Source organism: Azohydromonas lata NBRC 102462, assembly GCF_001571085.1.
Taxonomy (GTDB): domain Bacteria; phylum Pseudomonadota; class Gammaproteobacteria; order Burkholderiales; family Burkholderiaceae_C; genus Azohydromonas; species Azohydromonas lata.
The window spans coordinates 1-55,311 of sequence record NZ_BCTC01000031.1 but is presented as its reverse complement, the minus strand read 5'-3'; the positions used below and the strand labels follow the sequence as shown (position 1 = coordinate 55,311).

51 protein-coding genes and 2 tRNA genes (1 of these 53 only partly in view) are annotated in these 55,311 nt (G+C 70.1%); 21 read left to right on the top strand and 32 right to left on the bottom strand.

Annotated features, from left to right (window positions below):
• From ALA01S_RS13095 to ispB, 5 genes are all read right to left on the bottom strand, one after another.
• Positions 1–259, bottom strand: partial view of a prepilin peptidase gene (locus ALA01S_RS13095; protein ID WP_305765083.1) — the start only. 635 nt of this gene lie to the left of the window's left edge; 259 of the gene's 894 nt are visible here — the first part of the coding sequence; it begins with the start codon at positions 257–259; its stop codon lies beyond the left edge, outside the window.
• 35 nt (positions 260–294) lie between these two features.
• Positions 295–1,524, bottom strand: coding sequence for a type II secretion system F family protein (locus tag ALA01S_RS13090; protein ID WP_066337020.1), 1,230 nt, complete (start codon positions 1,522–1,524; stop codon positions 295–297).
• 56 nt (positions 1,525–1,580) lie between these two features.
• The gene (gene pilB / locus ALA01S_RS13085; protein WP_157118977.1) at positions 1,581–3,317 is read right to left on the bottom strand and encodes a type IV-A pilus assembly ATPase PilB; all 1,737 of its coding nucleotides are present in this window, start codon (positions 3,315–3,317) and stop codon (positions 1,581–1,583) included.
• 243 nt (positions 3,318–3,560) lie between these two features.
• Positions 3,561–3,637: transfer RNA gene (locus tag ALA01S_RS13080), tRNA-Pro, on the bottom strand.
• A gap of 65 nt (positions 3,638–3,702) precedes the next feature.
• Positions 3,703–4,692, bottom strand: a complete 990-nt coding sequence (gene ispB, locus ALA01S_RS13075; protein WP_169805913.1) for an octaprenyl diphosphate synthase — start codon at positions 4,690–4,692, stop codon at positions 3,703–3,705.
• Between the two features lie 202 nt (positions 4,693–4,894).
• Between ispB and rplU the strand changes: the two genes are divergently transcribed.
• The 4 genes from rplU to proB all read left to right on the top strand — a co-directional run bounded on the left by rplU (position 4,895) and on the right by proB (position 7,759).
• Positions 4,895–5,206 (top strand): 50S ribosomal protein L21, encoded by a 312-nt coding sequence (gene rplU, locus ALA01S_RS13070; RefSeq protein ID WP_066337013.1) that lies wholly within the window; start codon positions 4,895–4,897, stop codon positions 5,204–5,206.
• Positions 5,207–5,232: 26 nt separating this feature from the next.
• On the top strand, positions 5,233–5,490 hold the full coding sequence (gene rpmA / locus ALA01S_RS13065; RefSeq protein WP_028996465.1) for a 50S ribosomal protein L27: 258 nt from the start codon (positions 5,233–5,235) through the stop codon (positions 5,488–5,490).
• Positions 5,491–5,564: 74 nt separating this feature from the next.
• The gene (gene cgtA, locus ALA01S_RS13060; protein ID WP_066337012.1) at positions 5,565–6,644 is read left to right on the top strand and encodes an Obg family GTPase CgtA; all 1,080 of its coding nucleotides are present in this window, start codon (positions 5,565–5,567) and stop codon (positions 6,642–6,644) included.
• Positions 6,641–7,759 (top strand): glutamate 5-kinase, encoded by a 1,119-nt coding sequence (gene proB, locus ALA01S_RS13055; RefSeq protein ID WP_066337011.1) that lies wholly within the window; start codon positions 6,641–6,643, stop codon positions 7,757–7,759. Before cgtA ends, proB begins: the two co-directional genes overlap by 4 nt.
• 75 nt (positions 7,760–7,834) lie before the next feature.
• On the opposite strand, the gene ALA01S_RS13050 is transcribed toward proB, so the two are convergent.
• On the bottom strand, positions 7,835–8,416 hold the full coding sequence (locus ALA01S_RS13050; protein ID WP_066337010.1) for an RNA pyrophosphohydrolase: 582 nt from the start codon (positions 8,414–8,416) through the stop codon (positions 7,835–7,837).
• Between the two features lie 134 nt (positions 8,417–8,550).
• On the opposite strand from ALA01S_RS13050, the gene ALA01S_RS13045 reads away from it, so the two are divergent.
• The gene (locus ALA01S_RS13045; RefSeq protein ID WP_066337008.1) at positions 8,551–10,296 is read left to right on the top strand and encodes a proline--tRNA ligase; all 1,746 of its coding nucleotides are present in this window, start codon (positions 8,551–8,553) and stop codon (positions 10,294–10,296) included.
• Positions 10,293–10,895: a lytic transglycosylase domain-containing protein gene (locus tag ALA01S_RS13040; RefSeq protein ID WP_066337006.1), complete on the top strand. Its 603-nt coding sequence runs from the start codon at positions 10,293–10,295 to the stop codon at positions 10,893–10,895. The genes ALA01S_RS13045 and ALA01S_RS13040 overlap by 4 nt, the downstream gene beginning before the upstream one ends.
• Positions 10,896–10,934: 39 nt before the next feature.
• On the opposite strand, the gene ALA01S_RS13035 is transcribed toward ALA01S_RS13040, so the two are convergent.
• The 6 genes from ALA01S_RS13035 to hemA form a co-directional block, all read right to left on the bottom strand.
• Positions 10,935–11,495 (bottom strand): UbiX family flavin prenyltransferase, encoded by a 561-nt coding sequence (locus ALA01S_RS13035; RefSeq protein WP_066337003.1) that lies wholly within the window; start codon positions 11,493–11,495, stop codon positions 10,935–10,937.
• A 2-nt stretch (positions 11,496–11,497) separates the two neighbouring features.
• A complete protein-coding gene (gene grxD / locus ALA01S_RS13030; protein WP_066337001.1) occupies positions 11,498–11,815 on the bottom strand; it encodes a Grx4 family monothiol glutaredoxin in 318 nt (105 codons plus the stop codon).
• Positions 11,816–11,909: 94 nt separating this feature from the next.
• Positions 11,910–12,488, bottom strand: coding sequence for a hypothetical protein (locus ALA01S_RS13025; RefSeq protein ID WP_066336999.1), 579 nt, complete (start codon positions 12,486–12,488; stop codon positions 11,910–11,912).
• Between the two features lie 138 nt (positions 12,489–12,626).
• On the bottom strand, positions 12,627–13,478 hold the full coding sequence (gene prmC / locus ALA01S_RS13020) for a peptide chain release factor N(5)-glutamine methyltransferase (RefSeq protein ID WP_066336995.1): 852 nt from the start codon (positions 13,476–13,478) through the stop codon (positions 12,627–12,629).
• Positions 13,475–14,563, bottom strand: a complete 1,089-nt coding sequence (gene prfA / locus ALA01S_RS13015; RefSeq protein ID WP_066336994.1) for a peptide chain release factor 1 — start codon at positions 14,561–14,563, stop codon at positions 13,475–13,477. Before prfA ends, prmC begins: the two co-directional genes overlap by 4 nt.
• Positions 14,564–14,625: 62 nt before the next feature.
• The gene (gene hemA, locus ALA01S_RS13010) at positions 14,626–15,927 is read right to left on the bottom strand and encodes a glutamyl-tRNA reductase (RefSeq protein ID WP_066336991.1); all 1,302 of its coding nucleotides are present in this window, start codon (positions 15,925–15,927) and stop codon (positions 14,626–14,628) included.
• Positions 15,928–16,046: 119 nt separating this feature from the next.
• On the opposite strand from hemA, the gene ALA01S_RS13005 reads away from it, so the two are divergent.
• Both ALA01S_RS13005 and ALA01S_RS13000 read left to right on the top strand, forming a co-directional pair.
• Positions 16,047–16,331, top strand: a complete 285-nt coding sequence (locus tag ALA01S_RS13005) for a hypothetical protein (protein ID WP_066336988.1) — start codon at positions 16,047–16,049, stop codon at positions 16,329–16,331.
• Positions 16,332–16,498: 167 nt separating this feature from the next.
• Positions 16,499–16,714 (top strand): hypothetical protein, encoded by a 216-nt coding sequence (locus ALA01S_RS13000; RefSeq protein WP_066337057.1) that lies wholly within the window; start codon positions 16,499–16,501, stop codon positions 16,712–16,714.
• Between the two features lie 62 nt (positions 16,715–16,776).
• On the opposite strand, the gene miaB is transcribed toward ALA01S_RS13000, so the two are convergent.
• The 3 genes from miaB to ALA01S_RS12985 all read right to left on the bottom strand — a co-directional run bounded on the left by miaB (position 16,777) and on the right by ALA01S_RS12985 (position 20,319).
• Complete coding sequence (miaB, locus tag ALA01S_RS12995; RefSeq protein ID WP_066336979.1) at positions 16,777–18,123, bottom strand: tRNA (N6-isopentenyl adenosine(37)-C2)-methylthiotransferase MiaB; 1,347 nt, start codon at positions 18,121–18,123, stop codon at positions 16,777–16,779.
• A 165-nt stretch (positions 18,124–18,288) separates the two neighbouring features.
• A complete protein-coding gene (pabB, locus tag ALA01S_RS12990) occupies positions 18,289–20,145 on the bottom strand; it encodes an aminodeoxychorismate synthase component I (protein ID WP_066336978.1) in 1,857 nt (618 codons plus the stop codon).
• A gap of 97 nt (positions 20,146–20,242) precedes the next feature.
• A tRNA-Met gene (locus ALA01S_RS12985) sits at positions 20,243–20,319 on the bottom strand.
• Positions 20,320–20,393: 74 nt separating this feature from the next.
• On the opposite strand from ALA01S_RS12985, the gene ftsY reads away from it, so the two are divergent.
• A complete protein-coding gene (gene ftsY / locus ALA01S_RS12980; protein ID WP_066336977.1) occupies positions 20,394–21,548 on the top strand; it encodes a signal recognition particle-docking protein FtsY in 1,155 nt (384 codons plus the stop codon).
• Positions 21,549–21,645: 97 nt separating this feature from the next.
• On the opposite strand, the gene ffh is transcribed toward ftsY, so the two are convergent.
• Positions 21,646–23,025: a signal recognition particle protein gene (ffh, locus tag ALA01S_RS12975; RefSeq protein WP_066336976.1), complete on the bottom strand. Its 1,380-nt coding sequence runs from the start codon at positions 23,023–23,025 to the stop codon at positions 21,646–21,648.
• A 59-nt stretch (positions 23,026–23,084) separates the two neighbouring features.
• Between ffh and ALA01S_RS12970 the strand changes: the two genes are divergently transcribed.
• From ALA01S_RS12970 to ALA01S_RS12945, 6 genes are all read left to right on the top strand, one after another.
• Positions 23,085–23,915, top strand: coding sequence for a cytochrome C assembly family protein (locus ALA01S_RS12970; RefSeq protein ID WP_066336974.1), 831 nt, complete (start codon positions 23,085–23,087; stop codon positions 23,913–23,915).
• Between the two features lie 96 nt (positions 23,916–24,011).
• Entirely contained in the window at positions 24,012–24,248 is a 237-nt protein-coding gene (locus ALA01S_RS12965) for a PP0621 family protein (RefSeq protein ID WP_066336971.1), read from the top strand.
• Positions 24,245–24,847, top strand: a complete 603-nt coding sequence (gene ampD, locus ALA01S_RS12960) for a 1,6-anhydro-N-acetylmuramyl-L-alanine amidase AmpD (protein WP_066336968.1) — start codon at positions 24,245–24,247, stop codon at positions 24,845–24,847. The genes ALA01S_RS12965 and ampD overlap by 4 nt, the downstream gene beginning before the upstream one ends.
• A gap of 348 nt (positions 24,848–25,195) precedes the next feature.
• Positions 25,196–28,093, top strand: a complete 2,898-nt coding sequence (locus ALA01S_RS12955; protein ID WP_084267507.1) for a ribonucleoside-diphosphate reductase subunit alpha — start codon at positions 25,196–25,198, stop codon at positions 28,091–28,093.
• Between the two features lie 194 nt (positions 28,094–28,287).
• On the top strand, positions 28,288–29,481 hold the full coding sequence (locus tag ALA01S_RS12950; RefSeq protein ID WP_066336964.1) for a ribonucleotide-diphosphate reductase subunit beta: 1,194 nt from the start codon (positions 28,288–28,290) through the stop codon (positions 29,479–29,481).
• A gap of 352 nt (positions 29,482–29,833) precedes the next feature.
• A complete protein-coding gene (locus tag ALA01S_RS12945; protein WP_066337052.1) occupies positions 29,834–30,376 on the top strand; it encodes a histone in 543 nt (180 codons plus the stop codon).
• A 160-nt stretch (positions 30,377–30,536) separates the two neighbouring features.
• Here ALA01S_RS12945 and ALA01S_RS12940 read toward each other — a convergent pair whose 3' ends face one another.
• From ALA01S_RS12940 to thiD, 16 genes are all read right to left on the bottom strand, one after another.
• Positions 30,537–31,439, bottom strand: a complete 903-nt coding sequence (locus ALA01S_RS12940; protein ID WP_066336963.1) for a carbohydrate kinase family protein — start codon at positions 31,437–31,439, stop codon at positions 30,537–30,539.
• 14 nt (positions 31,440–31,453) lie between these two features.
• Positions 31,454–32,608 carry a DUF3426 domain-containing protein gene (locus tag ALA01S_RS31770; protein ID WP_169805912.1) on the bottom strand — a complete coding sequence of 385 codons (1,155 nt, stop codon included), beginning with the start codon at positions 32,606–32,608 and terminating at the stop codon, positions 31,454–31,456.
• Between the two features lie 7 nt (positions 32,609–32,615).
• Positions 32,616–33,524, bottom strand: coding sequence for a 50S ribosomal protein L11 methyltransferase (gene prmA, locus ALA01S_RS12925; protein WP_066337049.1), 909 nt, complete (start codon positions 33,522–33,524; stop codon positions 32,616–32,618).
• A gap of 6 nt (positions 33,525–33,530) precedes the next feature.
• Positions 33,531–34,880, bottom strand: coding sequence for an acetyl-CoA carboxylase biotin carboxylase subunit (gene accC / locus ALA01S_RS12920; RefSeq protein WP_066336955.1), 1,350 nt, complete (start codon positions 34,878–34,880; stop codon positions 33,531–33,533).
• 108 nt (positions 34,881–34,988) lie between these two features.
• On the bottom strand, positions 34,989–35,453 hold the full coding sequence (gene accB, locus ALA01S_RS12915) for an acetyl-CoA carboxylase biotin carboxyl carrier protein (protein ID WP_066336953.1): 465 nt from the start codon (positions 35,451–35,453) through the stop codon (positions 34,989–34,991).
• A gap of 329 nt (positions 35,454–35,782) precedes the next feature.
• A complete protein-coding gene (locus ALA01S_RS12910) occupies positions 35,783–36,295 on the bottom strand; it encodes a TlpA family protein disulfide reductase (RefSeq protein WP_066336952.1) in 513 nt (170 codons plus the stop codon).
• A complete protein-coding gene (locus tag ALA01S_RS12905) occupies positions 36,292–36,894 on the bottom strand; it encodes a hypothetical protein (protein WP_066337045.1) in 603 nt (200 codons plus the stop codon). Before ALA01S_RS12905 ends, ALA01S_RS12910 begins: the two co-directional genes overlap by 4 nt.
• Before the next feature lie 85 nt (positions 36,895–36,979).
• Complete coding sequence (locus ALA01S_RS12900) at positions 36,980–37,795, bottom strand: transglycosylase domain-containing protein (RefSeq protein WP_174548623.1); 816 nt, start codon at positions 37,793–37,795, stop codon at positions 36,980–36,982.
• Positions 37,796–37,811: 16 nt separating this feature from the next.
• On the bottom strand, positions 37,812–38,648 hold the full coding sequence (aroE, locus tag ALA01S_RS12895) for a shikimate dehydrogenase (protein WP_066336950.1): 837 nt from the start codon (positions 38,646–38,648) through the stop codon (positions 37,812–37,814).
• 25 nt (positions 38,649–38,673) lie between these two features.
• Positions 38,674–39,540 carry an energy transducer TonB family protein gene (locus ALA01S_RS12890; protein WP_174548622.1) on the bottom strand — a complete coding sequence of 289 codons (867 nt, stop codon included), beginning with the start codon at positions 39,538–39,540 and terminating at the stop codon, positions 38,674–38,676.
• 7 nt (positions 39,541–39,547) lie between these two features.
• Positions 39,548–41,590 carry a ribonuclease catalytic domain-containing protein gene (locus ALA01S_RS12885; RefSeq protein ID WP_066336947.1) on the bottom strand — a complete coding sequence of 681 codons (2,043 nt, stop codon included), beginning with the start codon at positions 41,588–41,590 and terminating at the stop codon, positions 39,548–39,550.
• Between the two features lie 48 nt (positions 41,591–41,638).
• A complete protein-coding gene (gene fabG, locus ALA01S_RS12880; protein WP_066336944.1) occupies positions 41,639–42,379 on the bottom strand; it encodes a 3-oxoacyl-ACP reductase FabG in 741 nt (246 codons plus the stop codon).
• 245 nt (positions 42,380–42,624) lie between these two features.
• The gene (locus ALA01S_RS12875) at positions 42,625–43,257 is read right to left on the bottom strand and encodes a YqiA/YcfP family alpha/beta fold hydrolase (RefSeq protein WP_066336942.1); all 633 of its coding nucleotides are present in this window, start codon (positions 43,255–43,257) and stop codon (positions 42,625–42,627) included.
• Positions 43,254–44,612 carry a UDP-N-acetylmuramate:L-alanyl-gamma-D-glutamyl-meso-diaminopimelate ligase gene (mpl, locus tag ALA01S_RS12870; protein ID WP_066336939.1) on the bottom strand — a complete coding sequence of 453 codons (1,359 nt, stop codon included), beginning with the start codon at positions 44,610–44,612 and terminating at the stop codon, positions 43,254–43,256. Before mpl ends, ALA01S_RS12875 begins: the two co-directional genes overlap by 4 nt.
• Before the next feature lie 97 nt (positions 44,613–44,709).
• Positions 44,710–46,008 carry a glutamate-1-semialdehyde 2,1-aminomutase gene (hemL, locus tag ALA01S_RS12865; protein WP_066336936.1) on the bottom strand — a complete coding sequence of 433 codons (1,299 nt, stop codon included), beginning with the start codon at positions 46,006–46,008 and terminating at the stop codon, positions 44,710–44,712.
• Complete coding sequence (thiD, locus tag ALA01S_RS12860) at positions 45,998–46,960, bottom strand: bifunctional hydroxymethylpyrimidine kinase/phosphomethylpyrimidine kinase (protein ID WP_066336933.1); 963 nt, start codon at positions 46,958–46,960, stop codon at positions 45,998–46,000. The genes hemL and thiD overlap by 11 nt, the downstream gene beginning before the upstream one ends.
• Before the next feature lie 181 nt (positions 46,961–47,141).
• On the opposite strand from thiD, the gene ALA01S_RS12855 reads away from it, so the two are divergent.
• The 6 genes from ALA01S_RS12855 to ALA01S_RS34350 all read left to right on the top strand — a co-directional run.
• Positions 47,142–47,294: a rubredoxin gene (locus ALA01S_RS12855; RefSeq protein WP_066336931.1), complete on the top strand. Its 153-nt coding sequence runs from the start codon at positions 47,142–47,144 to the stop codon at positions 47,292–47,294.
• A gap of 140 nt (positions 47,295–47,434) precedes the next feature.
• Positions 47,435–47,794, top strand: coding sequence for a response regulator (locus ALA01S_RS12850; protein WP_066337038.1), 360 nt, complete (start codon positions 47,435–47,437; stop codon positions 47,792–47,794).
• A gap of 92 nt (positions 47,795–47,886) precedes the next feature.
• Entirely contained in the window at positions 47,887–48,252 is a 366-nt protein-coding gene (locus ALA01S_RS12845; RefSeq protein WP_066336927.1) for a response regulator, read from the top strand.
• A gap of 32 nt (positions 48,253–48,284) precedes the next feature.
• Positions 48,285–48,827, top strand: a complete 543-nt coding sequence (locus ALA01S_RS12840) for a chemotaxis protein CheW (RefSeq protein ID WP_066336924.1) — start codon at positions 48,285–48,287, stop codon at positions 48,825–48,827.
• Positions 48,824–51,025 carry a methyl-accepting chemotaxis protein gene (locus ALA01S_RS12835; protein ID WP_238455786.1) on the top strand — a complete coding sequence of 734 codons (2,202 nt, stop codon included), beginning with the start codon at positions 48,824–48,826 and terminating at the stop codon, positions 51,023–51,025. The genes ALA01S_RS12840 and ALA01S_RS12835 overlap by 4 nt, the downstream gene beginning before the upstream one ends.
• 4 nt (positions 51,026–51,029) lie before the next feature.
• Positions 51,030–55,311 (top strand): FimL-related protein (locus ALA01S_RS34350; protein ID WP_507762109.1); only part of this gene is annotated, 4,282 nt, incomplete at its 3' end.

Below are 55,311 nucleotides of genomic sequence, written 5' to 3'. Positions count from 1 at the left end.
GCGTGCCGCAGTGCGGGCAGCGCGACGCGGGGCGCGACAGCGTGAGCGCGGGCAGCGCGTCCAGCGCCTGGCGCAGCGTGCCGGCGCTGTCGGCCAGTTGCGGCGCGGGCGCGTGGCCCAGGGTGCGCGCGTGCGAGTCGGCATCGGTGAGCTGCTCGGCCACGTCCTGCCACCAGTTGCGCTCCAGCATGAGCGGCAGCCGGTGCGCGACGACGTTGAGAAAGCTGCCTATGCACAGGCCCAGCAGGGCCAGTGGCAACGGGTGCAGCAGCGGCTGCAGAAAGGTCAGGTCGATCAGACGATGGCTCCGAGTTTGAAGACGGGAAGGTACATCGCCACGACGATGCCGCCGATGAGCGCGCCCAACACGACGATGACGGCGGGCTCCATCAGGCTGGCCAGGCCGCGCGCGGACTCGTCCACGTCGTTCTCGTAGAGCTCGGCCGCCTTGGCCAGCATGGCGTCCAGCGCGCCGGACTCCTCGCCTATGGCCGTGAGCTGCAGCACCAGCGCCGGAAAGCAGCCCGCCGCCTGCAGCGCGCTGCTGAGCGCCATGCCCGCGGCCACGTCCTTGCGCACCTGCGCCGTGGCGTGTTGCACCACCGCGTTGCCCGCGGCGGCGCCGGCCGAGGGCAGCGCCTCCACCAGCGGCACGCCGGCAGCAAAGAGGGTGGAGAGCGTGCGCGTCCAGCGCGCCATGACGGCCTTGGACACCAGTGCGCCAAACAGCGGCACCTGCAGCAGCGCCGCCTGCGCCGCGTCGCGCAGCCGATGCGAGCGCCGCCACGCCTGCGAAGCGCCCAGGGCTAGCGCCGCCAGCGCACCCAGCATGGGCGCCCACCAGGCGACGAAGAAGTCGGACAGGGCGATCACGAAGCGCGTGGGCGCGGGCAGGTCCGCGCCGAAGGAGGCGAACACGTCGGTGAAGGACGGGATCACCAGCACCAGGATGAGCGACAGCACCAGCGCCGACACCGCCAGCACCGTCACCGGGTAGAACAGCGCCGAGCGTATGCGGCCCTGCAGCGCCAGCGCCTTTTCCTCGTGCAGCGCCAGCCGCTCCAGCAGCGGCTCCAGCACGCCGCCGGCCTCGCCCGCTTCCACCGAGTTGCAGTAGAGCGCGCCGAAGTGGCGCGGGTGCCTGCGCAGCGCGGCGGACAGGCTGGTGCCGGTTTCCACGTCGGCGCGCACCGACAACAGCAGCCGCGCCAGCCGCACATGGGCGCTGCCGCGCGCCACGATGTCGAAGGCCCGCAGCAGCGGCACGCCCGCGCGCAGCAGCGTGGCCAGTTGCCGGGTGAAGAGGGCGATGTCCTTGCGCCGTATGGCGCGCCCGGCCTCGCGCAGGCTCTGGCGCTTGCGGCCCACGCGCAGCACGACGATGCCCTGGCGGCGCAGGCAGGCGCCCGCGGCTGCCTCGCCGGCCGAGCGCAACTCGCCGCGCACGGGCTTGCCTTGGCGGTCGCGGCCTTCCCACTCGAAGACGAATTCCCTGGCCCTGGAGGCCGTGTCCGCAGCGCCCATGAATCCCTCCCCCGGTCGTTCCCGCGTCCCGGCCCCGTTTGCGCGGGGCCGTGGCTTCAATCGTTGGTGACGGCGATCACTTCCTCCAGCGACGTCACCCCGGCGCGCACCTTGACCAGCCCGGCTTGGCGCAGGTCGCGCACGCCCTCGCGCCGCGCCTGTTGCGCGATGTCCAGCGCCGTGCCCTGGGCCAGGATGAGGCGCTGCAGCGCCTCGCTGACCGGCATCACCTGGTACAAGCCCACGCGGCCCTTGTAGCCGTTGTTGCAGGCGGCGCAGCCCACGGCGCGGTAGGGTTGCCAGCGGCCGTCGATCTCCTCGTGGCTGAAGCCCGCGCGCAGCAGCGCCTCGCGCGAATAGTCGCCCGGCGCCTTGCAGTCCTCGCACAGCCGCCGCGCCAGGCGCTGTGCGGTGATCAGGAGCACGCTGGCGGCGACGTTGAAGGGCGCCACGCCCATCTGCAGCAGCCGCGTGAGCGTGGAGGGCGCGTCGTTGGTGTGCAGCGTGGAGAGCACCAGGTGGCCGGTCTGCGCGGCCTTGACGGCGATGTCGGCCGTTTCCAGGTCGCGTATTTCGCCCACCATGATCACGTCCGGGTCCTGGCGCAGGAAGGCGCGCAGCGCGGAGGAAAAGGTCAGCCCCGCCTTCTCGTTGACGTCCACCTGGTTGATGCCGGGCAGGCGGATTTCGGCCGGGTCTTCCACGGTGGAGATGTTCACGCCGGGCCGGTTGAGCAGGTTCAGGCAGGTGTAGAGCGACAGCGTCTTGCCCGACCCGGTGGGGCCCGTGACCAGCACCATGCCGTAGGGCCGCTGCACGGCGTGCAGCAGCCGCGCCTTTTCCTCGGGCTCATAGCCCAGGGCGTCTATGCCCAGCTTGGCGCTGGAGCCGTCCAGGATGCGGATGACGATTTTTTCGCCGAACAGCGTGGGCAACGTGCTGACGCGAAAGTCGATGGCGCGCGTGCCGAAGGTCAGTTGCAGGCGGCCGTCCTGCGGCACGCGCTTTTCGGCGATGTCCAGCCGGCTGATGACCTTGATGCGCGAGGCCAGCTTGTCCTTGATGGCCAGCGGCGGCTGCACCACCTCGCGCAGCTCGCCGTCGATGCGAAAGCGCACGCGGTAGTGCGTCTCGTAGGGCTCGAAGTGCAGGTCCGAGGCGCGGGCGTTGACGGCGTCGGCCAGCATCTTGTGCAGGAAGCGGACGACGGGCGCGTCCTCCACCTCGGCCTCGACCTGTGCGGCCTCGGCGGCAGCGGGGGAGGGCTCGTCGTCGGCCAGGTCGAAGCGGAAGTCGGTGCCGCCACCACCGTTGCCGCTTGGCGGCAGCTCCAGCGTGCCGGCGTTGGCTTGCAGCAGCCGCGCGAGCTTGTCCTGCTCGACGACGATCCACTGGGTGGAGAGCTGGGTGGCAAAGCGTATGCGCTCCAGCGCGGTGTGGTCGGTCGGGTCGGCGCCGCCAATGAAGAGGCGGTTGCCGCGCCGGCCCAGCGCCACGACCTGGTATTGCCGGGCCAGCCGCGTGTCGAGCACGCCGCGCGGCAGCGCGCGCATGTCCAGGGCGTCGAGGTCCAGCAGCGGCAATGCCAGGGTGCCGGCCAGCGCGTGGGCCAGCTCCGAGGCCGAAAGGGCTCCCGCCTCCACCACCACCTGTGCAAAGCTGACGTGCTCGTGCTGTGCCCGTTGCGACAGGGCGAGCGCCGTCTCCGCGTCGAGCTTGCCGATGTAGGCGAGCACGCGCGCGGCGCCGGTCAGCGTGGGGGGTAAAGGAGCCGCGGGCGTGGAGATCGACAGGGCGGACAAGGCAGTGCGCGTGCAGTGGCGAAAGTGGAAAAAATGATCGCCTGCACAAGCGATTTGCCACAACACGCAGCAGCCCTAATGGACTGAGCGCGCTACAAGTCGTAACGACTATCGAACAACTTAATGTTTGGGGAGCAAGCCGCTGAACCGCGGCGCTTTGCCGTCTCCGCACGACACCTTGCGTGTCGTGCCTCCTGCTGCAGGAGCTTGTGTGAGACGACGAAAGAAGAAACCTGGTCGGGGTGAGAGGATTCGAACCTCCGGCCTCTACGTCCCGAACGTAGCGCTCTACCAGGCTAAGCTACACCCCGAATTGTTTTGACGGCGTTGCGATTGCTTTGTCGTCTCAACTTCTATCAGTTTAGCAGGTTTTTCTTCAGAAAGACCTGTCCACCGACCGAGAACAAAATTCTAGCAGAGATTTTCGCGCTTCGGAATCAGGAATTGATTCGAGCGCGGCGCGAGCCTGTTCGGCCTGGGCGCGGGCGGCTTCGCGGGTGGCTTCCAGCGCGCCGGTGCGCTGCACGATCTGCACGATTTCCGGCAGCTTCTCCACCTCGCCGTGCTCGATGGCGTGGCGGATGGTGAGCCGCTCGGCTTCAGTGCCGCGAGCCATGGCGATGAGCAGCGGCAGCGTGGGCTTGCCCTCGCGCAGGTCGTCGCCCACGTTCTTGCCCAGCTCCTGCGTATCGCCCTGGTAGTCGAGCAGGTCGTCCACGAGCTGGAAGGCAGTGCCCAGCGAGCGGCCGTAGTCGGCGCAGCGCTCCTCGGTGGCGGCGTCGGCATTGGCCAGCACGGCGCCCAAGCGGGCACTGGCCTCGAAGAGCTTGGCGGTCTTGTAGCGGATGACGCGCAGGTAGTCCTCGATCGCGAGATCAGGGTCGTGCATGTTCATCAACTGCAGCACCTCGCCCTCGGCGATGACGTTGGTCGCGTCGGCCAGCACGTCGAGCACGCGCATGCGGTTGACGGACACCATCATCTGGAAGGCGCGCGAGTACAGGAAGTCGCCTACCAGCACGCTGGCGGCGTTGCCGAACAGCGCGTTGGCCGTCTGGCGGCCGCGGCGAAGGGACGATTCGTCCACCACGTCGTCATGCAGCAGCGTGGCGGTATGAATGAACTCGACGATGGCTGCCAGCGTGAAGCGCTCCGGCCCCTGGAAGCCCAGCGCCCGCGCGAACAGCAGCACTAGGCGTGGACGTATGCGCTTGCCGCCGGCACTGATGATGTAGTGCGCGATCTGGTTGATGAGCGCCACCTCGGAGCGCAGCCGCTCGATGATGACGGCATCGACGGTCTGCATCTCCTGCGCCATGAGCTCGTCGGCGAAGGAGGTTTGTGGAGTGGGGGCCGATGAAGTCATGAATGCTGGGAAAGTCGGCGCGGATTATAGGAAGCGCCTCACACCCTCCCCCGAAACGTGCGGGACATGCGAGCTTTCGCACGCGCCGCAAGCCTCGCTTTCCCGGTTCCGCAGTCGGGTTTTGCGCGGCATGGATTAGAATCGCGGGTTCCGTGCGTTACGGCTTTCCGTGACGCGCGGATGTCCAAGAGAAAGGTCACATATGTACGCGGTCATAAAAACCGGTGGCAAGCAATACAAGGTTGCTGTCGGCGAAAAGATCAAGGTAGAACAGATTGCTGCGGACGTGGGCCAGGAGATCGTGATCGACCAGGTTCTGGCTGTCGGCAACGGCGCTGAGCTGAAGGTGGGCACGCCTCTGGTCAGCGGCGCCACTGTCACCGCCACCGTCGTGGCGCACGGCAAGCACGACAAGGTGCGCATCTTCAAGATGCGTCGCCGCAAGCACTACCAGAAGCGCCAAGGTCATCGCCAGGCCTTCACCGAAATCCAGATCGGCGCGGTCAACGGCTGATCCAGTTGCCCCAGGAGAACTGAACCATGGCACAGAAAAAAGGCGGCGGTTCCACACGGAACGGCCGCGACTCCAAACCGAAGATGCTGGGCGTGAAGGTGTTCGGCGGTCAGACCATTTCGGCTGGCTCCATCATCGTTCGCCAGCGCGGCACGAAGTTCCATGCCGGCACCAACGTCGGCGTGGGCAAGGACCACACCCTGTTCGCCCTCGTGGACGGCCAGGTGTCCTTCGCCACCAAGGGTGCGCTCAACCGCCAGACGGTTTTCGTCACCCCGGTCTGAGCTGAAGCACTTCGCACCAGCCAAGCCCCGGCCCGCCGGGGCTTTGTCGTTTCCGACCTCACTATTCTTGCGCCATGAAATTCGTAGATGAAGCCACCATTGATGTCGCCGCGGGCGATGGCGGAGCAGGCTGCGTCAGCTTCCGGCGCGAGAAGTTCATTCCCTTTGGCGGGCCCAACGGGGGCGACGGCGGGCGCGGCGGCAGCATTTGGGCCGTGGCCGACCGCAACCTCAACACGCTGATCGACTACCGCTACGCGCGCCGCCACGAGGCCCGCAACGGCGAGGCCGGCCGCGGCTCGGACCAGTTCGGCGCCGCGGGCGACGACATCGTGCTGCGCATGCCGCTGGGCACCATCATCAAGGACGCCGAGACCGAGGAGACCCTCACCGAGCTGCTCGTCCCGGACGAGAAGGTGCTGATCTGCAAGGGCGGCGACGGCGGCTTCGGCAACCTGCACTTCAAGAGCAGTACCAACCGCGCGCCGCGGCAAAAGACGCCGGGCTGGCCCGGGGAGCGCCGCAAGCTCAAGCTGGAGCTGCGCGTGCTGGCCGACGTCGGCCTGCTGGGCATGCCCAACGCGGGCAAGAGCACGCTCATCGCCGCCATCTCCAACGCGCGGCCCAAGATTGCCGACTATCCCTTCACCACGCTGCATCCGAACCTGGGCGTGGTGCGCGTGGGCCCGGAGCAGAGCTTCGTGGTTGCCGACGTGCCGGGCCTGATCGAGGGCGCGGCCGAGGGCGCGGGCCTGGGGCACCAGTTCCTGCGCCACCTGCAGCGCACGCATTTGCTGCTGCACGTGGTGGATCTGGCGCCTTTCGACGAGAGCGTCGATCCGGTGGCGCAGGCCAAGGCCATCGTGGCCGAGCTGAAGAAGTACGACCAGACGCTCTACGACAAGCCGCGCTGGCTGGTGCTCAACAAGCTGGACATGGTGCCCATGGAGGAACGTGCCGCGCGGGTGAAGGACTTCGTCAAGCGCTACCGCTGGAAAGGCCCGGTCTTCGAGATCTCGGCACTGGCGCGCGAGGGGCTGGACCCGCTGCTGCGCGCCATCTTCGACCACGTGCAGGCGCACAAGCACCCGGTGGCGCCGGAGGTTGATCCGCGCTTCGACGGCGTGCAAAGCACCGACGGAGGCGTGGCATGAGCGAAGTGCTGCGCCAGGCGCGGCGCATCGTCGTCAAGGTGGGCTCCAGCCTCGTGACCAACGAAGGCCGCGGCGTTGATGCCGAGGCCATAGGCAACTGGTGCCGCCAGCTCGCGGCACTGGCGCAGCAGGGGCGCGAGGTCATCATGGTTTCCAGCGGGGCCATCGCCGAGGGCATGAAGCGCCTGGGCTGGACGGCGCGGCCCAAGGAACTGCACGAGCTGCAGGCCGCCGCCGCCGTCGGCCAGATGGGCCTGGCCCAGATGTACGAGAGCAAGCTGCGCGAGCAGGGCATGGGCAGCGCGCAGGTGCTGCTCACGCACGCCGACCTGGCCGACCGCGAGCGCTACCTCAATGCCCGCTCCACGCTGCTGACGCTGCTGACGCTCAAGGTCATCCCGGTCATCAACGAGAACGACACAGTGGTCACCGACGAGATCAAGTTCGGCGACAACGACACCTTGGGCGCCCTGGTGGCCAACCTGGTGGAAGCCGATGCGCTGGTGATCCTCACCGACCAGCGCGGCCTGTATTCGGCCGACCCGCGCAAGAACCCGGACGCGCGCTTCATCGACGAGGCGGCCGCCGGCACGCCGGAGTTGGAGCAGATGGCCGGCGGCGCGGGCAGCAGCATCGGCCGCGGCGGCATGATCACCAAGATCCTGGCCGCCAAGCGCGCCGCGGGCAGTGGCGCCAGCACCGTGATCGCCTACGGGCGCGAGGACGATGTGCTGCTGCGCCTGGCCCAGGGCGAGTCCATAGGCACGGCGCTGATCGCCGCCACGCCCAAGCTGGCCGCGCGCAAGCAGTGGATGGCCGACCATCTGCAACTGCGCGGCGGCGTGGTGGTGGACGCCGGCGCCGTGGCCAAGCTGCGCGAGGAAGCCAAGAGCCTGCTGCCCATAGGTGTGGTGGAAGTGCAGGGCGAGTTCCATCGGGGCGACGTGATCGCCGTGCGCGACCAGGCCGGCGCCGAGGTGGCTCGGGGTCTGGCCAACTACTCCAGCGCCGAGGCACGGCTGATCATGCGCAAGCCGTCTTCGCAGATCGAGGTGCTGCTGGGCTACGTCAACGAGCCCGAGCTGATTGATCGCGCCAACCTCGTGCTGGCCTGAGTCAGCCCCGAGAGACTGCCAAAAAACAGGCCGCTTGCAGCGGCCTGTTTTTTTTGTGCCTTGAGCCTGAGCTCTTCAGGCCCTGCCGCCCGGCGTGACCGGAGGCACGACTGAGGAGTCCGGCGGGTCCTCATGGCGCTGGTGCGAGCGCATGCCCGCGCGCAGGTAGCGGTTGTGCGGGTTGGCGCGGGGCAGGAAGCGGGCCAGCTCGGTCAGCGCCATCTGGTACACGTCGCGCTTGAACTCGATGACCATGTCCAGCGGCACCCAGTAGTCGTTCCAGCGCCAGGCGTCGAACTCGGGATGGTCGGTGGCGCGCAGGTTCATGTCCGAGTCGCGGCCCAACAGCTTGAGCAGGAACCAGATCTGTTTCTGCCCCTTGTAGTGGCCGCGCGCGTCGCGCCGGATGTAGTGGTCAGGCACCTCGTAACGCAGCCAGTCGCGGGTGCGGGCCAGCACCTTGACGTGCTCGGGTCGAAGGCCCACCTCCTCGTGCAGTTCGCGGAACATGGCCTGCTCAGGCGTTTCTCCGTACTTGATACCGCCTTGCGGGAACTGCCAGGAGTGGGTGCGCAGCCGCTTGCCCCAAAACACCTGATTCCGCGCATTGAGCAGGACGATGCCGACGTTGGGCCTGAAGCCTTCACGGTCGAGCATAATCAACCCCAATTCTTGAATTGATTTCATTATTGCACCGGCTCGGCACGGCTTGCGTTACCTCGCTAACCCGTGACCTCCGAGCCTGCGGCACCCCCCGCGGCGCCGTTGTGCAATCTGCAGATTCCCTACCCATGAAAGCCTCGCAGTTCTTCGTCTCCACCCTCAAGGAGGCCCCCGCCGATGCCGAGATCGTGAGCCACAAGCTCATGATGCGCGCCGGGCTCATCAAGCGCCTGGGCGCGGGCATCTACAACTACATGCCCATGGGGCTGCGCGTGATCCGCAAGGTGGAGGGCATCATCCGCGAGGAGATGAACCGCGCCGGCGCCATCGAGCTGCTCATGCCCGTCGTCCAGCCTGCCGAGCTGTGGCAGGAGACGGGGCGCTTCGACAAGATGGGGCCGGAGCTGCTGCGTGTGAAGGATCGGCACGAGCGCGACTTCATCATCCAGCCCACGTCCGAAGAGGTCGTGACGGACATCGCGCGCCAGGAGTTGCGCAGCTACAAGCAGCTGCCCAAAAACTTCTATCACATCCAGACCAAGTTCCGCGACGAGCGGCGGCCGCGCTTCGGCATCATGCGCGGGCGCGAGTTCACGATGAAGGACGCCTACTCCTTCGACCGTGACGTGGAGGCCGCCGGCCGCAGCTACGACGCGATGTTCAAGGCCTACATCGCCATCTTCGACCGCATGGGGCTGCAGTACCGCGCTGTCGCGGCCGACACCGGCGCCATAGGCGGCGACCGCTCGCACGAGTTCCAGGTCATCGCCGATACGGGCGAGGACGCCATCATCTACTGCCCAAACAGCGAGTACGCGGCCAACATCGAGCTGGCCGAGGCGTTGCCGCTGCTGGCCGAGCGCGCTGCGCCCACCCTGCCGCTGGAAAAGACATCCACGCCGGGCACGGCCACCTGCGCCGACGTGGCGCGGCTCCTGGGCCTGCCGCTGCAGCGCACGGTCAAGACGCTGGTGCTGGCCACCGACGAGTTCGACGAGGCTGGCAAGGTCGCCAAGTCCACCGTCTGGCTGCTGATGGTGCGAGGCGACCACGAGCTCAACGAGGTCAAGGCCAGCAAGGTCGAAGGCCTCAAGGGCGGTTTCCGCTTCGCCACCTTGGCCGAAATCGACACGCACTTCGGCTGCAAGCCCGGCTACCTGGGGCCCATTGGCATGAAGCAGCCGGTGAAGGTGGTGGTGGACCGCACGGTGGCCCGCATGTCCGACTTCGTCTGCGGCGCCAACGACGAGGACTACCACTACACCGGCGTCAACTGGGGCCGCGACCTGCCTGAGCCCGACGTGGTGGCCGACCTGCGCAACGTGGTCGAGGGTGACCCGTCACCGGACGGCAAGGGCCTGCTTGCGATCCAGCGCGGCATCGAGGTGGGCCACGTGTTCTACCTCGGCACCAAGTACTCCAAGGCCATGAACGCCACGTACCTGGACGAGAAGGGCAAGCCCCAGTTCATGGAAATGGGCTGCTACGGCATCGGCGTGACGCGGCTGCTGGGCGCGGCCATCGAACAGAACCACGACGAGCGCGGCATCATCTGGCCGGACGCCATGGCGCCGTTCCGCATCGTGATCTGCCCCATCGGCATGGACCGCAGCGAGGCCGTGCGCGCCGAGGCCGAGCGGCTGTACCAGTCGCTGCAGGCCCTGGGCGTGGACGTGCTGCTGGACGACCGCGGCGAGCGCCCGGGCGCGATGTTCGCCGACTGGGAGCTCGTTGGCGTGCCGCACCGCATCGTCATCTCCGACCGCGGCCTCAAGGAAGGCAAGCTGGAATACCAGGGCCGGCGCGACGCGCAGGCCACGCCGGTGGCGCAGGCCGAGGTCGATGCCTTCCTGAAGGACAAGCTGCTGGCGTGAAGCGGCGCCTCTTGCTGGGTGCCGCGCTGGGGTTGCCCTTTGGGCCTGCCCGGGCCGGTGCGCAGCGGGAAGAGGACTTGTCGGACGCCGTGCGCTCGGTGCTGTCCGCCGCCATCGCGGCCGATGCGCCGCCCCATCCCGAATTCGCCGGTACCGCGCAGCGCATGGCCTACCTGCGCTGGCTCACCGCCATGAGCGAGCGGCTGCAGCCGCGCAAGGCCGAGCGCCGCACGCGCGTGGAGTTCCTGCAAACTCTGTGGTACGAGAGCCGCCGCGCCGGGCTGGAAACCGATCTGGTGCTGGGCCTGGTGCAGGTGGAGAGCAATTTCCGCAAGTACGCGGTGAGCAGCGCCGGCGCGCGCGGCTACATGCAGGTGATGCCTTTCTGGGCACGCCTCATCGGGGACGGCGACGCCAGCCGGCTCTTTCACATGCAGACCAACCTGCGCTTTGGCTGCGTCATCCTGCGCCACTACCTGGAGCGCGAGGACGGCGACCTCTTCATGGCGCTGGGGCGCTACAACGGCAGCCGCGGCCGGCCGGAATATCCCAACATGGTGTTTGGCGCCCGCCGCCAATGGGCAATGCCGGACGCTTGAGCCGAAGGGGCGGCGCGCTTGAAAGCGCCGCTTGGCCCGTCACAGCCCTTGCCAGGCGCGGGGCTGAGCGGCCGTGATGCCGGCCACGGCCAGCACGCGCTCCACCGTGTCGTCCACCATCTCGTCGATGCTGCCCGGGTGGTTGTAGAAAGCGGGCAGGGGCGGGAAGACGATGCCGCCCATCTCCGTCACCGCCGTCATGTTGCGCAGGTGCGCCAGGTTGAACGGCGTTTCGCGCACCAGCAGCAGCAGGCGGCGGCGCTCCTTGAGCATCACGTCGGCCGCGCGGGTGAGGAGATTGTCGCCAAAGCCGTGCGCCACGGCGGCCAGCGTTTTCATGGAGCAGGGAGCGATGAGCATCGCGTCCACGGGGTGCGAGCCGCTGGCGATGCAAGCGCCCACGTCGCCGGGCGCATGGGCCTCGTCGGCCAGCGCCTCCAGGGAGCGCCGATCCAGGCCAAGCTCGTGGTGGGCGTTGAGCACGCCCGCGGGCGTGGCCACCAGGTGCGTGTGCACGCCCAGGGCCCGCGCGCGCTGCAGCAGCCGCACGCCGTAGACCGCACCGCTGGCACCGGTGAGGCCCACGACCAGCCGTTGCATGCTCAACTCTTGGGCGACAGCACCTGCTGCAGCTCGCCGGCCTGGTACATCTCCATCATGATGTCCGAGCCGCCGACGAACTCGCCGTCGATGTAGAGCTGCGGAATCGTGGGCCAGTTGGCGTAGGTCTTGATGCCCTGGCGCACGGCCTCGTCTTCCAGCACGTTGACGGTCTGCAGGTCCTGCACGCCGCAGGCCTTGAGGATCTGGATGGCGCGGCCGGAGAAGCCGCACATCGGGAACTGCGCCGTGCCCTTCATGAACAGCACCACGCGGTTGCCCTTCACGAGGTCGTCGATGCGCTTTTGAACGTCTTCCATGGTGTCTCTGAACGAGGGATTCAAACAGCCCGCGTTATACGGCATGCGGCAGGCCGCCGCCGTGAACAGGTTCAATTCCCTGGCAGAACGCGCTTCAGAAAGCGTAGGACACGCCCAACTGCAGCACGGGCCGCAGGCGCAGCTCGCGCACCGCGTCGTCCAGGTTGCGCGTTTCCGGCGGGCGCAGGCCTGAGCCCGTCATCACGCCCAAGTCGGCACTGAAGCCCCAGCCCCCGCGCAGCGACAGGCTGCTGTAGCCAATGCCCAAGTAGCCCACGGGCGGCACTTCGGAGGCGTCCTCGCCGCGGCCGGGCGTGAGCAGGCTTTGCGTGACGCTCAGCGACAGCGGATTCCCGTTGGGCGAAGCACCCAGCAGCGGCGAGCGGCTGCCCAACAGCAGCCCGCCCGTGGCGCGCAGGCCGCCCACCACCTGCCCGGCGCCAAAGCCCGGGCCGCTGAGGTAGACGTCGCCCAGGAGCTTCATGCTGCGCAGTCCGTTGCCTGTGGGGGCCAGATCGCCGCGCCACGGCGCCGCAGCCTGGTCCAGCCCGATGCGCGCCTGCCAGCGCGGCCATGGCGCCTGCTCAGGTGCCACCCGCAGCCCGCCATCGGCCTGCGCGGCCATGCTGCCCAGCGCCATGCACAGCACGGCCAGATCCCGGATTGCCTTCATCGCGGTACCCCCCTTGCAAGTCCACTGTCGAAGCATGCTACGCCGCCACGGCAGGGCTGTGGGGCAGGGCCTGACCCGTGCCAACCCCGGGTCCGCGACCCGGGTGAAACACTGCACAGTAATGGGTTGCCGCCGGCTTCAGCCCGGCCAGCGGCCGCCCGTGCAGCGCTCGTGGCCGGCGAGGTCGCGCCGCGTCGTGATGTCGGTGAAACCGTGCGACTGCAAGACCTGCCGCGCCGTGGCGCCCTGGTCGAAGCCATGCTCCAGCAGCAGCCAGGCACCGCGTTCCAGGTGCTCGCGGCTGCCCTGCACGATGCAATGAATGGCCTGCATCCCGTCCGGCCCGGGCGTGAGGGCCTGCAACGGCTCGTGGCGCAGTTGGGCCAGGTGGGGGTCGTCGCCGTCGATGTAGGGCGGGTTGCTCAGGGCCAGGTGCAGCTTGGGCGGCGTGAAGGCACTCCACCAGTCGGACAGGGTGAATCCCACCTCCAGGCCCAGCCGCTGCGCGTTGCCCTGAGCCACACCCAGGGCGGCGGCGCTGGCATCCAGGGCGCGCATGCGCACGCGCGGCGCCGCGTGCTTGACGGCCAGTGCGATGGCGCCGCTGCCCGTGCCCAGGTCCAGCACCTGCGGCGCGGGCAGTGCCGCCAGCTCGGTGCTCAGCAGCTCCAGCGCCCAATCCACCAGCGTTTCCGTGTCCGGGCGCGGATCCAGCACGTCCGGCGTGACCCGCAGCATCAGGCCGTGGAACTCGTGCTGGCCCAGCAGGTAGGCCATGGGCACGCCGTCGGCGCGGCGTGTCAGGTCGGCGTCCACCGCCTGGTGCTGCGCCGGGGTGAGTGCCGCGTCGTCATGCGCCAGCAGCCAGCTGCGCGGGCGCGACAGGTGGTGCGACAGCAGCAGCTGGGCATCCAGCCGGTCCAGCCCAAGCGCCTTGGCACGGGCCAGGGCCTCGCGCACCGTGACGGTGGTGTCTTGAGGGGGCGTCATGCCAGGCCGCTGCTCTCAAGCGCCGCGAGCTGCTCGGCCGCGCGTGCGGCCTGCAGCGCGGCGAGGACGTCGTCCAGGTCACCGTCCATCACTGCGCCCAACTTGTAGAGCGTGAGGTTGATGCGGTGGTCGGTGAGCCGGCCCTGCGGGAAGTTGTAGGTGCGTATGCGGTCGCTGCGGTCGCCGCTGCCTATGAGGCCCTTGCGCGTGGCCGCCTCCTTGGCGGCGCGCTCGCTCGTTTCCTTGTCGCGCAGCCGCGCGGCCAGCACGGCCAGCGCCTTGGCCTTGTTGCGGTGCTGGCTGCGGTCGTCCTGGCATTCGGCCACCAGACCCGTGGGCAGGTGCGTCACGCGCACGGCGCTGTCGGTCTTGTTGATGTGCTGGCCGCCGGCGCCGCTGGCGCGGAAGGTGTCTATGCGCAGCTCGGCCGGGTTGAGGGTGATCTCCTCGGCCTCGTCGGGTTCCGGCATCACGGCCACCGTGCAGGCGCTGGTGTGTATGCGGCCCTGGCTCTCGGTGGCCGGTACGCGCTGCACGCGGTGGCCGCCGCTCTCGAACCGCAGCCGGCCGTAGGCGGCATCGCCCTCGATGCGCAGCACGATTTCCTTGTAGCCGCCGAGCTCGGAATCGCTCTGGCTCAGGATCTCGGTGCGCCAGCCCTGGCGCTCGCAGTAGCGCAGGTACATGCGCGCGAGGTCGCCGGCAAAGAGGGCGGATTCGTCGCCGCCGGTGCCGGCGCGGATTTCCAGGAATGCGTTGCGCGCATCGTCCGGGTCGCGCGGCAGCAGTGCGGCCTGCAACTGCTGCTGCAGCCGCTGCAGGTCGGCTTCGGCGGCGGCGATCTCCTCGCGCGCCATGTCGGCCATGTCGGGGTCGTCCAGCAGCTCGCGCGCGGTGGCCAGGTCCTGCTCGCGCTGCTGGTACAGGCGAAAGTCCGCCACCACCTCGGCCACCTCGGACTGCTCGCGCGAGAGCGAGCGCCAGCGCTTGATGTCCGACATCAGTTGCGGATCGGCCAGCGTGGCGTCGAGCTCGGCCTGCCGCATGGACAGGCGTTCGAATTGTTGGCGCAGGGTGTCTTTCATGGGGCAAGCGTGTGCGCCGGGCACGCGGCAGCTCCGCGCACCCGGCGGCAGGGCAGGGGCCGCTAGCGGCCGCCGTCGGATTCGGGATTGCGGCTGGTCTGGCGCAGGAACAGGCGCGAGACGGTGTGCGCCACCTGCTCGCGCTGCGGGCCGTCGGCCGAGTGCAGCTCGGCGAAGGTGCCGTGCAGCAGCTTTTGCGTGAGGCCCCGGCTCAGGGCTTCGAGCACGGTGTCTATGTCTTCGCCGCGCGCCAGCAGCTTGCGCGCGCGGGCCAGCTCGGCCGTGCGCCAGCGGTCGGCCTGCTGGTTCAGGGCCTGGATGAGCGGAACGCTGCCGCGCTGGTCCAGCCAGTGGCTGAAGCTCTGCACGCCGGCGTCGATGATGGCCTCGGCCTGCTGCACGGCGGCCTGCCGCTTCTCGCCCGCGCTTTGAACGAGGGCGGAGAGGTCGTCCACGGTGTAGAGGTAGACGTCGGAGAGCTGGGCGATTTCCGGCTCGATGTCGCGCGGCACGGCCAGGTCGACCATGAACATGGGCCGATGCCGCCGCGCCTTGAGCGCGCGCTCGACGGCGCCCAGGCCGATGATGGGCAGCGTGCTGGCGGTGCAGGAGATGACGGCGTCGAACTCGTGCAGGCAGCTGGGCAGGTCGGCCAGGCGCAGCGCCTGCGCGCCAAAGCGGCCGGCGAGCTTCTCGCCGCGCTCCAGCGTGCGGTTGGCCACGGCCATGGCCTTGGGCTCGCGGGCGGCGAAGTGCGTGGCCACCAGCTCGATCATCTCGCCCGCGCCCACGAACAGCACCTTGATGTCGCGCAGGTCCTCGAAGAGCTGCGAGGCCAGCCGCACCGCGGCGGCGGCCATGCTGATGGAGTGGCTGCCGATCTCGGTGGAGGTGCGCACCTCCTTGGCCACCGAGAAGCTGCGCTGGAAGAGCTGATGCAGCGTCGTCCCCAGCGTGCCCGCGGTCTCGGCCTGACGCACGGCCTGCTTCATCTGGCCCAGGATCTGGGGCTCGCCCAGCACCATGGAGTCCAGCCCCGAGGCGACGCGGAAGGCGTGGCGCGCGGCCTCGCGGTTTTCCATCACGTAGGTGCAGGACTCCAGCTGCGTGCCCACGACGCCGCCCTGTTCGGCCAGCCAGTCCATGGCGGGCCTGACCAGCTCGCGCGCGCGGCCGGGCTCGGCGGCCACGTACAGCTCGGTGCGGTTGCAGGTGGAGACCAGTGCCGCTTCCGGCATGGCGCGCTGCAGCCGCTCGCGAAAACCGCGCAGGGCCGGCGAGAGCTGTTCGGCGCCGAAAGCAAACCGCCCGCGCAAGTCCAGCGGGGCGGTCTGGTAGTTCAGGCCGAGTGCAAAAACGCTCATGGTGGGAATTGTATGATCTGCGGTTTGGGCCGCTTTTCCGGCCGGTTATGGTCGCCGCAGTCCAGGCTGCCGTGCTTGACCAATATCAACCTCAAGAAGCGACACGAGGGAAGCGCGCCATGGGTCCGCTGGATGCGCTGTGGCATCTGCTCGATTTTTTCGCACCCGCGCTGGCCGTGGGTGTGTTGGGCTCGACGGCGGCCAAGCTGTGCTGGCGCCGCGAGCTGGCAACCGTTGCCTGGAAGCGGCTGGCACTGTGGGGCTGCGCCGCCGCGGCGCTGGCGCTGGTGGCCATGCTGGTGGTCAGCGGCCGCGACGGCCGCATGCTCAATTACGGCGTCATGCTGCTGAGTTGCGCGCTGGCACTGTGGTGGGCGGGTTTCTCCCGAGCGTCCCGTTTGTAGGAAAGCGACGCAAGCGGCGTCGGATCAACGCCTAGGCTCTCCCGAAAAAGCCGGACAAGCGGTATCGCCAAACGCCGGCACGCACGTTGCTTGGACTTGACTGTCCCGTGACAGTCCCATGGCTGCACAGTGAGATCGTCAAGCACCGAACAATGCAGGAGAAGGTCATGTCCCAGTTCCTTGCCGAGTCCGTCCAGGCCTACGAGATCCGCTTCCCTTCGCTGTTCCGCGAAGGCCATGCGCTGGCTTTTCCGTGTGACAGCCACGGCCACGTCAACATCGACGGGCTGAGTGAGCGGGCCCGCGGCAACTACCTCTACGCCCGCGCCATGGTGGGCCGCGAGTTCGCCACGCCGCGCGTGCAGCTCAGCGATCTGCACTGAGCCGCCGCGGCAAGGCGGCGTTCGCGGCCGCTGCGTCAGCACTTGGAGGTGCTGACGGCCTTTCAGGCCGCCGCGTCGTCGCCGCGCAGCACCATTTCGCCGCGCAGGGAGTGCGGCAGCGCCTGCGTGATGCGCACTTCCACCATCTGCCCCACCAGTCGCGGCTGGCCCTTGAAGTTGACGATGCGGTTGCACTCGGTGCGGCCCATGAGCTCGGCCGGGTCCTTGCGCGAGGGGCCTTCGACCAGGATGCGCTGCAACGTGCCGACGCGGCTGTCGCTGATGCGGCGCACGTTGCCCTCTATCAGCGCCTGCAATTGCTGCAGCCGCTTGAGCTTCACCTCCTGCGGCGTGTCGTCCTGCAGCGCCGCGGCCGGCGTGCCGGGGCGCGGCGAGAACACGAAGCTGAAGCTGGCGTCAAAGCCCACGTCCTCGATCAGCTTGAGCGTGCGCTCGAAATCGTCCTGCGTCTCGCCGGGGAAGCCGACGATGAAGTCGCTGGACAGGCTGATGTCCGGCCGCACCGCGCGCAGCTTGCGGATGGTGCTCTTGTATTCCAGCGCCGTGTAGCCGCGCTTCATGGCCATGAGCACGCGGTCGCTGCCGTGCTGCACCGGCAGGTGCAGGTGGCTCACCAGTTGCGGCACCTTGGCGTAGACGTCTATGAGCCGCTGCGTGAACTCGTTGGGGTGGCTGGTGGTGTAGCGGATGCGCTCTATGCCGGGAATCTCGGCCACGTACTCGATGAGCAGCGCGAAGTCGGCGATCTCCTCGCCGTCGCCCATCTTGCCGCGGTAGGCGTTGACGTTCTGGCCCAGCAGCGTCACTTCCTTGACGCCCTGGTCGGCCAGGCCCGCCACCTCGGTGAGCACGTCCTCGAAGGGGCGGCTCACTTCCTCGCCGCGGGTGTAGGGCACCACGCAATAGCTGCAGTACTTGGAGCAGCCTTCCATGATGGAGACGAAGGCCGAGGCGCCTTCCACGCGCGCGGGCGGCAGGTGGTCGAACTTCTCGATCTCGGGGAAGCTGATGTCCACCTGCGGGCGCTTTTGCTGCTGGCGCGCCTGGATCATCTGCGGCAGCCGGTGCAGGGTCTGCGGGCCGAACACCATGTCCACGTAGGGCGCGCGCTCGATGATGGCTGCCCCTTCCTGGCTGGCCACGCAGCCGCCCACGCCAATGAGCACGCCCTTTTGCTTGAGGTGCTTGACGCGGCCCAGGTCGGAGAAGACCTTTTCCTGCGCCTTCTCCCGCACCGAGCAGGTGTTGAAGAGGATGAGGTCGGCCTGCTCCACGTCGTCCGTGGGTTCGTAGCCTTCGACGGCCTGCAGCACGTCGGCCATCTTGTCCGAGTCGTACTCGTTCATCTGGCAGCCGAAGGTGCGGATGAAAACTTTCTTGGCGCTCATGAGGATCCTTCAGCGCAAGGCGCTGGCATGTGATCCGGATCCATGCGCGAGACGGCGGCTCGCCCCCTGGTCATCTCAAGGGAGGCGCCGGCACAGCGGGCATGGTGTAGATCCAGGGGCTGTGTGGGATGCGGGCCTGAGGGCCCGCGGGCGAAAGGCGAAATTTTAGTCGGCCGCCACCAGGCGGGCCGGCAGCAAGCCACGCAAGGCATTGCAGACGATCAAAAATTCAGCGCGCGCCAAATCCTCACGCCGCAGGCTGCGCTCGGCGGCGTCGAGCTGTCCCATCGCCACCTCGCGCATGACGCCCGGCAGCGCGCCGTCGCCCAAGGGCGGCGTCCACCAGCGGCCGTCGAGCTGGACGAAGACGTTGCTGCGCCCGCCTTCAATCAAATGGCCTTGCGGCGTGAAGAACAGCGTGTCGAAGGCGCCGGCCTGCTGCGCCGCACGCACGCCGGCGTCGTAGCGCGCGCGCAGCGTGGTCTTGTGGGCTGACAGCGGGGAGGGCGCCAGCGGCTCCCCGGCCAGCAGCAGGCCCGCGGGGCCGCCAGCCAGGGGCGCCAGCGGCGCCTGCGTCACGCCGAGCTGGCCGTCATGGCCCAGGGCCAGGCGCACGCGGTGCGGCACGTCGGCGGGCAAGGCGCAGAGCGCGGCATCGAGCCGGCGCCGCGCCGCCTGTTCGTCCAGCTTGAAACCCAAGGCCTGGGCGCTGCGGCACAGCCGCGCGAGGTGCCTGTCCAAATGCCTGAAGCCCTGCGGCTGCTGCGCGAACAGGGTTTCGAACAGCTCGAACTCGTGGCCCAGCCCGGTGGCAAAGCGGGCTTTGAGCCGGCACTCCTCGAATTCGGCGGCGGCGTCGCTGTCCAGCACGATGCCCGCGCCCACGCCCATGCGCACGGGACGCAGCCCGCCTTCGCCTTGCGGGCCCAGCACCAGCGTGCGTATGGCCACCGAACAGCAGAAGTCGCCGCAGGCGGCATCGCCGCGTGGCGCATCCAGCCAGCCTATGGCGCCGCAGTACAGGCCCCGCGGCGTGCTTTCCAGCCCGGCGATCAGCTCCATGGTGCGCAGCTTGGGCGCGCCGGTGATGGAGCCGCAGGGGAAGGTGGCGCGCAGCAGGGCGGGCAGGTCCAGCCCCGGCAGCGCGCGGGCCTCAATCGTGGACGTCATCTGCCACACCACGCCGTGCGGCTCCACGGTGAAGAGGGCGGGCACGCGCACCGAGCCGGTTTGGGCGATGCGGCCCAGGTCGTTGCGCAGCAGGTCCACGATCATCAGGTTCTCGGCGCGGTTCTTGGCGTCCTGCGCCAGCGCCAGCGCCGCGGTCGCGTCCGCCTGCGCGTCAGGCAGACGCGCGGACGTGCCCTTCATTGGGCGCGCCGTCAGCCGTCCCTGCTCGTGGCGCAGGAACAGCTCCGGCGAGCACGACAGCACGCTGGTGCCGTCCTCCAGTTGTATGAAGGCGCCGTAAGGCACGCTCTGGCGCTGGCGCAGCCGGCGGTACAGCCGCAGCGGCTCGCCGTAGGCTTCACCGGTGAGCCGGTAAGTGAAGTTGACCTGGTAACTCTCGCCGGCGCGTATGGCCTCGTGGATGCATGCGATGGCGGCGTCGAAGGCCTGGCGGTCCAGGCTGGGCTGCAGCGGCAGCAGCCCGGCGGTGGGCAGATCGGCTGCCAGGGCCGCGTCCTGCCCGGCCAGCCAGGCCTGCACCTCGTCGCCGCTCAAGCGGCGCAGCTCGCGGAACATCAGCAACCGCAGGCAGGAGGCGTCGCCGTGGGGCAATGCCTCCTGTCCGGCGTTCAGCAGCTTGGCGCCCCATTCGTAGTCCACCAGCAGCACGGCGTGCAGCCCGGCGCGCAGGTCGGACTGGGCCGCGGCGCACACGGCGTCCAGCGTGCGCGGGTCGGTGCAGCGGTGCTCGCGCACGAGATCGGCGTAGAGCCGGCTGCGCGGCGCCGCGTCCGACGCGGTGCAATCGTCGAGCAGTGCGAAAGATGAGAAAAACTTCATGGCGCTGAGCATGCCCGTTGCTGCATCTTTGCTTTGAACTCTCGCCTGTGCCCGCCGTTCGCCCAAAGCGAAAAGCCCTGCAGGCTTGTGGCCTGCAGGGCTTCGTGTTTGGTGGCGCTTCAGGGATTCGAACCCCGGACCTGCGGATTATGATTCCGTCGCTCTAACCGACTGAGCTAAAGCGCCTGCGAGACCGCCATTCTATCGATATTTTTAACTTCGACGCAAGCCCCTTAGCGAATTCATCAGACAATTTCTTCATGTTCAGCTTTTTCAAGAAGAAGGCGCCCCCGCCGCCGGCCGAGCCGCAGGTCATTCCTGAAGCTTCGCCCGCTGCCGCTGACGCGCCTGTCGTCCCGCCGGCCGCCGAGGCTCCGGCGGCGCGCAGCGGCTGGTTCGGTGGCCTGTTCGGCAAGTCCGAGGCCGAACCCGCCCCCATATCGGCGCCTGCGCCCGCGCCGGTCGAGCCCGCCGCCGAGCCGGAGATCATGGAAACCGCCGAGAAGCCCACCGCCCCGCGCGCGGGCTGGATGGAGCGTTTGAAGCTGGGCCTGCGCAAGACCGGCAGCGGCATCGCCCAGGTCTTCACCGGCACCAAGATCGACGAGGACTTGTACGAGCAGCTCGAAGAGGCGCTGCTCATGGCCGACGCCGGCGTCAAGGCCACCGAGTTCCTGCTCAAGGACCTCAAGCGCCGCGTCAAGGACGCCAAGGCCAGCGACCCCGCGGCCGTCAAGGCGCTGCTGGTGGACGCCATCGCCGAGCTGCTGGCGCCGCTGGAAAAGCCGCTGGCCATTGGCGAAGCGTCGCCCACGGTGGTCATGGTCGTGGGCGTCAACGGCGCGGGCAAGACCACCAGCATCGGCAAGCTCACCCGCCACCTGGCCGACGCCGAGCAGCGCGTGCTGCTGGCCGCGGCCGACACCTTCCGTGCCGCGGCGCGTGAGCAGCTCGCCGTGTGGGCCGGCCGCAACCGCGTGGAGATCGTGAGCCAGGAAGGCGGCGACCCGGCCGCCGTGACCTACGACGCCGTGGTGGCCGGCCGCGCACGCGGCTGCGACGTGGTGATCGCCGACACCGCGGGCCGGCTGCCCACGCAGCTGCACCTGATGGAAGAGCTCAAGAAGATCCGCCGCGTCATCGCCAAGGCCCAGGCCGACGCGCCGCACGAGGTGCTGCTGGTGGTGGACGGCAACACCGGCCAGAACGCCCTGGCCCAAGTGAAAGCCTTCGACGAGGCGCTGCAGCTCACGGGCCTGGTGGTCACCAAGCTCGACGGCACCGCCAAGGGCGGCGTGCTGGCCGCCATCGCGCGCGAGCGCCCCGTGCCGGTGTACTTCATCGGCGTGGGCGAAAAGCTGGAAGACCTGGAAACCTTCAACGCCCGCGAGTTCGCGCAGGCGCTGCTGGGCTGACGCGGCCGCTGCGGCAACAGGGAACAGTCACATAGAGAAGAGGGCGGGTGCCTCGCGGCGCCCGCCCTCTTTGTCTTGTGCCTTCGCGTGACGCGCGTCAGCCGCCCATGCCCGGCGGCAGCATGCCCTTGAGGCCCTTCATGCCGCCCATGCGCTTCATCATCTTCATGAGGCCGCCGCCCTTCATCTTCTTCATCATGCCCTGCATCTGCTCGAACTGGTTGAGCAGCTTGTTCACCTCGTGCACCTGCACGCCCGCGCCCGCGGCGATGCGGCGCTTGCGGCTGGCCTTGATGAGCTCGGGCTTGCGCCGCTCCAGCGCCGTCATGGAATTGATGATGCCTTCCATGCGCCGCACGTCGCGCTCGGCGCGGTCCATGTCGGCCTGGCCGGCCTTGGCGGCGATCTGGGCCGGCAGCTTGTCCATCAGCCCGGACAGGCCGCCCATCTTCTTCATCTGGCTGATTTGGGCCAGGAAGTCGTTGAGGTCAAAACCGTCGCCGCTCTTGACCTTGGCGGCGAGCTTCTGCGCCGCATCCAGGTCCACGCCCTTCTGGACTTCCTCGACCAGGGCCACGATGTCGCCCATGCCCAGCACGCGCCCGGCGTGGCGCTCGGCATCGAACACCTCCAGCCCGTCGATCTTCTCGGACACGCCGGCGAACTTGATGGGCGCGCCCGTGACCTGGCGCACCGACAGCGCCGCGCCGCCGCGGGAGTCGCCGTCCAGCTTGGTCAGCACGATGCCGGTGAGCGGCAGCGCCTCCTTGAAGGCGCGCGCGGTGTTGATGGCGTCCTGGCCCTGCATGGCGTCCACCACGAACAGCGTCTCCACCGGCTTGAGCGTGGCGTGCAGGTCGCGGATCTCGGCCATCAGCGCTTCGTCGATGGCCAGGCGGCCGGCCGTGTCCACCAGCAGCACGTCGAAGTAGTGGCGCCGCGCGTGGTCCAGCGCCGCCAGCGCGATGTCGCGCGGCTGCTGGTTGGGCGCGGAGGGGAACCACTCGGCGCCGGCCTGCTTGGTCACCGTCTTGAGCTGCTCGATGGCGGCGGGGCGGTAGACGTCGGCCGAGACGGTGAGCACCTTCTTGCGGCGGCGCTCTATGAGGTGCTTGGCCAGCTTGGCGGTGGTGGTCGTCTTGCCCGCGCCTTGCAGGCCCGCCATCAGGATCACCGCCGGCGGCTGCGCGGCGAGGTTGATGTCGGCCACGCCCTCGCCCATGGTCGCGGCGAGCTCCTTGTTGACGATGCCCACCAGCGCCTGGCCGGGGTTGAGCGAGCCCACCACCTCCTGGCCCAGCGCCTTCTCTTTGACGCGGGCGATGAAGTCGCGGACGACGGGCAGCGCCACGTCGGCTTCGAGCAGTGCCATGCGCACCTCGCGCAACATGTCCTGCACGTTGCTCTCGGTGATGCGGGCTTGGCCGCGCATGGTCTTGACCAGGCGTGACAGACGGTCGGTAAGGGCAGAGGCCATGGCGGGGAGGGCGGCTGTAGCGCGCCGGGAGGCGCTGGCCGCGAAAGTACACTGTTCGGATGATTTTATCGTCCGGCCCTGCCGCGGCTTCCGTCGCATGGCCTTGGCTGCCCGCGTTGGGCGCCGTGGTGGCCTACCTCATCGCCCTGATGCCTGCGCCCGATGGCCGCCGGCTGCACACGGCTGCGCTGCAGTTGGGCTGGGTGCTGCACGGTGTGGCGCTGGCGCTGGAGATAGGCGCCGTGGGCCGCGAGCCGCCGGGCGTGCGCTTCGGGTTCGGCCCGGCGCTGTCGCTGACGGTGTGGTTCGTGCTCGCCGTGCACGCGGTGGAAAGCCGCCTCTTCTCGCTGCCGGGCGTGCGGCGCCAGCTCGCCACGGTGGGTGCGCCGGTGGTGCTGCTGGCCGCGGCCTTTCCCGGCGAGATACGCCTGGACGAAAGCGGCTCGGCCTGGATGCCGCTGCACTGGATGCTGGGCATCGCCTCCTATGGCCTTTTCGGCGCCGCGGTGCTGCACGCCATGCTGCTGGACCGCGCCGAGCGGCAGATGCGCCTGAAACTCATCCCGCCGCAGGGCGGTGGCGGCCCGTTCGGTCTGCCGCTGCTGCGGCTGGAGCGGCTGACCTTCCGCTTCGTCGAGGCTGGCTTCGTGGTGCTCAGCGCCGCGCTGCTGCTGGGCGCCTGGCTCAGCCCGCATTGGCGCTGGGACCACAAGACGGTGTTCTCGCTGCTGGGTTGGGCCACGTTCGCCCTGCTCATCGGCGGACGGCTGGCCTGGGGCTGGCGCGGACGGCGCGCCACCCGCTGGCTTTATGCGGGCGCTGCACTGCTGCTGCTGGCCTACATCGGCTCGCGCTTCGTGATGGAGGTGGTGCTGCACCGCACCGTGTGACGCCGTCGCCCTGCCGCAGCCCCGCGCCGCCGTTCCCGCCATGAACACACCGTCCGCCCCGCGCCTGCGCCCGGCCCTCGCCGCGAGGTCCGCACCATGCTGAAGTTCCTGCTGCTGATTGCCGTGGTCTTCGTGGTGCTGTGGGCCATGCGCCGCGCGTCCTTGCCGCCGCCGCCTGCGCCGCCGCGCCGCAACAGCCCGCCGCGGCTGGAAGCCATGGTGCGCTGCAGCCACTGCGGGCTGCACCTGCCGCGCAGCGAAGCGGTGCTGGACGAGCAGGGCCGGGTGTTCTGCAGCGTCCCGCACCGCATCGCCGGTCCGCGCACGTCATGAGCGCCTGGGTGCCGCCGCCCGCGGACGGCGCGGCCTGGGAGCAGGGCTGGTACGCGGCGGCGCGGCGCTGCCCGTCGCCCAACTTCGGCCCGCGCCCCGCGGGCGTGAGCATCGACCTGGCGGTCATCCACTCCATCAGCCTGCCGCCTGGCGTCTATGGCGGCGACGCCATAGAGCGCCTTTTCACCAACCGGCTGGACTGGGACGCCCATCCCTATTTCCAGCAGATACGCGGCCTGGAAGTGTCCGCGCACTTCCTGCTGCGCCGCGGCGGCGAGCTGCTGCAGTTCGTCTCCTGCGATGCGCGCGCCTGGCATGCGGGCCGCTCCGCCTGGCGTGGCCGCGACAACTGCAACGACTACTCCATAGGCATAGAGCTTGAAGGGCTGGAGGGCGAGCACTTCACCGCCGTGCAGTACCGCTGCCTCGCCCGCCTGCTTTGGGCGCTGGCGGCACGCTATCCCTTGAGCGAAGCCACGGGCCACGAAGACGTCGCGCCCGGCCGCAAGCACGACCCCGGCGCCGGCTTCAGTTGGCCGCTGCTGGAGCGCCTGAGCGGCTGGCAGGCACAAGGGCATTCGCTGCGCAGGCCCGCCTGAATCCCTGTCCGAATTCGGTTTCTCGCGCAACCTCCCGCGTCCGCTGCGGCGGTTCTCGCGCGCCCACTGCAAGCCGGATGCCGTTTTGGGCAAGCCATCACGCAAGCGTGGCAATTTGGTGACTTTGGCTTTTCCGACACTAGATGTAGTGGTCTAATACGCCTCTGCACCCCACAGGTAGTGTCCGCTATCCACCAGCGGCCCACCGGTTATCCACAAGTTTTTGCACACGCCCCGGCTCGCAGGCCCTTGATGCCTGGGCATCGCCGCGGCGGCTGTGGAGCCTTTGCCCGGCCGCAAGCCACAGGCTTGCGGCGGCGCAAGGCTCTCTTGACCAGAAGGAAAGACATGAGCGCACCTGAACTGCACACCCCCACGGACGCCGAAGGCGTCTTCATCGGCGAGGCCTCCGCGCCGGCAGCGCGCGAGACCTACGAGGGCTACCAGATCATCCGGCGCAACGGGGCGGTGGTCGCCTTCACGCCCAGCAAGATCGCGGTGGCGCTGATGAAGGCCTTCCTGGCCGTGCGGGGCAGCCAGGGCGCGGCCTCGGCCAGCGTGCGCGAGACGGTGGATGCGCTCACCGAGGCCGTGGTGCGCTCGCTGCTGCGCTCGCGCCCGGCCGGCGGCACCTTCCACATCGAGGACGTGCAGGACCAGGTGGAGCTGCAGCTCATGCGCGGCGGCCACCACGACGTGGCCCGCGCCTACGTGCTCTACCGCGAGCGCCATGCGCAGGAGCGCGCCCAGCGCGCCGCCGCCGCGGCAGCCGCCGCCCAAGCCGCGGCCGCCAAGCCCGTGCTGCACGTGACGGAGGACGGCCAGCGCGTGCCGCTGAACGAGGCGCGCCTGCACGCCCTGGTCGAGTCCGCCTGCGCGGACCTGGGGGCCGACGTGCTGCCCGCGCCCATCCTGGCCGAGACGCACCGCAACCTCTACGACGGCGTGCCCATGGAAGAGGTGCACAAGGCCGCCATCCTGGCCGCGCGCACCCTCATCGAGAAGGAACCCGGCTACACCCGCGCCACCGCCCGTCTGCTGCTGCACACGGTGCGCAAGCAGGTGCTGGGCAGCGAGGTCACGCATGCCGAGATGGCCGCGCGCTACGCCGAGTACTTCCCCGGCTTCATCGCCAGGGGCGTGAAGGCCGAGCTGCTGGACGAGGCGCTGCTGGGCTTTGACCTGGCCCGCCTGGGTGCCGCGCTCAAGGCCGATCGCGACCTGCAGTTCGACTACCTGGGCCTGCAGACCCTGGTGGACCGCTACTTCCTGCACATCGACGAGCAGCGCATCGAGCTGCCGCAGGCCTTCTTCATGCGCGTGGCCATGGGCCTGGCGCTGGGCGAGAAGACCAACCGCGAGGCGCGCGCCATCGAGTTCTACGACGTGCTCTCCAGCTTCGACTTCATGAGCAGCACGCCCACGCTGTTCAATGCCGGCACGCGTCGCTCGCAGCTCTCCAGCTGCTACCTGACCACCGTGTCCGACGACCTCGAAGGCATCTACGAGGCGCTCAAGGAAAACGCGCTGCTGTCCAAGTTCGCCGGCGGCCTGGGCAACGACTGGACCAACGTGCGCGCGCTGGGCTCCTACATCAAGGGCACCAACGGCAAGAGCCAGGGCGTCGTCCCCTTCCTCAAGGTGGTCAACGACACGGCCGTGGCCGTCAACCAGGGCGGCAAGCGCAAGGGCGCCGTGTGCGCCTACCTGGAGACCTGGCACCTGGACATCGAGGAGTTCCTGGAGCTGCGCAAGAACACCGGCGACGACCGCCGCCGCACCCACGACATGAACACCGCGAACTGGGTTCCGGACCTGTTCATGCAGCGCGTGATGGAAGGCGGCCCCTGGACGCTGTTCTCGCCCTCCAACTGCCCGGACCTGCACGACAAGTTCGGCAAGGCCTTCGAGCAGGCCTACGTGGCCTATGAAGCCATGGCCGACCGCGGCGAGATCAAGCTCTTCAAGCGCATGGCCGCCCGCGACCTGTGGCGCAAGATGCTCACCATGCTGTTCGAGACCGGGCATCCCTGGATCACGTTCAAGGACGCCTGCAACGTGCGCAGCCCGCAGCAGCACGTGGGCGTGGTGCACTCCTCCAACCTGTGCACCGAGATCACGCTCAACACCGGCCCCGACGAGATCGCCGTGTGCAACCTGGGCTCGGTGAACCTGGCGCACCACGTCAAGGATGGCGGCATCGACCATGACAAGCTGCGCAAGACCGTGCGCACGGCCATGCGCATGCTCGACAACGTCATCGACATCAATTACTACGCGGTGGAAAAGGCGCGCCGCGCCAACGAGCGCCACCGTCCCGTGGGCCTGGGCGTGATGGGCTTCCAGGACGCGCTCTACCAGTTGCGCACCCCCTACGCCAGCCAGGCGGCGGTGGAGTTCGCCGACCGCTCCATGGAAGCGCTGTGCTACTACGCCTACTGGGCCTCCACGGAGCTCGCGGCCGAGCGCGGGCACTACTCCAGCTACGACGGCTCGCTGTGGAGCCGCGGCATCCTGCCGCTGGACACGCTCAAGCTGCTGGCCCAGGAGCGCGGCGGCTACATCGAGGCCGACACGGCCTCCACCATGGACTGGGACGCGCTGCGCGAGCAGATCAAGGCCCACGGCATGCGCAACAGCAACTGCGTGGCCATCGCCCCCACGGCCACCATCTCCAACATCATCGGCGTGGATGCCTCCATCGAGCCCTGCTTCGGCAACCTCTCGGTGAAGTCCAACCTGTCGGGCGAGTTCACCGTCATCAACGAGTACCTGGTGCGCGACCTCAAGGCGCTGAACCTGTGGGACGACGTGATGCTCATGGACCTCAAGCACTTCGACGGTTCGCTGCGCCGCATCGACCGCGTGCCCGCCGAGCTCAAGCAGCTCTACGCCACGGCCTTCGAGGTCGAGACGCACTGGCTGGTGGAGGCCGCCGCGCGCCGCCAGAAGTGGATTGACCAGGCCCAGAGCCTGAACCTCTACATGGCCGGCGCCTCGGGCAAGAAGCTCGACGAGACCTACAAGCTGGCCTGGCTGCGCGGCCTCAAGACCACGTACTACCTGCGCACCATGGCGGCCACGCACGTGGAGAAGTCCACCGTGAAGGCCGGTGCGCTCAACGCCGTGTCGTCGCTGTCGGCCCCGGCCACGGTGATGGCTCCCGCAACCGTCGAAGCCGACGTGCCGGCCACCGACGTCAAGTTCTGCGCCATCGACGACCCCGGCTGCGAGGCCTGCCAGTAAGCGCTGCAGCGACCTTGGCGGGAAGCGATCGGCAAGCCGCTTGCTGACGCCTCATGGTTGCAAAGCGGACTTCTTGCACGAAGTCCGCTTTGCAGCGCTGGCGCAGGCCCTCAGGCTGCTGCGCAATGAGGCAACAAGTGCTTGGTGTTTGATCGCATCCCTCTCATAATTTCCACACATTAGGAAGTACACACATGCTGGTCTGGGAAGACGACGTCCAAGGCGAAGCGCATACGCCGCAGACGACCCCAAGCAATCCTTCGCAAGGCCTGGGCGAGGTGCCCGCCGCCTCCATCGCTGCCCCCTCGTTCGCCTCCGCGCCGCAGGCGCAGCCGGCTGCTTCCTCCGCATCGGCCCAAGCCCTGAGCCAGCGCCGCGTCAACGTGGCCGACAAGCGCATCATCAACGGCCAGACCGACGTCAACCAGCTCGTCCCCTTCAAGTACAAGTGGGCCTGGGAGAAGTACCTCGCCACCTGCGCCAACCACTGGATGCCGCAGGAGATCAACATGTCGCGCGACATCGCGACCTGGAAGGACCCCAACGGCCTGAGCGAGGACGAGCGCCGCATCATCAAGCGCAACCTGGGCTTCTTCGTCACGGCCGACTCGCTGGCGGCCAACAACATCACGCTGGGCACCTACCGCCACATCACGGCGCCGGAGTGCCGCCAGTTCCTGCTGCGCCAAGCCTTCGAGGAGGCCATCCACACGCACGCCTACCAGTACATCGTGGAGTCGCTGGGCCTGGACGAGGGCGAGATCTTCAACGCCTACCACGAGGTCCAGTCCATCCGCGACAAGGACGAGTTCCTGATCCCGTTCATCGACGCGATCATGGACCCGACCTTCAAGACCGGCACGCTGCAGGCCGACCAGACGCTGCTCAAGAGCCTCATCGTCTTCGCCTGCCTGATGGAAGGCCTGTTCTTCTACGTCGGCTTCACGCAGATCCTGGCACTGGGCCGGCAGAACAAGATGACCGGTGCCGCCGAGCAGTACCAGTACATCCTGCGCGACGAGTCGATGCACTGCAATTTCGGCATCGACCTGATCAACCAGATCAAGCTTGAGAACCCGCAGCTGTGGACGCCTGAGTTCCGCGCCGAGATCAAGGCGCTGTTCCTCAAGGCGGTGGACCTGGAGTACCGCTACGCCGAGGACACCATGCCGCGTGGCGTGCTGGGCCTCAATGCATCGATGTTCAAGGGCTACCTGCGCTACATCGCCAACCGGCGCGCCACGCAGATCGGCCTGGAGGCGCTCTTCCCCAACGAGGACAACCCGTTCCCGTGGATGAGCGAAATGATTGACCTGAAGAAGGAGCGCAACTTTTTCGAAACCCGCGTGATCGAGTATCAAAGCGGCGGCGCGCTGAGCTGGGACTGAACGCCCTGGCCGAGTCCACGGTGCCGGCCCATGGAGCCGGTGCCAGACGGACGCAACGGCCGGCCAGGCCCCATAGGCCGCACAGGCCTTTCTGCGCAGCAGCCCGCTGAAGTCGGCGGCAAGGCAGGCAGCCCGCGGGCAGGCGCCTTGCCGTGAGCCGATCACCGGACCATAAGAAGAAGCAAGCGATCAAGATCCGCGCAGGCCCAAGCGGCGACAGCAGAAGCGCTGCCGGGCCTGCGCTCCCGCGTTCACCGTACCGGACACCCCTAGAGGGCAGAACAACGGACGGTGAGCAGCCGGGCCGCGGCAACGCGGCGCGGCGCTTTGTCACTTGATCAAGGAGAACGTGATGGCAACTGCGAAGAAGGCCCCGGCCAAAAAGGCTGCGGCGAAGAAGGCGGCCGAGGCACCGGCCAAGAAGGCTGCCGCCAAGAAGGCGGCTGCGGCCCCGGCGCCGGCCCCCGCGCCGGCCAAGAAGGCTGCCGCCAAGAAGGCCGCTGCGGCCCCGGCAAAGAAGGCCGCCGCCAAGAAGGCTGCTGCCGCTCCGGCGCCGGCGAAGAAGGCCGCTGCCAAGAAGGCTGCCGCTCCGGCCAAGAAGGCCGCGGCCAAGACCGCTGCGGCCCCGGCGAAGAAGGCTGCCGCCAAGAAGGCCGCCGCTGCTCCGGCACCGGCCAAGAAGGCCGCCGCCAAGAAGGCCGCCGCCGCTCCGGCGAAGAAGGCTGCTGCCCCGGCCAAGAAGGCCGCTGCCAAGAAGGCTGCCGCTCCGGCCAAGAAGGCCGCTGCCAAGAAGGCCCCGGCCAAGAAGGCTGCCGCCGCTGCCGGTACGGCCTCGGCCAAGACGGCCCTGAGCCCTGCCGCCGCCTGGCCCTTCCCGACGGGCGAAAAGCCCTGAGCCGTCGCGCCGCGCCAGCGGCGCGTACAGCAACGGCCCGCAGGCCTCACGGCCTTGCGGGCCGCGTGTTTTCAAGGGCTTCGCTTCTTGCAGGTCTGAAAAAAACAAGGGCCCGTTGGGCCCTTGTTCATTTCAATGGCTGTCGCGTTGCCCGCAGTGCTCAAGCGGCAATGGGCTCGACGCGGTGGTTCTGCGGGCCGGCCTGCGCAATCTTGAGCGCGCCCATGCGGTTGCCCAACTCGACGCAGCGCACCAGTTCCCAGCCGCGCTCCAGGCCGTAGAGCAAGCCGCCGCGGAAGGCGTCGCCGCAGCCCGTGGGGTCGACCACGCGCTCAGCCTCCACGCCCGCCACCAGCGTGCGCTCGCCCTGCACCCAGACCTCGCAGCCCTGCGCGCCCAAGGTCACGATCACGCCCTGGAGATGCGGCTGGCGCGAGATCTGCTCCAGGCTCTGGCCTGTGCGCTCGCACAGCATGCGCGCCTCGTAGTCGTTGACCGCCACCCAGGTGGCTTGCGCGATGAAGCCGCGCAGTGCCTCGCCGTCGAACATGGGCAGGCCTTGGCCCGGGTCGAACACGAAGGGGATGCCGCGCTCTTGCAACTGCGCGGCGTGGCGCAGCATGGCGTCGCGGCCGTCGGGCGCCACGATGCCCAGGGCCAGATCGTCGCGGGCGGGCACGTCAATCAGGTGCGCCTGCTGCATCGCGCCGGGGTGGAAGGCGGTGATCTGGTTGTTGTCGGTGTCGGTGATGATCATCGCCTGCGCCGTGTAGCTGTCGGCTTCCACGCGCACGCAGGAGCTGTCTATGCCCAGGTCCTGCAGCCGCTGCAGGTAGGGAGCGCCGTCGTTGCCCAGCGCCGCGGCCACCACCGGCTCGCCGCCCAGCGCCTTGAGCGTGTAGGCGATGTTGCCCGCGCAGCCGCCGAACTCGCGCCGCATCGTCGGCACCAGGAAGGACACGTTCAGGATGTGCACCTGCTCCGGCAGGATCTGCTGTGCAAAGCGGCCGGGGAAGGTGGTGATGGTGTCGAAGGCCAATGAGCCGCAAACGAGAACGGGCATGGAAGCTCCGGGGGTCAGGGATAGAAGAGTTCGACCGAGTAGCCCGCCACGGGCTGCGTGCCCATGTCCAACACGGCCTGGAGCGGTTGCTCCTGGCCCGGAGGGATGGCGGCCACAGTGGCGCCCAAGTCGCGCACGCGCAGAACCTTTTTCACCAGCAGCACGCCTTGGGCGTCGGTGAGCCGCAGCTCGATGGCGGGCCAGCGCAGCGCCTGCGTGTCGCGGTTGCGCAGCACCAGCGAGAGCCGGTAGCGCTGGTCGTTGCCGGACAGGCGAGACAGCGCGCTGCTCTCCACGGCCAGCGCGGCCAGGTGGCGCGGCGCGGCCTCGGCGTTGCAGCGCGTGAGCACGCACAGCGGGTGCAGCAGCGGGCGCATGGCGGGATAGCGCGCGCTCAGCGTTGGCCGGGCAATGAGCGCGGCCTGCAGCAGTGCCGTCAGCGCCAGCACCGTGACGGCGGCCGACCACCAGGTGCGCTGGACCTCGGTGGGCTCGCGTGCGGGCGCCGGTGCCTGAAGAAAGGAGGGCGGTGTGCGGCTGGCGCCAGCCGTGGCCACGGGCTCCGGCAGCGCCACCGGTGCGGAAGGCATTGCACTGTCGGCAGCCGCTGCGCTTGGGCTGGCGGGCGGCTCCGAGGGCGTTTGTACCGCGATGCCGGGTGCGACCATATCGTCCAGCCCGTATGCGGCGGCGGCGGGAAAGCGCGAGTTCTCCCAGGCCGCAGGGGCCGCAGGCACGTCGGCAAATGGCGTGGGTGTCGATGCAACCGTCGGCGGGAGATCCGCTGCGCGCGGCGTGAAGGCGGGCTTTGCGGGCGGCACGAAGGCCGGTGACGCCGGTGTTGGGCGAGGGGGCAGCGTCGCGGCGGGCCCAGGCTCGGCGCGGCGGTACAGCGACGACACGGGCGGCAAGCGGCTGTTTTGCGCCTGGCTGGCATTCGCGGCGCGACCCGCGGGGCCCGGTCCGGCCCAGGGGCTGGACGCCGGCGCTCCAGCCGGTGCCGGCCGTGCGGGCGGCGGCGGGGAGGGCGCCACCGCCACCAGCGCCTGCAGCGCATTGAAAACTTCGCCGCACTGGCCACAGCGCGCCCAACCGCCGGAGGTCTGCAGCAACTGCGGCTGTACGCGGAAGGCCGTGCGGCATTTTGGGCAGCGCGCGGCCTGGTTCATGGGCTGATCAGGCATCTCCGGCCATGCGCGCGGTCATCAGCACCCAGCCTTCCTGGCTGTCGCTGACCTGCAGCTCGCACCACGAAGCGTAGGCGGCCTTGAGCTCGTCGGCCTGGCGCTCCAGGATGCCCGCCAGCACCAGGTCGCCGCCCGCAGCCACGTGGCCGGTGAGCAGCGGCGCCAGCAGCTTCAGCGGCGTGGCCAGGATGTTGGCCAGCACCAGCGGGTAGCGGCCCTGCGCCAGCTCCGGCAGCCCGGCGCGCAACTGCACGCCGTTGGCCTGCGCGTTGTCCTGCGTGGCCTGCACCGCGGCGGGGTCGATGTCCACCGCATCGATGTCGCGCGCGCCGTGCAGCGCCGCGCCAATGGCCAGGATGCCCGACCCGCAGCCGTAGTCCAGCACACGTTCCCAGCGCGCGCGGCGCTCGGCGCTTTGCTGCGCGATCCAGCGCAGGCACATGCGCGTGGTCGGGTGCGTGCCCGTGCCGAAAGCCAGGCCCGGGTCCAGGCGGATCACCTGCTGCGCCTGCTGCGGCGGCTCGTGCCAGCTCGGGACTATCCAGAACGCCGGCGTGACCTGCACGGGCTCGAACTGCGATTGCGTCAGGCGCACCCAGTCCTGGTCTTCCACGGCCTGCAGCGACTGCACGTGCAGCTCGTCGGCCCAGTCCTGGGCCAGCAGCAGCGCGGCCGCCTCGGTGGCCTGCGACTCCTCGGCAAACAAGGCCTTGATCGTCGAGCGCTGCCAGCCGCTCTTGGGCGCGGGCATGCCGGGTTCGCCGAACAGGGCCTGTTCGGCATCGGTATCGACATCGGCGTCCTCCACCGACACCGACAGCGCTTCCAGCTCGTCCATCAGCGCTTCGGACACCGGTTCCACCAGCGCTTCCGGCGCGCGCAGCACCAGTTCGTACATCAGCAATTACCTCTTGTGCTGGGCCAGCCAGCCTTCCAGGTAATGGATGCTGGTACCGCCCTCGATGAAGTTGGCGTCCAGCATCAGCTCGCGGTGCAGCGGGATGTTGGTCTGGATGCCTTCGACCACGGTTTCGTCGAGCGCCGTGCGCATGCGCGCCAGGGCCTGCTCGCGCGTATCACCGTAGACGATGATCTTGCCGATCATCGAGTCGTAATGCGGCGGGACGAAATAATTGGTGTAGGCATGCGAGTCCACGCGCACGCCGGGGCCGCCGGGCGGGTGCCACATGGTGATGCGGCCCGGCGAGGGGGTGAACTTGTAGGCGTCCTCGGCGTTGATGCGGCACTCGATGGCATGGCCGCGCGTCTGGATCTGGCGCTGGGTGAAGGGCAGCTTCTCGCCGGCGGCCACGCGGATCTGCATCTGCACAATGTCGATGCCGCTGACCAGCTCCGTCACCGGATGCTCCACCTGCACACGCGTGTTCATCTCGATGAAGTAGAACTCGCCGTTCTCGTACAGGAACTCGAAGGTGCCCGCGCCGCGGTAGCCGATCTTCTTGCACGCGGCGGCACAGCGGTCGCCCACGCGGTCTATGAGGCGGCGCGGAACGCCCGGCGCCGGCGCCTCTTCGATGATCTTCTGGTGGCGGCGCTGCATGGAGCAGTCGCGCTCGCCCAGCCACACGGCGCCCTTGTGCTCGTCGGCCAGCACCTGGATCTCGATGTGCCTGGGGTTCTCCAGGAACTTCTCCATGTACACGGCCGGGTTGCCGAAGGCCGCGCCCGCTTCCTGGCGCGTGGTCTGCACGGCGTGGATGAGCGCCGCTTCGGTGTGCACCACGCGCATGCCGCGCCCGCCGCCGCCGCCGGCCGCCTTGATGATCACCGGGTAGCCGATGGTGCGCGCGATGCGGATGATCTCCTTCGGGTCCTCAGGCAGCGCGCCCTCGGAGCCGGGCACGCAAGGCACGCCGGACTTGATCATGGCCTGCTTGGCCGCGACCTTGTCGCCCATGATGCGGATGGATTCCGGCGTCGGACCAATGAAGGTGAAGCCGCTCTTTTCCACGCGCTCGGCGAAGTTGGCGTTCTCCGACAGGAAGCCGTAGCCGGGGTGGATGGCCTCGGCATCCGTCACCTCCGCGGTGGAGATGATGGCCGGCATGTTGAGGTAGCTCTGCGCCGAGGGCGCCGGGCCTATGCACACCGCCTCGTCGGCCAGGCGCACGTACTTGGCGTCGCGGTCGGCTTCGGAATACACCACCACCGACTTCACGCCCAGCTCGCGGCAGGCGCGCTGGATGCGCAGTGCAATCTCGCCGCGGTTGGCGATCAATATCTTCTTGAACATGCTTTCTTCTCTGCGGCTCGGTCGCCGTCCCGGATTGGGCTGGAATCCGCGCCGTTGCAGCCCGCCGCGGGGGTGGCGGACAGCGGCGCGCGAAGAGCGCCTGCAGGCTTACTCGATGACGAACAGCGGCTGGCCGTATTCGACCGCCTGGCCGTTCTCGCACAGCACCTGCGTGATGGTGCCGGACTTGTCGGCCTCGATCTCGTTCATGATCTTCATGGCCTCGATGATGCAGATCGTGTCGCCTTCCTTGACGGTCTGGCCCACGTCGGCAAACGCCTTGGCGCCCGGGCTGGACGAGTGGTAGAGCGTGCCCACCATGGGCGACTTCACGATGTGGCCGGTGATCGCGGCCGGCGCGTCGGCCGCCTTGGGCGCAGCCTGCGGTGCGGGCGCCAGTTGAACGGGGGCTGCGGCGGCCTGCAGCACCGGCGCGGGAGCGGCGGCGGCCGCGTTGGCAAGCGGGTCGGCCTTGACGATGCGGACCTTGCCGTCGGCTTCCGTGATCTCCAGTTCAGAGATGTTCGATTCCGACACGAGGTCGATCAAGGTCTTGAGCTTGCGCAGATCCATCAGCTTCTCCAGAGCCAGGGCGACGGCCGCGAACGTGTCATGGCCAGCGCACCTTTTTCGTTCAAGGGTTTGTCGTCAACGTCAGCCATCCGTCGGCTTCCGGCACGTTTTGCACGGGACAGATGTAACGCCTGCGGAGTGGTCCTGACGTTGCGTCCGGCACAGGTTTTCCCTGCCCCGGAAATGCAAAGGGCCGAACTTTACGCGTTTTGCCTGCGGTTGCCGTCAGGTTCGTAAAAATTCAGCGCGATGGGTCGTTGAGCGGGCTCAAGGTTTCGTCACGCGGGACGCAAGCGTCTGTTACGGCCTCAACAGCCTTTTTTCAGGCCTCATCCCAGGTCGGACACCCATCGGGAAAGTTCCTCGCGCGTCGTTTCCCCGGGTTTTTGTCGGCGGATATGGCCTTGGGCGTCGAGCAGCACGGTGTAGGGCAGCACGCCCCCGGTGTTGCCCAACTGGCGCATGAGCTCGCTGCCGGCCAGGCCGGCCAGGGCCACGTCGTAGCCCACCGGGCGCTTTTGCAGGAACTCGCGCACCGGCGCCACGCCGTCCACCGCCACGCCCAGCACATGGCCGCCGCGCGCCTTGAAGTCGCGGCTGAAGCGGTCGATCTCCGGCATTTCCTTGATGCAGGGCGGGCACCAGGTGGCCCAGAAGTTCACCAGCAGCGGCTGGCCGCGCAAGGCCGACAGCACCAGCGCGCCGCCTTGCGGCCGTTCCAGCTCCAGCGTCCACAGCGCCTCGGGGGCCGGCGTGCCCTGCGGTTGCGAGCGCCACCAGGCCAGGCCCGCGCCGCCGGCCGCGGCGGCCACGGCCGTCGTGATCCACAGCCGGCGCTTCATGCCGCGTCGCCCTCCAGCAGCCGGCGCAGCGCCGCCGTGTCGCCGCGCAGGGTGCGGCCGGTGGCGTCGGGCTTGAGCGCGCCGCGCAACTCGTCCAGGTCGCGGATGTGCAGGAACACCGTGATCATTTCGCCCAGCTCCTCGCTGCGGCCGGCGACGCTGAGCACGTCGTAAGGCTCCTGCCCGGCGCCGCGCGACTGCTGTCCCACCAGCTCGTAATCCACGCCCTGGTTGAGCAGCGTGATCTCGGCCGACTTGGGGTCGTCGCAATACAAGTCCAGGTGCAGGTTGGACAGCCGCGTGGCCGTGCCGCGCCAGGCCGCGCCGGACAGGTGAGGGCGGAACTCCGCCAGCCGCTGCATCCAGCGCAGCGCCACGCGGCGCAGCGCGGCCAGCTCGGCGGGCTGCGTGTCGGCGCAGAAGACCTGCAGGTACTCGCGCACCTGCTCCTCCACGGCGTCGTTGCTGGGCAGCTCGGTGCCGCGCCCGCGGCCCAAGTCGCGCGCGGCGCGCTTCTTGGCCGGGCCGTATTCCATGCCTTCCTCCACCACCAGCCGGGCGGCGGCGGCGGCGATCTCGGCGCTTTGAGGTGTTGCCATGTGGCCCATTTTAGGAAGGGCAGGCTGGCCCTCCATGACAACCCGGATACCGGGCGGTGCGCAGCGCGCGTTCCGGTTGCCCCGTTCAGGGCAGCTGCACCGCCCCGGCGCGCGCGGCAATGGTGGCCGCGCGCGAGACGACGTAGGGCGAGGCCGGCCGCTGCTCGAAGCGCTTGGGCGCCGGCAGCATCACCGCCAGCCGCGCCGCCGGGCCGGGGCCCAGCTTGGCCGCGTCGGTGCGGAAGTAGTGCCGCGCCGCCGCCTGCGCGCCGAACACGCCTTCGCCCCATTCGACGTGATTGAGATAGATCTCCAGGATGCGCCGCTTGTCCAGCAGCGCCTCCAGCGTCAGCGTGATGACGAGCTCCTGCCCCTTGCGCACCAGCGTGCGCTCGCTGTCCAGGAACAGGTTCTTGGCCAGTTGCTGCGTGATGGTGGAGCCGCCAATCACCTTGGGCGCCGAGGCCGGCGGCGGTTCGCGTCCGCGCACGCTGGCGCGGCGGCTGGCCAGCTCGTTGAGCTTTTCCGCGCGCGCCTGGGCGCGCTGGTTCTTGTTCCAGGCGCTTTCAATCGCGTCCCACTCCACGCCGCCGTGCTGCGTGAAGCCGGCGTCCTCGCTGGCGATCACGGAGCGTTTCAGGTGCGGCGAGATGCGGTCCTCATCCACCCACTGCTGCGCCCAATCGATGCGCCCCTTCTCGCGCAGCAGCCGCCAGGCCTCGCTGCGCTCGAAGCTGGTGGACGCCGGGTCCACCCAGCGCATGAGCGCAATGCGCCCAACGAAATAGAGCTGCAGCGACAGCGTGCAGATGAACAGCAGCGCCAGCAGGCGTGCGAGCTGGCGCAGCACGCCGGCCGGTCTGCGCGCCTGGGTCGCCGGCAGGGACGCCGCCGCTTTCATCGCCGCCTGGACGCCTTCAGCCCTTGAGGGCGCGCAGCGCTGCCAGCACCGGGGCCGTGTCGGGGCGCACGCCGCGCCAGGCGGCAAAGGCCTCGGCGGCCTGCTCCACCAGCATGCCCAGGCCGTCGCGCGGTTGAGCGCCGTGCAGCCGGGCCCAATCCATGAAGGGCTGCGCCTTGGGTCCGTACATCAGGTCCACCGCCAGCGCGCCGCTGCCCAGCGCCGAGGCCGGCACGGGCGAGGCCGCGCCCTCCAGGCTGCTGGCGCTGGCGTTGATGACCACGTCGAAGCCTTCGCCCGGCGCGTGCAGCGTGGCCGTGTGCAGCCGCACGCCACAGGCCTGCGCCAGCTCGACGTGGCGCAGCACCAGGTCCTGCGCACGCTCCTCGGTGCGGTTGACCACCACCAGCTCCGCCGGAGCGGCTTGCAGCAGCGGGCCCAGCACGCCCGCGCCCGCACCGCCCGCACCCACCAGCAGCACGCGGCGGCCGCCCAGCGCGCAGCCGGCGTTGGCCTCGATGTCGCGCACCAGGCCCACGCCGTCGCTGTTGTCGGCCACGATCTCCTCGCCCTCGAAGCTCAGCACGTTGGCCGCCTGCGCCAGCTCCGCGCGCCCGGTGCGGCGCGTGGCCAGGCGCAGCGCCTCGAACTTGAAGGGCACCGTCACGTTGGCGCCGCGCCCGCCGCCGGCCACGAAAGCGCGCAGCACGGCCTCGAAGCCGTCCAGCGGCGCCCACAGCCGCGAGTAGGCCAGGCGCTGCCCGGTCTGCTCGGCGAAGGCCTGGTGGATCTGCGGCGACATGCTGTGCTGCACGGGGTGGCCGAAGACGGCGTAGCGGTCGAGGTCGCTCATAAAGAGTGGAGAAGGTGGAGGGTTGTCAGGGGGTGGCCAACGGGATGGCTTCCACGCCGTCCTCGCGGGTGAAGCGAAAGCGCGCGGTGACCACGAGCAGGTCGGCCTGCACGCGCAGTTCGGGTCCGAAGGGGCCGTAGGGCGAAGCGGCCTGGACGATGGCCTGCGCGCGGCGGTCCAGCAGCGGCTGCTCGGAAGGCTTGAGCACCTTGGTCTGCACCACGCGGCCCTGGGCATCGACGGTGATGCCCATGGTCAGCTCGCCGTAGAGCTTGCGGCCCTGCACCTGCGGGAAGTCCTGCGTGCCGCGGGCCTCGATGCGGCGGCGCAGCGCGTCGTAGTAGCGTGCGTAGGCCACTTCGCGCGTGGCGGGGCTGACGTAGCGCTTGCGCGGACGGGCGTTCTCCTCGTTCACGCGGCGCTCTATCTCGGCGAGCTGGCGCTGCAGCCGGCGCTGGCGCTCCTCCTGCTCATGCGCGGCCGGGTTGCCGGCCTCGCGCCGGGGGTCGGGCTGGGGCACCTGCGCCAGCGCCTCGCGCAGCAGCGCCAGCATCTGCTGCTGCTGGGTTTGGAGCTGCTCGATCTGGCGCTGCGCGTCCTCGCTGTCGTTGCCCGGCGCCTCCAGCGCCGAGGCGGGCAGGGGCGAGGTGGCGCGGCCGGACTCGGCGTCACCGCCGCCGGCCAGGCTGTACTGCGCCAGCGCCTGCGCCTTCTTGGGCGACTGTTGCGCCTGCGCGTTGACCAGCACCACCTCCAGCGGCGAGTCCTTGAACAGCCGGTCGAAGGATTGCGGATCGGCCAGCCGCAGCCCAAGCAGGGCTGCGTGCACCGACAAGGACAGGCCCAGCGCCCACTGCAGCGGGCTCAGCGCCGGCAGTCGCAGCGCGCGCATGGCGGCATCAGGCGGCCGCGGCGGGCGGCTCGGCCGCCACGGTGGCATCGGCGTCGGCCACGTCGATGGCCAGCGCCAGCGGGCCGCTGGTCTCTTCCTCGGCCTCGTCGGCCTCGGGTTCGGCCAGCGCTGCGGACGGCGCCGCGTCGTCCAGGCGCGCCAGCAGGCTGGCGTGCAGATCCAGCGTCAGCAGGTCGCAGCCGGTGACGCGCACGCGCACATGCGCGCCGCGCGGCAGGCCTTCGCAGCCCAGGGCGCGGAACACCAGCGGCAGCGTGTCGGCGCGCACCAAGCCGTCCTTGAGCACGGCGGCGTCCAGCTCGGCCACGCCGTTTTGCTGCAGCCAGCGCAGCGTCCAGAAGCGCTCGATGCCGTGCTGGAAGTCGTTGTAGGCGCCGTAGGCCGCGTCGAAGCCGGAAATGATGGAGAAGAGGCTGGCGTCCTTGGGCTTGAAGGGCGCGGCCAGCGCCGCGGTGCGGCCGTGGCGGGCGCAGGCAATGATCTGCCACTGGTTGACCAGGTCCACGTAGCGGCGCAGCGGCGACGTCGCCCAGGTGTACTGCGCCACGCCCATGCCGGCGTGCGGCGCGGGCTTGACGCCCATGCGCACCTTGATGCCCGGCGCCAGGCTGGCCTGGCTGCGGTAGATGCCCGGCACGCCGCACTCGGCCAGCCAGCCGCCCCAGGAGCTGTTGGCCAGGATCATGGCCTCGGACACGATGAGGTCCAGCGGCGCGCCGCGGCGCCGCGTGCTGATGTGCACCGTCTCGTCGCCCGTGGGCTCGCCCTCGTTGTCCAGCAGCCGGAAGTTGTAGTCCGGGCGATTGAAATTCTCGGGCTTGCCGCGCACCACCTCGCGCTGCGCCTTGAGGTGCCTGGCCAGGCGGTAGGTGAAGGCCAGCTCGGCGGCGAACTCGTAGTCGGCCGGGGCTTCGCCGGTCAGGCTGGCCTCGGTGATGACGTCGTCGAGCTGGTCGTGGCGCAGGTTGCGCACGATGGGCACGCGCTCCAGCCGTGTCTCGCGCGAGCGCACCTCCAGCGTCGCCTCGTCGAAGGTGACGTACAGGCTCACCGCCGGGCAGTCACGGCCTTCAATGAGCGTGTAGGCCTGCACCACCTCGTCGGGCAGCATGGTCAGCTTCCAGCCCGGCATGTAGACGGTCGAGAGGCGGTCGCGCGCCACCTTGTCCACCGGCGTGTCCGGCTGCACCGCCAGGCCCGGTGCGGCGATGTGCACGCCCATCACCACGGTGCCGCTGCCCAGGCCCTGCACGGACAGGGCGTCGTCGATCTCGGTGGTGGCCGAGTCGTCGATGGAGAAGGCCGCCACGGGCGCCAGCGGCAGCTCTTCCTTGATGGCCGGCGCCTGCAGCGCAGGGAAGCCCGTGCCCTTGGGGAACATCTCGAACAGGAAGCGCCGCCAATGGAACTGGTAGGGGCTGCTGATGGCGCCGGCCTCCTTGAGCAGGTCCAGCGGCGCGCGCTGCGCCTGCTTGGCCGCGTCCACCACGGCCTTGTACTCGGCGGCGTTCTTGTCGGGGCGGAACAGGATCTTGTAGAGCTGCTCGCGGATCGGCTCGGGGCAGCGCCCGGCCACCAGCTCGCCGGCCCAGCTTTCGATCTGCGCGGCCAGCTGCTTCTTGCGCTCAATGCCCAGCAGCGCGGCCTTGACGATCTCTTCAGGCGCCTTCTTGAACACGCCCTTGCCGGCGCGGCGGAAGTAGTGCGGAGCGTCGTAGAGGCGCAGCAGCGCCGCCACCTGCTGCTGCAGCGAGGCGTTGGCGCTGAAATAGTCGCGTGCCAGCGCGGCAAAGCCGAACTCGCCTTCCGGCGCGAATTCCCAGGCCAGGTCGAGATCGATCTCGGGCGCGATGGCCTGGGCGCCGGCCAGGAGCTCGGCGGGTGCGGGCTTGTCGAACTTCAGCAGCACGTTGGCGGTTTTCACCTTGACGCGCTTGCCGGAGTCGAGCTCGACCTGCAGCGAGCTCTCGGCTTCTGACATCACACGGCCGGCCAGGAACTTGCCGGCTTCATCGAACAGGGCGTACATCGGCGCTATTGTCGCCGCAGCGGCAGGGCGCGCCGATGCGCCCGCTCGTCAGACGGTCAGGCCGCCCGCGACTTCGAGCACGGCGCCGTTGACGTAGCTGGCCTCGTCGCTGGCCAGGAAGGCGTAGGCGTTGGCGATTTCTTCCGGCTTGCCCAGGCGCCCCATGGGCACTTCGGCCTTGAGCTGGTCAATGACCTTGTCGGGAATGGTGTCGAGGATGGGCGTCTGGATGAAGCCCGGCGCCACCGCGTTGACGCGCACGCCCTTGGGGCCCAGCTCGCGCGACCAGGTCTTGGTGAAGCCGATGACGCCGAACTTCGTGGCCGCGTAGTTGGTCTGGCCGAAGTTGCCGTAGATGCCCACCACGCTGGAGGCGTTGAGGATGACGCCGCTGCCCTGCGCCACCATCGTGTCGGCCACGGCCTGCGAGCAGTGGAAGACGCCGCGCAGGTTGACGTCGATGACGGCGTCGAACTGCTCCAGCGTCATCTTCTGCAGCCGCGCGTCGCGCGTGATGCCGGCGTTGTTGACCAGCACGTCGATGCGCCCGTGGCGCGCCTTGACCGCGGCCACCATGGCGTCCACCTGCGCGCGGTTGGTGACGTTGACCACGTGGCCCTCGGCCCGCCCGCCGGCCTCCAGGCACTGGCCCACGGCGGCATCCACCGCCTCCGGCTTCACGTCGCACAGGACGACCACCGCGCCCTCCGCGCAGAACTTCTGTGCCGTGGCCAGTCCGATGCCTTGGGCGGCACCGGTGACGATGCAGATCTTGTCTTTCAAACGCATGAATCGAGCTCCAGGAAGGTGTGAACGGCACCGGCCACCGCGAGCCACCAGGGTGCGGGCGCTTTGGGCCGATGCGCTCGCATCCATGGTGTCACGCGGTTTGGTACTGCCTGGACGGCCGGGTTGGCCAGCAGCCCTGGGCGGGGCCGGGAACTGCAGGCGTGTTGCCGGCAATCAATGTACCCCGACCCAACACCGCTTCGCGGCGGGCGCCGCGAGGCGCCCAGGCGGTGCCCAGAGGGGGCTCAGACAGCGCTGGGCTGCAGGCCGAGAAAGCCCAGCAGGCGGGGCAGGTGGGCGTCGAAATCCGACAGCGCGTGATCGCTGCCCTCGATGACGTGCAGGCCGCATTGCGCATAGCGGGCCGCCATCTCATGCCAGTCCAGCACCTCGTCGCCGGTGGCGACGAAGGCCAGGTAGCGCCGGGGGGCGGTGATGGCCGGCGGATGCAGCTCGCGCAGCTCGTCCACGAACTCGGCCCGGAAGAAGAAATGCTGCTGCGGATCGTGAAACGCCGTTTGCTCGCCGATGTAGCGCGCCAGGTCGCGCGCGGGTTCCACGGCCGGGTTGATCAGCACGGCGCGGCAACTCCGCCGCTCGGCCAGCACCGTGGCGTAGAAGCCGCCCAGCGAGCTGCCGACCACGGCCATGCCGTCCTTGGGCCAGTCGGCCGTGCCCTGCAGCAGCAGATCGACCGCCTCGCGCGGCGAGGGCGGCAGCTGCGGACACCACCAGTGCACGTCCGGCCGGTGCGCCTGCATCCAGGCCGCCATGCGCTGCGCCTTGAACGAGCGCGGCGACGAGCGAAAGCCGTGCAGGTACAGCACGTGGGTGACGGGCGCCCCGGGGAGGGCCTGGGGCTCGTCGGCGGTGTTCACGCCTTTTTCCCCAGGGCCTGCAGCAGCTTGTCGTGTATGCCGCCGAAGCTGCCGTTGCTCATGCACAGGATGTGGTCGCCGGGCCTGGCGGCCTTCACCACGGCGCGCACGAGGGTGTCGATGTCCTCGCACACCACGGCCTGCTCGCCCATGGGCGCCAGCGCCTCGGCCGCGTTCCAGCCCAGGCCGCCGGCGTGGCAGAAGCTCAGGTCCGCCTCTTCCAGCGCCCAGGGCAGCTGGGCCTTCATGGTGCCGAGCTTCATGGTGTTGGAGCGCGGCTCGAACACGGCCAGGATGCGGTCCAGCCCGACGCGGCGGCGCAGCCCGTTGACGGTGGTGCGCAGCGCGGTGGGGTGGTGGGCGAAGTCGTCGTAGACCTTCACGCCGCCGGCCTCGCCGCGCAGCTCCAGGCGGCGGCGCACGTTCTCGAAGCGGCCCAGCGCCTCGGCCGCCAGCTCAGGCGCCACGCCCACGTGCTCGGCCGCGGCCAGCGCCGCCAGCGCGTTGAGCTGGTTGTGCTCGCCCAACAGGGCCCATTCCACGCGGGCGATCTTGAGGCCGCCGCGCAGCACGTCGAAGGCATGGGGCTCGCCGCGCGCGCGCAGCGTGCCGGCTTCTTCCTTGCGCGTGCCGAAGCGCTGCACCTCGCTCCAGCAGCCGCGCGCCAGCACGCGCTGCAGGGCCTCCTCGCGGGCGTTGACCACCAGGCGGCCACTGGCCGGCACGGTACGCACGAGGTGGTGGAACTGGGTCTCGATGGCGCCCAGGTCCGGGAAGATGTCCGCGTGGTCGAACTCCAGGTTGTTGAGCACGGCCGTGCGCGGGCGGTAATGGACGAACTTGCTGCGCTTGTCGAAGAAGGCGGTGTCGTACTCGTCGGCCTCGATCACGAAGCTGCGGCCCTCGCCCAACCGCGCCGAGACGCCGAAGTTCATGGGCACGCCGCCCACCAGGAAGCCCGGCTGCAGCCCCGCGTGCTCCAGGATCCAGGCCAGCATGGACGTGGTGGTGGTCTTGCCGTGCGTGCCGGCCACGGCCAGCACGTGGCGGCCCTGCAGCACTTCCTGCGACAGCCACTGCGGCCCGCTGGTGTAGGGCAGCCCCGCGTCGAGGATGGCCTCCATCAGCGCGTTGCCGCGGCTGACCACGTTGCCGATCACGAACATGTCCGGCTTGAGCGCGAGCTGGTCCGGGCTGAAGCCCTCGATCAGGTCGATGCCCAGGGCGCGCAACTGGTCGCTCATGGGCGGATAGACGTTGGCGTCGCAGCCCGTCACGCGGTGGCCGGCCTCGCGCGCCAGCGCCGCCAGTCCGCCCATGAAGGTGCCGCAGATGCCCAGGATGTGGATGTGCATCGGCTGAATTTTAAAAGTGGCCCAAGGGGCTTCGCGGGCGGCTGCCAGACAGTTACAGCCCGGCCGCGAGGGCCAGGCGCATGCCGGTGGCTGCGTCTCAGGCCCGCAGTGCGGTGCGCGCGGCTTCCAGCGTGGCGTCGATGTCGGCGTCGCTGTGCGCGGCGCTGACGAAGCCGGCCTCGTACATGGCCGGGGCCAGGTACACGCCGCGATCCAGCATGGCGTGGAAGAAGCGGTTGAAGCGCTCGGTGCCGCCGGCCATCACGGTCTTGTAGTTCTGCGGCAGCGACTCGGCGAAGAAGAAGCCGAACATGCCGCCCTCGCAGTCGCCCACCAGCGGCACGCCTTCCTCGCGGGCCACGGTTTCCAGGCCGTCCACCAGGCGCTTGGTCTTGGCGGCAAGCGCGTCGAAGAAGCCGGGCTTGGCGATCTCGCGCAGCGTGGCCAGGCCGCAGGCCGTGGCCACCGGGTTGCCGCTGAGGGTGCCGGCCTGGTAGACCGGGCCCAGCGGCGCGAGGTGCTGCATGACGGCGCGGCTGGCGCCGAAGGCCGCCAGCGGCATGCCGCCGCCGATGACCTTGCCGAACACGCTCACGTCCGGCTTGAAGCCCGGGATCAGCTTGGCGTAGAGGGACTGCGCGCTGCCCAGCGCGACGCGGAAGCCGCTCATCACCTCGTCGAGCACCAGCAGCGCGCCGTGCCGGGTGCACAGCTCGCGCAGCCGCGTCATGAAGGGCACGCTGGAGCGCACGAAGTTCATGTTGCCGGCGATGGGCTCGACCATCACGCAGGCGATCTCGGCACCCTGCAGCGCGAAGGCCTCTTCGAGCTGCTCGACGTTGTTGTATTCGAGCACCATGGTGTGCTGCACCACCTCGGCGGGCACGCCGGCGCTGGTGGGGTGGCCGAAGGTGGCCAGGCCCGACCCGGCCTTGACCAGCAGGGCGTCCGCGTGGCCGTGGTAGCAGCCCTCGAACTTGATCAGCAGCGAGCGCCCCGTGGCGCCGCGCGCCAGGCGGATGGCGCTCATGGCGGCCTCGGTGCCGGAGCTCACCAGGCGCAACTGCTCCACGCTGGGCACCTGCTCGATGATGGCCTCGACCAGCTCGATCTCGCGCTCGGTGGGCGCGCCGAAGCTGAAGCCCTCGGTGGCCGCGCGCTGCACGGCTTCGAGCACGGCCGGGTGGCCGTGGCCCAGGATCATCGGACCCCAGGAGCCGATGTAGTCGATGTAGCGCTGGCCCTCGGCGTCGACCATGTAGGCGCCCTGGGCGCTGCGGATGAAGCGCGGCGTGCCGCCCACGGCGCGGAAGGCGCGCACGGGCGAGTTCACGCCGCCGGGGATGACGGCTTGGGCGCGTTCGAACAGGGCGGCGTTGGTGGTTTCAGTGGACACGGCGGGAGCTTCCCTTGTTGTTGTCGCTGGCGGGGGAGAGGGTTTCGGCCTCCTGGGCTTGCGGCATCTCGCCCTCGGCGCCCTCTTCGGGCGGCAGTGCCCAGAAGAAGCGGTCGGGCACCACGTTGCCCATGCCGGGGCGGAAGCCCGCGTCCAGGCTCTGGTCCAGGAAGGCCAGCGCCTCGCCCACGGCGGCCTGCAGCTCGGTGTCGGCCGCCAGCAGCGAGGCCAGCGCCGCGGAGAGCGTGTCGCCCGCGCCGACGAAGGCGGTGTCGAAGCGCTCGAACTTCTCGCCCGTGAGCGCGGCCTGCGGCGAGGCCAGCACGTTGTCCAGGTACTGCTCGCCGCCGCGCGACTGCAGGTGCACGCCCGTGACGAGCACGAAGCGCGCGCCGTGCTCGGCCGCGGCCACGGCCAGCTCGCGCGCGGAGGGCGGGCGCTCGCTTTCCCAGTCCGGCAGCAGGAAATCGGTGAGCGTCTGGTGGCCTCCCACCAGTACCTCGGTGGCCGGCAGGATGAGCTCGCGGAAGGCGTCCAGGTAGGGCTCGCGCTGGTCTTCCTGCTCTATCCACGAGAGGCTGGGCATGTAGGCCACCAGCGGCACGTCGGGGTAGTCGGAGAGGATCTCCGCCACCGCCGCCACCACCTCGGCCGAGCCGAGGAAGCCGACCTTCCAGGCCGAGATGGTCACGTCTTCCAGCACGGAGCGGGCCTGCTCCACGACGACCTCGGCGTCTATCTCGTGGTGGTCGAATACCTCGGCGGTGTCGCGCATGAGGATGGAGGTGGTCACGGGCAGCGCGTGCGCGCCCATGGCGGCGATGGTGCACACGTCGCCGGCCACGCCGCCCGCGCCGCTGGCGTCGGCGGCGTTGAAGCTCATCACGCAGGCCGGTGCAGGAGCTTCCTGCGCCGCTTCGTCGGCGGCGGCGGGATTGGTGTCGGGGTTCATGGGGGTGGTCCTGAAGTTCCTGCGGCGCTGCGCCTGCGAAGCTGCTGCGCGCGGGCGCAGGACTGTGAAAAGTGGCATGTTGCCGAGGCCGGATCGTCGCGCCGGACGCCCAGAGGCCATGGCTACAATGCCCGTCGATTGTAGTGATTGACAATACCAAGTGAGCGAACCCCGAACCTGGATGTGCCTCATCTGCGGCTGGATCTATGACGAAGCCGCCGGCGACCCCGAGCACGACATTGCCCCCGGCACCCGCTGGGAAGACGTGCCCATGAACTGGACCTGCCCCGAGTGCGGCGCCCGCAAGGAAGACTTCGAGATGGTCCAACTTTGAGCCACGGCGCCGCCTGTGCCTGCTGCAGGCGGCCACGGCCTTGCTGAGAGCGGAAGGCTCCCATGATCGACGACGAAACCGTCCCCGCTTCCGCTTTCGCCACCACGGCACCGTCCCTGGCCGTCACGCCGCTGCGCGTGATGGTGATCGACGACAGCCACACCATCCGGCGCAGCGCCGAGATCTTCCTGCACCAGGGAGGCCACGAGGTGCTGCTGGCCGAGGATGGCTTCGACGCGCTGGCGCTCATCGACGAGTTCGAGCCCGCGCTCATCTTCTGCGACATCCTCATGCCGCGCCTGGACGGCTACCAGACCTGCGCGCTGTTGCGGCGCAACCCGCGCTTTGCCCAGGTGCCGCTGGTCATGCTCACCTCCAAGGACGGCCTGTTCGACCGTGCCCGTGCCCGCCTGGCCGGCGCACAGGACCACCTGACCAAGCCCTTCACCAAGGACCAGCTCCTGCACGCCGTGGCCCGCTACGGCCCGGCCGGCGGCTGAAGCCGGGACCGCAGGTCCCAGGCCTACTCCGTACCCGAACGCGTTTGCCGCGCATTCCTCCCTCCAAGCTTGCACGGCCCCAAGGACTCCCGATGCCGATTCACAAGATCCTGCTGGTGGACGATTCCCGCACCGAGCTGCATCACATGAGCGAGTTGCTGCGCCAGGCCGGCTACAGCGTGCGCACGGCCGAGAACGGACAGCAGGCGCTCACCAGCCTGGCCGAGGACAAGCCCGACCTCATCCTCATGGACGTGGTGCTGCCGGGCTCCAATGGCTTTCAGCTCACCCGCACCATCACGCGCGACCAGCGCTTTGCCGATCTGCCCGTGATCATCTGCAGCAGCAAGGGGCAGATGACCGACAAGGTCTGGGGCATGCGCCAGGGCGCGCGCGACTACGTGGTCAAACCCGTGGATACCCAGGAGCTGCTCGGCAAGATCCGGGCGCTGGGCTGAGGCGCCGCGTGCCGTCGTCGCCACCGCCGTCCATGCCCCGCCAGGCAGATCCCCGGCAGTTGCAGGCGCGGCTGGCGCAGCAGCTTCACGACATGCCCGCCGGCCAGGCCCCCGCGTGGCTGGCCGCCGAATGCGCCGGCCTGCGGCTGCTGCTGCCGCTGCAGGAGGTGGGCGAGATCGTCGAGCACGCGCCGCCGCTGCTGCCGCTGCCCCACGCGCGGCCGTGGTTCGAGGGCGTGCTCAACCTGCGCGGCCAGCTCCACGGCGTGGTGGACCTGGCCGCCTTCCTGGGCCTGCGCCCCGGCGGCGGCGTGCCCGCGGCCGGTCACCTGGTGGCGTTGCACCCGTCGCTGGGCCTGCACTGCCTGCTGCGCGTGGACCGGCTGGCCGGGCTGCGCAACGGGGCTCAGCTCGCATCGCTGCCCAGGCCGGCCGCACGGGCCGGCGCGCCGGCCTTCGCGGGCGAGCTCTACGACGACGGACAGGGCCGGACCTGGCAGGCGCTGCGCCTGGCGGCACTGGCGCGCGACGCGCACTTCCTGCACGTCGCCCAGCCGCTGCCGGGGCCGCAATGAGGCTGCGCCGGCTGCTGGATGCCCGTGCCCACGCCGTGCAGGCGGCCTGGGCCGCCTCCGGCGCCGTGCCGCCAGCGCCGCCCTCTGACACCGCCATGGCGCCCACCGTGCCCATGCAGCGCCCAACGCGCAGCCGCACGGCGCGGCGGCTGCGCCGTGCGGCTGCGCAGCCCGCGGTGCGGCGCCAGCGGCTGCTGGCCGGCCTCATGGCGCTGGGCACCGCGTCGCTGGTGGCCGGCACGCTGCTGGCGGTGCAGCGCGCCGAGCGCGGCTCCTCCCAGGTGGCCGCCTGCGGCCAGGCGCTGATGCAGTCGCAGCGCCTGGCCAAGTCGGCCGCGCAGGCGCTGGCCGGGCAGCCCGCGGCCTTCGCCGAGGTGGAGGACAGCGCCGGCGTGCTCGCGCGCAACCTGCGCGGCCTGCGCGGCGCCACCGGCATGGCGCCCGCGCCGCGGGCGCTGCAGCCCAAGGTGGCGCAACTGCTGCTGCTGGCCGAGATCGCCGAAAAGAACGCCCGCACCGTGCTGTCCCAGCAGTCGCGGCTGATGCAGGCCGCGCAGGCGCTGCAGGTGCTCAACGGGCTCTCCGCCCAACTGCTCGCAGACGCCGAGGCCCTGGCCGTGCTGGAGCTGCAGCGCGAGGCCGTGCCCGCGCGGCTGGCCGCCATGGGGCGGCTTTCTCTGCTCACGCAGCGCATTCCGCGCAGCGCCATCGAATTCTTCACCGCCCACGACACCCGCCACGAGACGCTGCAGCGCCTTGGGCAGGACCTCGACGCCTTCCGCACCCTGGCCCACGGCCTGCTCGATGGCGACCCCATGCTGCGCCTGCCGCCCGCGCGTGAGGCCGCCGCGCGCGAGCAACTGCTGGCGCTGCTGGACGTGTTCGCCCGCACCCGGCGCGAGGCCGGCGTGATCCTGGAGCAGTTGCAGCCGCTGGCCGCCGCCAGCGCCGCGCACCAGGACATCGTGCTCGACAGCGAGCCGCTGCGCCGCGGCCTGGAAGACCTGCAGCACCGCCTGGAGCGCGAGGCCGGCTTCGGCGGCGCGGCCCTGGTGCTCATGGTGCTGGGGACGCTGGCCCTGTTGGGCGGCGGCGCGTCGCTGGTGCGGCTGTACGTGCGCGAGCAGGCCCAGCGCGCCGCGCTGGCCGAGGCGCGGCGGCGCGATGCCGAGCTGCGCCGCCAGGAGGAAGAGCGCCGCAACGAGGCCACGCAGGCCGCCATCCTGCGCCTGATGAACGAGCTGCAGGCCGTCTCCGGCGGCGACCTCACGCGCCAGGCCACGGTCAGCGAGGATGACCTCACCGGCTCCATCGCCGACGCCATCAACTTCACCGTCGAGGCGCTGCGCGAGCTCGTCTCCCAGGTGCAGGACACCGCCGCCAGCGTCAGCGCCACCATGGGCGACGTGCAGCGCACGGCCGCGGCGCAGCTTCAGGCCTCCACCGCGCTGCTGCGCGAGATACGCGACACCGGCGAATCGGTGCTGGCCATGGCCGGGCACATCCACGACGTCTCGGCCCAGGCCCAGCACACCGCCGAGGTGGCGCGCCACGCGCTGCAGGCCGCCGGCCGCGGGCAGGCCGCGGTGCAGGACAGCGTGCGCGGCATGCAGGCGCTGCGCCACCACGTCCAGGACGGCGCCCGGCGCCTGGAGCACCTGGCCGGGCGTTCGCAGGACATCGGCGAGATCACCGGCCTCGCCGCCGGCATCGCCGGGCAGGCCAAGGTCCTGGCGCTCAACGCCGCCATACGGGCCGCCGGCACCGGCGAGGCCGGGCGCGGCTTGCCGGTGGTGGTGCAGGAGGTGCAGCACCTGGCCGAGCGCTCGGCCGACGCCTCACACCGCATTGCGGCGCTGGTGCACGGCCTGCAGGCCGACACCCGCGATGCCCTGGCCGCCATGCAATGCACCACGCAGGGCGCGGCGCAGGGCACGCAGTGCACCGACGCCGCCGGCGCCGCGTTGAGCGACATGGCGCGCGTTTCACGCGAGCTGTGCGCCCACATGGCGCGCATCTGCGAGCAGGCCCTGTCGCAGGCGCAGTCGGCCTCGGTGGTGGCCGCCAACATTCAGCACATTTTTGCCGTCACCGAAAAGGCCGAGGCCGGCACGCGCTCCACCGTGCAGCGCGTGCAGGACCTCGCCCGCTGCGCCGAAGCGCTGCGCCAATCGGTGGCCCGCTTCAAGCTTCGTTGATCCGATGGGCTCCCAAGTTTCCAACGCCTTCCTGTTGTCCGATTTCATGGTCCCGGCGCCGGCCGACGCGGCCGTCCCGCCGCTGGAGCTGGAGCCCCAGGCCAGCGTCGAGTCGCTGGCGCGCGTGCACGAGGAGCTGTCGCGGCTGCTCGAAGCCGTGCCGCGCACGCTGCAGCGGTTGCGCCGCGGCGCCGCGCCGGCCGAAGGCGACGCCGCCGCGGTGCAGCAGTTGGCCGTGCGCCAGTTGCGTCAGGCCGCGGGCGCGCTGCGCATCGCCGGCTTCGAGCAGACGGCGCGGCTGCCCCAGGCCGCCGCGGCGCTGCTGGAGCCGCCGGCCACGCGCGGCGAGCTGGCGGCGGAAAACCTGGTCGAGGCCGTGGAGCAGGGCTGCGCCGCGCTGCAAGCCTACCTGCGCCGCTGGCGCCTGGGCTCGCCGCTGTCGCCGCTGGCGCTGTTCCCGGCCTGGAGCCGGCTGTGCACGCTGGCCGGGGCCGAGCGCGTCCACCCGGCCGACCTCTGGCCCGTGCCCTGGCGCTGGCTGGCCCTGCCCGCCGACGAGCGGCTGCCGCCGCTGCAGCCCGCCGGGCCCGCCCGCACGGCCGCCGAGCAGTTGACGCTGGCGCTCATGCGCGATGCGCGCAGCCCCGCCGCGGCCCGGCTCAGCGACCTCTTCGCCGCGCTGGCGCGCGGTGCCGCCGACGGCCGCATGGCCACGCTGTGGGGCCTGGCCGCCGCGGTGTACGAGGGGCAGGCCAAGGGACTGCTGGTGCCGGACGTGCATCTCAAGCGCGTGTCCGCGCGGCTGCTGGCGCAAATCCGCCGCGGCCCCTTGGGCACAGTGGACGAGGCCACGCAGCGCCTGGCCCACGACCTGCTGTTCTTCTGTGCCCAGGCCGGCACGCAGGTCCAGGCCAGCAACGCGCCGCGGCTGGCCGCCGTGCGCCATGCCTGGGAACTGCAGCGCCACCCGGCGGTGGACATCGACCATGTGCTGCCGGCCGCGCCTGACGCGGCGCTGCTGGCGCACACGTTGCGCCAGGTCGCCACGGCGCAGGCCTTGTGGGACGGGGCCGCCGCCGGCACGCCGCATCCGGGCCTGTCCAACGTGTTCGCCCAACTGGCGCAGGCGATCAGGCAACTGCTGCCCAAGGAGGAGCTGGCCGCGCAGGCGCTGGGGACGGCGCTGGAGCAGGCCGCGGCCGTGGGCACGCCCTGGACCGCGCTGGCCCTGGAAGTGGCGCAGGCGCTGCTGGCCCTGCAGATGCTGCTGCAGGAGTCCGACACCGAGCCGCCGGGGGCGCAATTGCAGCGCCTGGCCACGCGCGTGGCGCAGGTGCTGGCGGCCGACCCGCTGGACGTCTCGCTGGAACATCTGCCCGTGGAGCCTTGGCTGCTGGCGCTGTCGCAGCGCGGGGCCGAGCGCCAGGCGCTGGCCGCGCTTGGGCAGTCGCTGCGCACCGCCATCAACGAGGCCGGGCTGCAGATAGACGCCCTGGCACAGACGGCCGACGAGAACACGCTGCGCGCCCTGCGCCAGCGGCTGCACAGGCTTGAAGGCGTGCTGGCCCAGCTTGGGCGCACGGCCCTGGCGCAGGGCATGCGCCAGTTGCGCGAGGCGCTGCCGGCGCAGGCCCGCGTGCTGGAGCCTGCCGCCGCCGCCGGCCTGGCGCAGCGCCTGGCGGCGCTGGACCTGGCCTGCGAGCGCCTGGCCCTGAGCCTGCCGCCGGCCGAAGGCGGCGACGAGGCCGCGCTGGCCGCCGCGGCCGCGCTGGCGGCCACGCCGCCCGCCGCGCCCGTGGCGCCGCCTGCCGTCGCCCCGCCACCCATGCCAAGTGCCGCGCCTGCGGCGCAGGTCCGCCAGGACGTCGGAACGGCCGCGAGCGCCGCGGCGGCTTCTGCGGCGCTGCCCGCGGCCGCCGCAGCGCAAACGCTTTCCCCGGGCGGCCCCCCGACACCCGCGCCCATGCCCTACGCACCGCCTTCGGAAGCGGTGCCTGAGCACGCGACGCTGCCTGTGCCTGCCGCCGTCTCCGGGCCTGCGCCAGAACCTGCGGCTGAGCTTGAAGCCGCGCGTGCTGCCCAAGCCGTGCCGGAGCGGGCCGCCGAGCCGGAGCCCGCGCCCGCGCCGGCTTCCGGGGTCGAGCCTGGGCCCGCACCTGTGGCTGAAGCCGAGCCGGTGCCTGAGGCCGAGCCTGTGTCCGCTCCCGGGGCCGAGGTCTCGCCCCGTGCCCAGAGCACGCCGGAGCCCGCGGGCCAACCGCTGTCCGCACCCGGCATTGGGCTGGATGCCTTGCCGACGCTGGAGCCTGTGGGCGTACCGCTGCCGGTGCTGCAGGAAACGATGCCCCTTGCCCTGTTGGACGAGCCCGTGGAGCTGGCCGACCTGGCGCCGGACTGGGGCCCGCCGCTGGACGAATTGCCAGAGCTGGTGGACCTGGCGCAGCCGCTGACGCTCAATCAGCCCGTCATGGGCGCGCCTATCGAACTGGCCTCGCTGCTCAAGCACCGCGATGCCCAGAGCGCCGCGCCGGCACGGGCGCCCGCCGAGACGTCCTCCCGCGCCGTGGCCTTGGCCCGCTTGAAGGGCAGGGAGGTTGTGCCTTTCCTCCCGATCGGGAAGCAGGCCGGCGAGGCCGCTGCCGCACCGCTTGCCAATAGGGCTCCGCAGGGGTGGCCGGTGCCGGCCCAATCGGCCGCAAAGCGTGTTGAAACGCAGCCCGCCGACCCCTTGCCGCCTGTCGGGCAGGCCGTGGCCGCCGCGCAGGCGCAAGAGATACAAGAGGCGCAAGAGGCACAGGTGTCCGCGCTGGTGCCGGACCTGACTGAGGCACCGGTGAAGAGCGAGGAGGGCGCCAGCGCCGCTGCGACGGCGGCCCAGGCTCCAGCCCTGGACGTATCCGCCCCCCAGCCGGCCCATGACGCCTTGGACCTGGAGGACTGGTCCGAGCCGCCGCCAGCCGCCGCCGAGAGCGGGCCGGCCCTTGAAGCGCCGCCTGTGGCGACGGAGGTGCTGCCGCCGGCCGGCGATGCCGCCGCCATCGACCTGGACGTCGAAGACGCGCCCGCGGCGCCATCAGGCGATGAGCCGGCCGGCGAGGATGCGGCCGTCGCGGCACTGCTGGCCGACGACCTCGCCGCCGAGCCCTGGCCCACGGCTGCCGCAAGCGTCCCCGCCGACGAGCCGCCGGCCGATGGTGCTCCGTTCGAAAGCCCGCTGGCCGAGGCGGCGCAGGCCCAGGCCGCGCCCCAGGACGGTGCCCTCAGCGCGCCGCAGCCGGCCGTGGACGACGGCCTGTCCTTTGATCTCTCCTTCGACCTGCCGCCCAACCACCCGCTGGCCGGCCCCTCGGAGCAGGCCGATACACCCTTCGAGCTGTCCTTCGACCTCGACGACGCCGTACCCCCCGCCATGGCGGCGCAGGCCAGCCCCGATCAGCCATTGGCCGGCGCGGACCCGGACTTCGACCTGAATTTCGACGCCGGCCTGGCCGTGCCGGCCCCAGCGCCGGCTTCGGCTCCGGCTCCGGCTCCGGTCTCGGATTTCAACTTCGATCTGGACGTTCCCGCGGCGCCGGTCGCACCGCCGCACAGGCCCCTGGCGCCCGCACCCATGGCCGCCGTGGCCGGCGCGCTGGCGCCGCTGGACGGCGAGGACTGCCTGATCGGCCCGCTGCGCGTGCCGCACGCGCTGTTCGACGTCTACGTGGATGAAGCGCAAGCCCTTTGCGGCCGGCTGCTGCAGCGCCTGGGGGCGTGGGCACCGCCGCAGGCGCTGGAGCGCGAGCTGGTCGTGGTGACGCAGGCCCTGGCGGGCATGGCCGACACCGTGGGCGACCAGGCCCTGGCGGAGCTGGCCCGCGCGTTGGGCGACGCCATGGCGCCTTGCCGCCTGGAAGGTTGCGGCACGGCGGCCATGGCCCAAGTGCTGGTCGAGGGCGCCCTGTGCCTGCGCCGGATGCTGGAGCAGTTCGCCGCCGGCGAGCTGCCGTCGCCCGCGCCAGCCGAACTGCTGCGGGGCCTGCGCACGTTGCACGAAGTGGCGTCCGCACCTTCGCACAACCCCTTCGGCCCCCCGCCGCCGATGCGCGACCGCAGCCTTCCCGTCGCACTGGCCGACGAATCCGCCGTGCCGGCGGACGAGCTGGATGGCGCTGCCGGCCTGTCGGACTGGCCGCAAGCGGCACCCAAGCAGGCGGCAAGCCTGGACGACGACGCCTCCACCGAGGCAGCGCCGTTGCTTGACCTGGCTGACGCGGCCGAGCCCGCCGAGGCGGCCGGGTCGATTG

Bases quoted from the DNA above. Each gene is read 5' to 3' on its own strand.
- proB (WP_066337011.1), top strand. From the start codon at position 6,641: ATGAGCGAAGTGCTGCGCCAGGCGCGGCGCATCGTCGTCAAGGTGGGC.
- miaB (WP_066336979.1), bottom strand. From the start codon at position 18,123: ATGAGCGCCAAGAAAGTTTTCATCCGCACCTTCGGCTGCCAGATGAAC.
- ALA01S_RS13090 (WP_066337020.1), bottom strand. From the start codon at position 1,524: ATGGGCGCTGCGGACACGGCCTCCAGGGCCAGGGAATTCGTCTTCGAG.
- ALA01S_RS12835 (WP_238455786.1), top strand. From the start codon at position 48,824: ATGAGGCTGCGCCGGCTGCTGGATGCCCGTGCCCACGCCGTGCAGGCG.
- ALA01S_RS13045 (WP_066337008.1), top strand. From the start codon at position 8,551: ATGAAAGCCTCGCAGTTCTTCGTCTCCACCCTCAAGGAGGCCCCCGCC.
- prmC (WP_066336995.1), bottom strand. From the start codon at position 13,478: ATGACGCCCCCTCAAGACACCACCGTCACGGTGCGCGAGGCCCTGGCC.
- ALA01S_RS12845 (WP_066336927.1), top strand. From the start codon at position 47,887: ATGCCGATTCACAAGATCCTGCTGGTGGACGATTCCCGCACCGAGCTG.
- ALA01S_RS13000 (WP_066337057.1), top strand. From the start codon at position 16,499: ATGTCCCAGTTCCTTGCCGAGTCCGTCCAGGCCTACGAGATCCGCTTC.
- aroE (WP_066336950.1), bottom strand. From the start codon at position 38,648: ATGAGCGACCTCGACCGCTACGCCGTCTTCGGCCACCCCGTGCAGCAC.
- ALA01S_RS12850 (WP_066337038.1), top strand. From the start codon at position 47,435: ATGGTGATCGACGACAGCCACACCATCCGGCGCAGCGCCGAGATCTTC.
- rplU (WP_066337013.1), top strand. From the start codon at position 4,895: ATGTACGCGGTCATAAAAACCGGTGGCAAGCAATACAAGGTTGCTGTC.
- hemA (WP_066336991.1), bottom strand. From the start codon at position 15,927: ATGAGCGTTTTTGCACTCGGCCTGAACTACCAGACCGCCCCGCTGGAC.
- ispB (WP_169805913.1), bottom strand. From the start codon at position 4,692: ATGACTTCATCGGCCCCCACTCCACAAACCTCCTTCGCCGACGAGCTC.
- fabG (WP_066336944.1), bottom strand. From the start codon at position 42,379: ATGCGTTTGAAAGACAAGATCTGCATCGTCACCGGTGCCGCCCAAGGC.
- prmA (WP_066337049.1), bottom strand. From the start codon at position 33,524: ATGTACGAACTGGTGCTGCGCGCGCCGGAAGCGCTGGTGGAACCGGTG.
- ALA01S_RS12955 (WP_084267507.1), top strand. From the start codon at position 25,196: ATGAGCGCACCTGAACTGCACACCCCCACGGACGCCGAAGGCGTCTTC.
- ALA01S_RS12905 (WP_066337045.1), bottom strand. From the start codon at position 36,894: ATGGCAACACCTCAAAGCGCCGAGATCGCCGCCGCCGCCGCCCGGCTG.
- accB (WP_066336953.1), bottom strand. From the start codon at position 35,453: ATGGATCTGCGCAAGCTCAAGACCTTGATCGACCTCGTGTCGGAATCG.
- prfA (WP_066336994.1), bottom strand. From the start codon at position 14,563: ATGAAAGACACCCTGCGCCAACAATTCGAACGCCTGTCCATGCGGCAG.
- ALA01S_RS12940 (WP_066336963.1), bottom strand. From the start codon at position 31,439: ATGCCCGTTCTCGTTTGCGGCTCATTGGCCTTCGACACCATCACCACC.
- ALA01S_RS12910 (WP_066336952.1), bottom strand. From the start codon at position 36,295: ATGAAGCGCCGGCTGTGGATCACGACGGCCGTGGCCGCCGCGGCCGGC.
- ALA01S_RS12890 (WP_174548622.1), bottom strand. From the start codon at position 39,540: ATGCGCGCGCTGCGACTGCCGGCGCTGAGCCCGCTGCAGTGGGCGCTG.
- cgtA (WP_066337012.1), top strand. From the start codon at position 5,565: ATGAAATTCGTAGATGAAGCCACCATTGATGTCGCCGCGGGCGATGGC.
- grxD (WP_066337001.1), bottom strand. From the start codon at position 11,815: ATGGAAGACGTTCAAAAGCGCATCGACGACCTCGTGAAGGGCAACCGC.
- ALA01S_RS13025 (WP_066336999.1), bottom strand. From the start codon at position 12,488: ATGAAGGCAATCCGGGATCTGGCCGTGCTGTGCATGGCGCTGGGCAGC.
- pabB (WP_066336978.1), bottom strand. From the start codon at position 20,145: ATGCTCAGCGCCATGAAGTTTTTCTCATCTTTCGCACTGCTCGACGAT.
- ALA01S_RS31770 (WP_169805912.1), bottom strand. From the start codon at position 32,608: ATGAACCAGGCCGCGCGCTGCCCAAAATGCCGCACGGCCTTCCGCGTA.
- ALA01S_RS12855 (WP_066336931.1), top strand. From the start codon at position 47,142: ATGTGCCTCATCTGCGGCTGGATCTATGACGAAGCCGCCGGCGACCCC.
- ALA01S_RS13005 (WP_066336988.1), top strand. From the start codon at position 16,047: ATGGGTCCGCTGGATGCGCTGTGGCATCTGCTCGATTTTTTCGCACCC.
- ALA01S_RS12965 (WP_066336971.1), top strand. From the start codon at position 24,012: ATGCTGAAGTTCCTGCTGCTGATTGCCGTGGTCTTCGTGGTGCTGTGG.
- ALA01S_RS12950 (WP_066336964.1), top strand. From the start codon at position 28,288: ATGCTGGTCTGGGAAGACGACGTCCAAGGCGAAGCGCATACGCCGCAG.
- ALA01S_RS13035 (WP_066337003.1), bottom strand. From the start codon at position 11,495: ATGCAACGGCTGGTCGTGGGCCTCACCGGTGCCAGCGGTGCGGTCTAC.
- ffh (WP_066336976.1), bottom strand. From the start codon at position 23,025: ATGGCCTCTGCCCTTACCGACCGTCTGTCACGCCTGGTCAAGACCATG.
- mpl (WP_066336939.1), bottom strand. From the start codon at position 44,612: ATGCACATCCACATCCTGGGCATCTGCGGCACCTTCATGGGCGGACTG.
- ampD (WP_066336968.1), top strand. From the start codon at position 24,245: ATGAGCGCCTGGGTGCCGCCGCCCGCGGACGGCGCGGCCTGGGAGCAG.
- ALA01S_RS12840 (WP_066336924.1), top strand. From the start codon at position 48,285: ATGCCCCGCCAGGCAGATCCCCGGCAGTTGCAGGCGCGGCTGGCGCAG.
- accC (WP_066336955.1), bottom strand. From the start codon at position 34,880: ATGTTCAAGAAGATATTGATCGCCAACCGCGGCGAGATTGCACTGCGC.
- ALA01S_RS12970 (WP_066336974.1), top strand. From the start codon at position 23,085: ATGATTTTATCGTCCGGCCCTGCCGCGGCTTCCGTCGCATGGCCTTGG.
- rpmA (WP_028996465.1), top strand. From the start codon at position 5,233: ATGGCACAGAAAAAAGGCGGCGGTTCCACACGGAACGGCCGCGACTCC.
- thiD (WP_066336933.1), bottom strand. From the start codon at position 46,960: ATGAACCCCGACACCAATCCCGCCGCCGCCGACGAAGCGGCGCAGGAA.
- ftsY (WP_066336977.1), top strand. From the start codon at position 20,394: ATGTTCAGCTTTTTCAAGAAGAAGGCGCCCCCGCCGCCGGCCGAGCCG.
- ALA01S_RS12945 (WP_066337052.1), top strand. From the start codon at position 29,834: ATGGCAACTGCGAAGAAGGCCCCGGCCAAAAAGGCTGCGGCGAAGAAG.
- ALA01S_RS13050 (WP_066337010.1), bottom strand. From the start codon at position 8,416: ATGCTCGACCGTGAAGGCTTCAGGCCCAACGTCGGCATCGTCCTGCTC.
- ALA01S_RS12900 (WP_174548623.1), bottom strand. From the start codon at position 37,795: ATGAAAGCGGCGGCGTCCCTGCCGGCGACCCAGGCGCGCAGACCGGCC.
- ALA01S_RS12885 (WP_066336947.1), bottom strand. From the start codon at position 41,590: ATGTACGCCCTGTTCGATGAAGCCGGCAAGTTCCTGGCCGGCCGTGTG.